Source organism: Gibbsiella dentisursi, assembly GCF_039539505.1.
In the GTDB taxonomy this organism is placed as follows: Bacteria; Pseudomonadota; Gammaproteobacteria; order Enterobacterales; family Enterobacteriaceae; genus Gibbsiella; species Gibbsiella quercinecans.
The window spans coordinates 1,665,450-1,723,120 of sequence record NZ_BAABDG010000002.1 but is presented as its reverse complement, the minus strand read 5'-3'; the positions used below and the strand labels follow the sequence as shown (position 1 = coordinate 1,723,120).

At 57.3% G+C, this 57,671-nt stretch carries 47 protein-coding genes (2 of these 47 cut by a window edge); 23 read left to right on the top strand and 24 right to left on the bottom strand.

The genetic code is table 11. The features are described 5' to 3' along the window. The 5 genes from ABFX35_RS08275 to ABFX35_RS08255 all read right to left on the bottom strand — a co-directional run. A protein-coding gene (locus tag ABFX35_RS08275) for a branched-chain amino acid ABC transporter substrate-binding protein (protein ID WP_346080899.1) crosses the window boundary here: on the bottom strand, positions 1 to 631 show its 5' portion. It extends 479 nt beyond the left edge of the window; only the first 631 of its 1,110 coding nucleotides appear in the window; the start codon lies at positions 629 to 631; the stop codon falls past the left edge of the window. A 76-nt stretch (positions 632 to 707) separates the two neighbouring features. Next, a complete protein-coding gene (locus tag ABFX35_RS08270) occupies positions 708 to 1,421 on the bottom strand; it encodes an ABC transporter ATP-binding protein (protein WP_346080263.1) in 714 nt (237 codons plus the stop codon). After that, entirely contained in the window at positions 1,414 to 2,184 is a 771-nt protein-coding gene (locus ABFX35_RS08265; protein ID WP_346080261.1) for an ABC transporter ATP-binding protein, read from the bottom strand. The genes ABFX35_RS08270 and ABFX35_RS08265 overlap by 8 nt, the downstream gene beginning before the upstream one ends. After that, entirely contained in the window at positions 2,181 to 3,293 is a 1,113-nt protein-coding gene (locus ABFX35_RS08260) for an ABC transporter permease subunit (protein WP_428832173.1), read from the bottom strand. Before ABFX35_RS08260 ends, ABFX35_RS08265 begins: the two co-directional genes overlap by 4 nt. A gap of 14 nt (positions 3,294 to 3,307) precedes the next feature. After that, on the bottom strand, positions 3,308 to 4,258 hold the full coding sequence (locus tag ABFX35_RS08255) for a branched-chain amino acid ABC transporter permease (RefSeq protein ID WP_346080259.1): 951 nt from the start codon (positions 4,256 to 4,258) through the stop codon (positions 3,308 to 3,310). A 169-nt stretch (positions 4,259 to 4,427) separates the two neighbouring features. On the opposite strand from ABFX35_RS08255, the gene ABFX35_RS08250 reads away from it, so the two are divergent. Together ABFX35_RS08250 and ABFX35_RS08245 are read left to right on the top strand one after the other, a co-directional pair. Further along, entirely contained in the window at positions 4,428 to 5,360 is a 933-nt protein-coding gene (locus tag ABFX35_RS08250; RefSeq protein WP_346080257.1) for a LysR substrate-binding domain-containing protein, read from the top strand. Positions 5,361 to 5,479: 119 nt separating this feature from the next. Further along, complete coding sequence (locus tag ABFX35_RS08245) at positions 5,480 to 6,445, top strand: DMT family transporter (RefSeq protein WP_346080255.1); 966 nt, start codon at positions 5,480 to 5,482, stop codon at positions 6,443 to 6,445. 34 nt (positions 6,446 to 6,479) lie between these two features. Here ABFX35_RS08245 and fusA read toward each other — a convergent pair whose 3' ends face one another. Beyond that, positions 6,480 to 8,585 (bottom strand): elongation factor G, encoded by a 2,106-nt coding sequence (fusA, locus tag ABFX35_RS08240; RefSeq protein ID WP_279022832.1) that lies wholly within the window; start codon positions 8,583 to 8,585, stop codon positions 6,480 to 6,482. A 767-nt stretch (positions 8,586 to 9,352) separates the two neighbouring features. Between fusA and ABFX35_RS08235 the strand changes: the two genes are divergently transcribed. From ABFX35_RS08235 to ABFX35_RS08220, 4 genes are all read left to right on the top strand, one after another. Next, positions 9,353 to 10,840, top strand: coding sequence for an alpha/beta hydrolase (locus ABFX35_RS08235; protein ID WP_346080252.1), 1,488 nt, complete (start codon positions 9,353 to 9,355; stop codon positions 10,838 to 10,840). 290 nt (positions 10,841 to 11,130) lie between these two features. Next, positions 11,131 to 11,223 (top strand): protein MgtS, encoded by a 93-nt coding sequence (mgtS, locus tag ABFX35_RS08230; RefSeq protein WP_145957824.1) that lies wholly within the window; start codon positions 11,131 to 11,133, stop codon positions 11,221 to 11,223. Positions 11,224 to 11,329: 106 nt separating this feature from the next. Further along, positions 11,330 to 11,509: a hypothetical protein gene (locus ABFX35_RS08225; protein WP_346080250.1), complete on the top strand. Its 180-nt coding sequence runs from the start codon at positions 11,330 to 11,332 to the stop codon at positions 11,507 to 11,509. Positions 11,510 to 11,843: 334 nt separating this feature from the next. Beyond that, on the top strand, positions 11,844 to 14,270 hold the full coding sequence (locus ABFX35_RS08220) for a DUF3772 domain-containing protein (protein WP_346080248.1): 2,427 nt from the start codon (positions 11,844 to 11,846) through the stop codon (positions 14,268 to 14,270). A gap of 42 nt (positions 14,271 to 14,312) precedes the next feature. Here the strand turns inward: ABFX35_RS08220 and ABFX35_RS08215 are convergent, their stop codons facing one another. Further along, positions 14,313 to 14,702: a tautomerase family protein gene (locus ABFX35_RS08215; RefSeq protein ID WP_279022828.1), complete on the bottom strand. Its 390-nt coding sequence runs from the start codon at positions 14,700 to 14,702 to the stop codon at positions 14,313 to 14,315. 106 nt (positions 14,703 to 14,808) lie between these two features. On the opposite strand from ABFX35_RS08215, the gene ABFX35_RS08210 reads away from it, so the two are divergent. Further along, complete coding sequence (locus ABFX35_RS08210) at positions 14,809 to 15,756, top strand: LysR family transcriptional regulator (RefSeq protein ID WP_346080246.1); 948 nt, start codon at positions 14,809 to 14,811, stop codon at positions 15,754 to 15,756. A 109-nt stretch (positions 15,757 to 15,865) separates the two neighbouring features. Here ABFX35_RS08210 and ABFX35_RS08205 read toward each other — a convergent pair whose 3' ends face one another. Both ABFX35_RS08205 and ABFX35_RS08200 read right to left on the bottom strand, forming a co-directional pair. Next, complete coding sequence (locus tag ABFX35_RS08205; protein WP_346080244.1) at positions 15,866 to 17,821, bottom strand: glycoside hydrolase family 127 protein; 1,956 nt, start codon at positions 17,819 to 17,821, stop codon at positions 15,866 to 15,868. A gap of 10 nt (positions 17,822 to 17,831) precedes the next feature. Then, positions 17,832 to 19,232: an MFS transporter gene (locus ABFX35_RS08200; protein WP_279022863.1), complete on the bottom strand. Its 1,401-nt coding sequence runs from the start codon at positions 19,230 to 19,232 to the stop codon at positions 17,832 to 17,834. Positions 19,233 to 19,472: 240 nt separating this feature from the next. Between ABFX35_RS08200 and ABFX35_RS08195 the strand changes: the two genes are divergently transcribed. Then, on the top strand, positions 19,473 to 20,291 hold the full coding sequence (locus tag ABFX35_RS08195; RefSeq protein ID WP_346080242.1) for a helix-turn-helix domain-containing protein: 819 nt from the start codon (positions 19,473 to 19,475) through the stop codon (positions 20,289 to 20,291). 18 nt (positions 20,292 to 20,309) lie between these two features. On the opposite strand, the gene ABFX35_RS08190 is transcribed toward ABFX35_RS08195, so the two are convergent. The 10 genes from ABFX35_RS08190 to nac all read right to left on the bottom strand — a co-directional run bounded on the left by ABFX35_RS08190 (position 20,310) and on the right by nac (position 28,228). After that, positions 20,310 to 21,152 (bottom strand): ABC transporter substrate-binding protein, encoded by an 843-nt coding sequence (locus ABFX35_RS08190; protein WP_346080240.1) that lies wholly within the window; start codon positions 21,150 to 21,152, stop codon positions 20,310 to 20,312. 26 nt (positions 21,153 to 21,178) lie between these two features. After that, positions 21,179 to 21,916, bottom strand: a complete 738-nt coding sequence (locus ABFX35_RS08185; RefSeq protein WP_121552630.1) for an amino acid ABC transporter ATP-binding protein — start codon at positions 21,914 to 21,916, stop codon at positions 21,179 to 21,181. Positions 21,917 to 21,934: 18 nt separating this feature from the next. Further along, positions 21,935 to 22,678: an amino acid ABC transporter permease gene (locus ABFX35_RS08180; protein ID WP_095848678.1), complete on the bottom strand. Its 744-nt coding sequence runs from the start codon at positions 22,676 to 22,678 to the stop codon at positions 21,935 to 21,937. 5 nt (positions 22,679 to 22,683) lie between these two features. Next, complete coding sequence (locus ABFX35_RS08175) at positions 22,684 to 23,385, bottom strand: amino acid ABC transporter permease (RefSeq protein WP_095849185.1); 702 nt, start codon at positions 23,383 to 23,385, stop codon at positions 22,684 to 22,686. Positions 23,386 to 23,424: 39 nt separating this feature from the next. Beyond that, positions 23,425 to 24,177: an SDR family oxidoreductase gene (locus ABFX35_RS08170; RefSeq protein ID WP_095848679.1), complete on the bottom strand. Its 753-nt coding sequence runs from the start codon at positions 24,175 to 24,177 to the stop codon at positions 23,425 to 23,427. A gap of 141 nt (positions 24,178 to 24,318) precedes the next feature. Beyond that, positions 24,319 to 25,089: a LamB/YcsF family protein gene (locus ABFX35_RS08165; RefSeq protein WP_346080238.1), complete on the bottom strand. Its 771-nt coding sequence runs from the start codon at positions 25,087 to 25,089 to the stop codon at positions 24,319 to 24,321. Between the two features lie 10 nt (positions 25,090 to 25,099). Beyond that, entirely contained in the window at positions 25,100 to 25,513 is a 414-nt protein-coding gene (locus ABFX35_RS08160) for an acetyl-CoA carboxylase biotin carboxyl carrier protein (RefSeq protein WP_346080237.1), read from the bottom strand. A 23-nt stretch (positions 25,514 to 25,536) separates the two neighbouring features. Further along, positions 25,537 to 26,505, bottom strand: coding sequence for a 5-oxoprolinase subunit C family protein (locus ABFX35_RS08155; protein WP_346080235.1), 969 nt, complete (start codon positions 26,503 to 26,505; stop codon positions 25,537 to 25,539). Further along, positions 26,502 to 27,173, bottom strand: coding sequence for a 5-oxoprolinase subunit PxpB (gene pxpB / locus ABFX35_RS08150; RefSeq protein ID WP_279022862.1), 672 nt, complete (start codon positions 27,171 to 27,173; stop codon positions 26,502 to 26,504). Before pxpB ends, ABFX35_RS08155 begins: the two co-directional genes overlap by 4 nt. Before the next feature lie 134 nt (positions 27,174 to 27,307). Next, positions 27,308 to 28,228: a nitrogen assimilation transcriptional regulator NAC gene (gene nac / locus ABFX35_RS08145; RefSeq protein WP_095848684.1), complete on the bottom strand. Its 921-nt coding sequence runs from the start codon at positions 28,226 to 28,228 to the stop codon at positions 27,308 to 27,310. Positions 28,229 to 28,520: 292 nt separating this feature from the next. Between nac and ABFX35_RS08140 the strand changes: the two genes are divergently transcribed. From ABFX35_RS08140 to ABFX35_RS08125, 4 genes are all read left to right on the top strand, one after another. Beyond that, positions 28,521 to 29,729 (top strand): aspartate transaminase, encoded by a 1,209-nt coding sequence (locus ABFX35_RS08140; RefSeq protein WP_346080234.1) that lies wholly within the window; start codon positions 28,521 to 28,523, stop codon positions 29,727 to 29,729. 15 nt (positions 29,730 to 29,744) lie between these two features. Further along, positions 29,745 to 31,265, top strand: a complete 1,521-nt coding sequence (locus ABFX35_RS08135) for an MFS transporter (protein ID WP_346080232.1) — start codon at positions 29,745 to 29,747, stop codon at positions 31,263 to 31,265. 220 nt (positions 31,266 to 31,485) lie between these two features. Then, positions 31,486 to 31,914 (top strand): OsmC family protein, encoded by a 429-nt coding sequence (locus ABFX35_RS08130; protein WP_279022814.1) that lies wholly within the window; start codon positions 31,486 to 31,488, stop codon positions 31,912 to 31,914. Positions 31,915 to 32,349: 435 nt separating this feature from the next. Further along, entirely contained in the window at positions 32,350 to 32,721 is a 372-nt protein-coding gene (locus ABFX35_RS08125) for a DUF6508 domain-containing protein (protein ID WP_346080229.1), read from the top strand. A 280-nt stretch (positions 32,722 to 33,001) separates the two neighbouring features. Here the strand turns inward: ABFX35_RS08125 and ABFX35_RS08120 are convergent, their stop codons facing one another. Continuing rightward, the gene (locus tag ABFX35_RS08120) at positions 33,002 to 33,646 is read right to left on the bottom strand and encodes a CatA-like O-acetyltransferase, family 1 (RefSeq protein ID WP_346080227.1); all 645 of its coding nucleotides are present in this window, start codon (positions 33,644 to 33,646) and stop codon (positions 33,002 to 33,004) included. Between the two features lie 34 nt (positions 33,647 to 33,680). Beyond that, positions 33,681 to 34,535: a class A beta-lactamase gene (gene bla / locus ABFX35_RS08115; protein WP_346080894.1), complete on the bottom strand. Its 855-nt coding sequence runs from the start codon at positions 34,533 to 34,535 to the stop codon at positions 33,681 to 33,683. A gap of 235 nt (positions 34,536 to 34,770) precedes the next feature. On the opposite strand from bla, the gene ABFX35_RS08110 reads away from it, so the two are divergent. From ABFX35_RS08110 to ABFX35_RS08065, 10 genes are all read left to right on the top strand, one after another. After that, positions 34,771 to 36,060, top strand: a complete 1,290-nt coding sequence (locus tag ABFX35_RS08110; RefSeq protein WP_428832183.1) for a glycoside hydrolase family 10-like protein — start codon at positions 34,771 to 34,773, stop codon at positions 36,058 to 36,060. Between the two features lie 188 nt (positions 36,061 to 36,248). Next, positions 36,249 to 38,429, top strand: a complete 2,181-nt coding sequence (gene katG, locus ABFX35_RS08105; protein ID WP_346080225.1) for a catalase/peroxidase HPI — start codon at positions 36,249 to 36,251, stop codon at positions 38,427 to 38,429. A gap of 404 nt (positions 38,430 to 38,833) precedes the next feature. Then, positions 38,834 to 39,970 (top strand): efflux RND transporter periplasmic adaptor subunit, encoded by a 1,137-nt coding sequence (locus ABFX35_RS08100; RefSeq protein ID WP_428832172.1) that lies wholly within the window; start codon positions 38,834 to 38,836, stop codon positions 39,968 to 39,970. Between the two features lie 10 nt (positions 39,971 to 39,980). Next, positions 39,981 to 43,130, top strand: coding sequence for an efflux RND transporter permease subunit (locus tag ABFX35_RS08095; protein WP_346080223.1), 3,150 nt, complete (start codon positions 39,981 to 39,983; stop codon positions 43,128 to 43,130). Then, positions 43,117 to 44,547, top strand: a complete 1,431-nt coding sequence (locus ABFX35_RS08090; protein WP_428832171.1) for an efflux transporter outer membrane subunit — start codon at positions 43,117 to 43,119, stop codon at positions 44,545 to 44,547. Before ABFX35_RS08095 ends, ABFX35_RS08090 begins: the two co-directional genes overlap by 14 nt. Before the next feature lie 78 nt (positions 44,548 to 44,625). Continuing rightward, on the top strand, positions 44,626 to 45,246 hold the full coding sequence (locus ABFX35_RS08085) for a TetR/AcrR family transcriptional regulator (RefSeq protein ID WP_346080221.1): 621 nt from the start codon (positions 44,626 to 44,628) through the stop codon (positions 45,244 to 45,246). 112 nt (positions 45,247 to 45,358) lie between these two features. Further along, the gene (locus tag ABFX35_RS08080; RefSeq protein WP_279022800.1) at positions 45,359 to 45,520 is read left to right on the top strand and encodes a YnfU family zinc-binding protein; all 162 of its coding nucleotides are present in this window, start codon (positions 45,359 to 45,361) and stop codon (positions 45,518 to 45,520) included. Further along, the gene (locus ABFX35_RS08075; protein ID WP_279022799.1) at positions 45,510 to 45,749 is read left to right on the top strand and encodes a hypothetical protein; all 240 of its coding nucleotides are present in this window, start codon (positions 45,510 to 45,512) and stop codon (positions 45,747 to 45,749) included. The genes ABFX35_RS08080 and ABFX35_RS08075 overlap by 11 nt, the downstream gene beginning before the upstream one ends. Before the next feature lie 195 nt (positions 45,750 to 45,944). Further along, positions 45,945 to 54,587 carry a GH36-type glycosyl hydrolase domain-containing protein gene (locus ABFX35_RS08070; protein WP_346080218.1) on the top strand — a complete coding sequence of 2,881 codons (8,643 nt, stop codon included), beginning with the start codon at positions 45,945 to 45,947 and terminating at the stop codon, positions 54,585 to 54,587. Between the two features lie 73 nt (positions 54,588 to 54,660). Further along, positions 54,661 to 54,927: a YjbD family protein gene (locus ABFX35_RS08065; protein WP_095848702.1), complete on the top strand. Its 267-nt coding sequence runs from the start codon at positions 54,661 to 54,663 to the stop codon at positions 54,925 to 54,927. A 65-nt stretch (positions 54,928 to 54,992) separates the two neighbouring features. Here ABFX35_RS08065 and ABFX35_RS08060 read toward each other — a convergent pair whose 3' ends face one another. Further along, positions 54,993 to 55,616: a LysE family translocator gene (locus tag ABFX35_RS08060; RefSeq protein ID WP_279022797.1), complete on the bottom strand. Its 624-nt coding sequence runs from the start codon at positions 55,614 to 55,616 to the stop codon at positions 54,993 to 54,995. A 138-nt stretch (positions 55,617 to 55,754) separates the two neighbouring features. Here ABFX35_RS08060 and ABFX35_RS08055 point away from each other — a divergent pair, with 138 nt between their 5' ends. Next, a complete protein-coding gene (locus ABFX35_RS08055; RefSeq protein ID WP_346080216.1) occupies positions 55,755 to 56,666 on the top strand; it encodes a LysR substrate-binding domain-containing protein in 912 nt (303 codons plus the stop codon). Here ABFX35_RS08055 and ABFX35_RS08050 read toward each other — a convergent pair whose 3' ends face one another. Together ABFX35_RS08050 and ABFX35_RS08045 are read right to left on the bottom strand one after the other, a co-directional pair. Next, positions 56,667 to 57,629, bottom strand: coding sequence for a PDR/VanB family oxidoreductase (locus ABFX35_RS08050; RefSeq protein WP_346080214.1), 963 nt, complete (start codon positions 57,627 to 57,629; stop codon positions 56,667 to 56,669). Between the two features lie 12 nt (positions 57,630 to 57,641). Beyond that, positions 57,642 to 57,671, bottom strand: partial view of an aromatic ring-hydroxylating oxygenase subunit alpha gene (locus tag ABFX35_RS08045; protein ID WP_346080211.1) — the 3' portion only. 1,002 nt of this gene lie beyond the right edge of the window; the window shows 30 of its 1,032 coding nt (coding positions 1,003-1,032); its start codon lies off the right edge, out of view — the gene reads right to left on this strand; it ends in the stop codon at positions 57,642 to 57,644.

The following is a 57,671-nucleotide window of genomic DNA, read 5'->3' as shown; positions in this document are numbered from 1 at the left end:
CGGCGTTTTTGCTGCGGATGGATGTCAGCACGGCGCTGAAATCCACCGTTTTGTCATCGACATACTCACGGGCGACAACCTGCACTCCTTGCGCCGCCAACGATTTTATAAACTCATCCGCCAGCCCCTGGCCGAAAGCGGTGCGATCGTCAATGACCGCTACGCGTTTGGCTTTCAACACATTGACCGCATACTGCCCGGCGTAGTTGCCGCCGTCATCGTCGTGGCCCATCACGCGGAAGCTGGTATCAAAGCCTTGTTGAGTATAGGCGTGGCCGGTGGCAACCGGCGCCACCTGGGTGATGCCCGCGTCATGATAAATACGGGCGGCCGGAATACTGGTGCCGGTGTTCCAGTGGCCAACCACGCCCGCCACGCCCTGGTCCACCAGGCGCTGCGCGACTGCAACCGCGGTGCGCGGATCGGACTGATCGTCTTCCGACACCAGCTTAAACGTCACCGGTTTGCCGCCCAGAGTTGGGTTCTGGCTGTTGGCGTCGCGGATTGCCAACTGTGCGCCGTTCTCCAGATCTTTACCAATCCTGGCCGACGGCCCCGTCAGCGGCCCGGCCAGGCCGATCAGCACCGTATCGGCGGCAGATGCCTGCGGGCTATTGCCGAGCGCGGCCATAACCGCAGCCGCCAGTGTGAGAGTGTGCAACGTTTTATTTTTCATGATGTTGTTTCCCGGTGTAGTGAGCCAATGATTATTCGCCTAAATAGGCCTGTTTGATTTTTTCGTCGTCCAGCATGCCGGCCGAAGGGCCGCTATGGCTGAGGTTGCCGCTGTCGAGCACATAGGCCCGATCGGTAGCCTCAAGCGCCAGGCGCGCGTTTTGTTCGACCAGCAGCAGCGTTACGCCGCTTTTTGCCAGCGTTTTGATCACCTCAAAAATCGCTTCTACCATGATTGGCGCCAGCCCCATTGAAGGCTCATCCAGCACCAGTAACCGTGGGCGGCTTAGCAGAGCGCGGCCAATGGCCAGCATTTGCTGTTCGCCCCCGGAAAGCAGCCCCGCCTGTTGCTGCAACCGTTCGCGCAGCCGCGGGAATATTTCATTGACGCGTGCCATATCCTGCCGAATCGCCGCTTTGTCGCGGCGTGCGTAGGCGCCAATCTGCAAATTCTCCAGCACCGTCATGCGGGCAAAAATGCCGCGCCCCTCCGGCACCATCACCAGCCCCTGTTGCAATAAACGATGCGGGGGAACGCCGCGGATAGACTGACCGTTGAAGTACACCTCGCCGCCAAAAGGTTGCAGCCCGGTCAGCGCACGCAGGCTGGAGGTTTTTCCCGCGCCGTTAGCACCAATCAGCGTGACCTGTTCACCCTGGTTAACGTGAAAATCAATGCCTTTCACCGCGTGGATACCGCCGTAGGAGACGGCCAGCTGTTTAACCGCCAGCAAAGGTTCAGACATGAGCGGATCCTCCCAGATAGGCCTGTATGACTGCCGGATCGCGGCGCACCTGTTCAGGCCGGCCTTCGGCAATCACCCGGCCGTAGTCCAGCACGGTGAGGCGATCGCACAGCCCCATCACCAGCTTGACGTCATGTTCAATCAGCAACAGGGTTTTACCGCTGTCACGGATGCGCAGCAGCAGTTCGCGCAGCGCGACCTTTTCGCCGGCGTTCATCCCGGCGGCGGGTTCATCCAGCGCCAACAGTTTGGGCTCGGTTGCCAGCGCGCGGGCGATTTCCAGGCGGCGCTGGTGCCCGTAGGACAAATCCCCGGCGCGATAATGGGCGAATTGGCCGATGCCGACGTAGTCCAGCAGCGCATGCGATTTCGCCAGCGTATGGTTTTCTTCCTCCCTGGCGCGCCGGTGGCGGGCGATCGCGGCCCACAGACCATTGCGGGTGCGGGCATGGCAACCCACCATGACGTTTTCCAGAACGCTCATCTCATTGAATAGCCGGAGATTTTGAAAGGTGCGGGCAATGCCGGCCTGCGTCACTTTGTCGATCGCCTGCGGTTTATACCGCTGCCCCTGCAGGCTAAAGTCGCCGCTGTCGGCGCGATACAGCCCGGTGATCAAGTTGAAACAGGTGGTTTTGCCCGCGCCGTTGGGGCCGATCAGGCCGTAAATTTCACCTTGCCGGACCGCCATACTGACGTTGTTGACCGCGACCAGTCCGCCAAAGCGTTTGTTGACATCTGCCAGTTGAAGCAACGGGATCATGAGGCGCCTCCTTGTTGGTGGCGCGCGGGCCACAGGCCGGCAGGGCGATAGAGCATCACCAGAATCAGCGCCAGCCCGTAAAACAGTTGGCGAATAATCTCGGGATCGATCAGCACCTGGCCGAACAGCGTTTGTTGCAACGGCCCCATGCTGCTGCGCAGAAATTCCGGCAGCGCCGCCAGCAGCAGGGCGCCCAGGATCACGCCGGGAATATGCCCCATACCGCCAAGCACCACCATCGCCAGCACGGCAATCGATTCTTGCAAGGTGAAGGATTCCGGCGAGACAAAGCCCTGAAATGCGGCGAACAAGGCGCCGGCTATGCCGCCGAAGGTCGCGCCAATGGCAAATGCCAGCAGTTTGAAGTTGCGGGTATTGATACCCATAGCGCGGGCGGCGTCTTCATCTTCACGAATGGCGCCCCAGGCGCGGCCGATGCGTGAATGCTGTAGCCGAATGCAGACGAACAGGATCGCCACCAACAGCGCGGCGAACAGATAATAGTAGAGATATAACGATGAAAAGCGGATGCCGAACAGCTCGTGCATGCCGGTAAATTTCACCCCGAACAGGCTGACCGGCTCAATCCCCGAAATGCCTTTGGGGCCGTTGGTGATATTGATCGGCCGATCCAGATTGCGCATAAGGATACGGATAATTTCACCGAAGCCGAGAGTAACGATGGCCAGGTAATCCCCCCGCAGGCGCAAGGTCGGCGCGCCCAGCAGGATGCCGCACACCGCAGCCAGCGCAGCGGCCAGCGGGATCAACAACAGGATCGGCATATGCAGGCCGCCGGGAAACCATTGCAGCAGCATCGGGAACTGGGTAACCAGATGCGGCGATGACAATAGCGCCGCCAGATAGGCGCCCACGGCGTAAAAGGCGATAAAGCCCATATCCAGCAGGCCGGCGAAGCCCACCACGATGTTCAACCCCAGCGCCAGCATCAGGTACAGCAGGGCAAAATCCATTACCCGCACCCAGTAATTGCCGCCGGCGGCCCCCACCAGCCACGGCGCCAACAGCAGCCCGGCGATGAACAGCGTGGTGCCGAACCAGGGGCGCCGTGCCGCTGAGGCCTGGGCAGGAGAAGTCAGTGTCATCATTTTTGGCGCTCCATTTAGGATCGGGTGGCAACGCGTTCGCCCAGCAGGCCGGACGGGCGAAAAATCAGCACGGCGATCAGCACCAGGAAGGCGAACACATCCTGATAATTACTGCCAAATGCACCGCCGGTCAGCGTGCCGAGGTAACCGGTGCCGAGCGATTCGATCAACCCCAGCAGCAGGCCACCGAGCATGGCGCCGCGCAGATTGCCAATGCCGCCCAGCACGGCCGCCGTGAAGGCTTTAATACCGGGCAGGAAGCCCATCGAGAAACTGGCGCTGCCATAGTTGCTGGCCATCATGATGCCGGCCAACGCCGCCAGCGCGCCGCCCAGGGCAAACGTGACGGTGATGATGCGGTTAGGGTTAACGCCCATAAGGCTGGCGACCTGGCTGCTTTCCGCCGTGGCGCGCATTGCCCGCCCCAGGCGTGAATGCTCAACCAACAGCAATAAGCCGCCCATGACCAACAGGGCCGCGGTTACCGTGGCGATGCCGGTGCCGGTGATCACCGCCGGCGGATGGCCGGCGCTGCCGGGGGTTAACGCGATAGGCTCCATCGGCAGTAGCTGCGGGAACATCAGCGGGTTGCGTGACCAAATCAGCATCGCCAGCGTCTGCAGCAACAGCGATACCCCAATGCCGCTGATGAGCGGCGCCAGGCGCGGCGCATTGCGCAGGCGGCGGTAGGCCAGGCGTTCAATGCCCATCGAAACCAACGCACAGGCCGCCGCGGCGATGGCGGCCGCAATCCCTAGCACCAGGTAAGGAGAAATATCGGGAAAATGCTGTTGTAGCAGGGTAATGGTGGATAGGGCGCTCAATGCGCCGACCATCAGCACGTCGCCATGGGCGAAATTGATAATGCGCAAAATGCCGTACACCATGGTGTAACCCAGGGCGATTAAGGCATAAATGCTGCCAAGCAGTACCCCGTTGATGGTCTGCTGTATCAACGTATCCATAGGGCAAATTCTCTAAAGGCGTGATTTACCGTTCACAGTAGAGAATTAAAATTTTTTGTGAAATACGGAAAAATAATTTCTTATACAAAAATTGTGTGTTTTTAATTTATTGATTTTAATCTACATTAATTTTACCCGCTCACTGCGCCTACTGAAAAATAGTCAATATATGAAAAAAACAGAACAGTACGAACATCCGTTGCCGACCATGCCCAACGATCCACCGCTGCGCGCGGTGCGTGCGTTCGAGGCCATTGCTCGCCTGGGCAGCATCAGCGCCGCCGCGCGCGAACTGGCGATCTCGCCCTCGGCGGTCAGCCACCAGTTGAAAACGCTGGAGGCGTTTCTGCAAATGCCGTTGACCGAGCGCCAGGGGCGGCGCCTGATCCTGCGTAACGAAGGGCGCGAATATTACCGTTCTATCCGCTCTGCATTTAACGTGTTGCGCCAGGCGACCGAGCACGTGCGTGAGCAGTCCGCATCGCGCCAGGTGACCATCAGCCTGATCCCCCTGTTCGGCATGGGCTGGTTTATCCCGCGGCTACGCGGCTTTCTGCGGGAAAACCCGGATATCGAGATTAACGTGGTCTATGCCAACCATCGCAATTATTTCAGCGATGCGGCGGATATCTCGATCCGCTTCGGCATGGGCCAGTGGCCCGGCTATCACAGTGAAAAACTGATGTCCGGCAAGATGATCCCGGTTTGCAGCCGCGGCTTTATGCAACTGCACGGCGTGCTGGATACGCCGGATCAGTTGGCGCCGCTGCCGCTACTGCACGATGAGGAGCGCAATACCTGGATGCAGTGGTTCCAACTGGCCGAGGTGAAGCGCCCGCTACGCAGCACCGGCCCGATGTTTGAAGATGGCCTGTTGACGCTGGCCGCCGTTCAGGCGGGGCTGGGGTGTGCACTGATGCGCGAGCCGCTGATCGAAACCTATCTTCAGCGCGGCGAACTGGTGAAGCTGTTCGATTTGCCGATTGACGATGGCCGTGATTACTACCTGTGCGTGCGCCAAGACACGGAGCTTTCCCAGGAAGGGCAAGAGTTGCAGCAGTGGTTGAAACGCGAGGCTGCGGCTTCAACGGCAGCCGGTTAAGGTAATGCATGGCGCCGCGCGATGCGTAATAAGACAAACGCCTGAAAAAACCGTAAGCTGGCACACGAATATACCCGAAGTGTATGCCTACGCGGCTGTGCGTGGTTGATGGAGTCTTTATGTTTGCAGGGGTGTTGTTTGCGCTGGCCGCCGGGTTGATGTGGGGGCTGATTTTCGTTGGGCCGGAAATGGTGCCCGACTACCCAGCGGCGTTGCAGTCCACCGGCCGCTATCTGGCCTTTGGCCTGCTGTCACTGCCGCTGGCATGGTGGGATCGCCGCCGTTTGCTGCGGCTGCAACGGCAAGACTGGGTGGAGGCGCTGAAGCTGACGTTAATCGGCAATCTGCTGTATTACTTTTTTCTCGCCAGCGCGATTCAACGCACCGGCGCGCCGGTCTCCACCATGATCATCGGCACGCTGCCGGTGGTGATCGCGATCAGCGCCAACCTGTTTTATGGCCGGCACGACGGCCAACTGCCGTGGCACCGGCTTGCGCCGGCGCTGGCGCTGATCGTCATCGGGTTGGTGCTGGTCAACATTGCCGAACTGCGGGCCAATGCCGCGCCGGTCGATGCTTGGCGCTATGGCAGCGGCCTGCTGCTGGCCATCACGGCGGTGATCTGCTGGACCTGGTACCCGCTGCGCAACGCCCGCTGGCTGCGGCAGAACCCGACACAGCGCCCATCCACCTGGGCCACCGCGCAAGGGGTGGTGACGTTGCCGCTGGCGCTGGTTGGCTACCTGGCGGTTTGTGGGCAGTTGGCCATCAACCAACCGGCATTTGCCGTGCCGTTTGGCCCCCGGCCGGCGGTGTTTATCACGCTGATGCTGGCAATCGGCATTCTGTGTTCATGGGTGGGGGCGTTATGCTGGAATGAAGCGAGCCAACGCCTGCCAACGGTGTTGGTGGGGCCGCTTATCGTGTTTGAAACGCTTGCCGGGCTGGCGTATACCTTCATGCTGCGCCAGGCCTGGCCGCCAGTGCTGACCGTGGCCGGGATTGCTTGCCTGATATTGGGCGTGATTGCCGCCATGCGGATCCGCCCGAAGCCGGTGGTGGTGCAGGTGAGCGTAGAGAAATAGCGCCTGCCGCACAAGGCGGCAGGCGTGGGGGAGGTTAGCGTTTTCGGTGGTTGATGATCTCTTCCGCCACGTTGCGTGGTGCTTCGGCGTAATGGCCAAACTCCATGGTGAAGGTGGCACGGCCCTGGGTCATCGAACGCAGGGTGGTGGAATAACCAAACATCTCCGACAGCGGAACCGTGGCGTGGATGGCTTTGCCGCCGCCGCCGGGAATGTCTTCCATCCCTTGCAGTTGCCCGCGCCGTGACGACAAATCGCCCATCACGCCGCCGGCATAATCCTCCGGCGTTTCCACTTCAACCTTCATGATCGGCTCCAGGATCACCGGCTCGGCCTGGCGGCAAGCTTCTTTGAAACCGAAGATGGCCGCCATACGGAAGGCCTGCTCGGAGGAGTCGACGTCATGGTAAGAACCGAAGGTCAGGTGCACCTTGACATCCACCACCGGGTAACCAGCCAAAATGCCGTTGTTCATAGCTTCCTGAACGCCTTTTTTCACCGCCGGGATATATTCGCCCGGGATCACGCCGCCTTTGATTTCATCGAAAAACTCGAAGCCCTTGCCGGGTTCATTCGGCTCAACGGTCAGCACCACGTGGCCATACTGGCCCTTACCGCCGGATTGGCGAACAAATTTGCCTTCTACATCAACCACTTTACGGCGAATGGTTTCACGGTAGGAAACCTGCGGCCTGCCGGTATTGGTTTCCACGCCAAATTCACGCCGCAGGCGATCGACGATGATCTCCAGGTGCAGTTCGCCCATGCCGTAAATCAGCGTCTGGCCGGATTCTTCATCGGTGCGCACCTGGAACGACGGATCTTCAGACATTAGGCGCTGCAGGGCGATGCCCATTTTTTCCTGATCGGCTTTGGTCTTGGGCTCGATCGCCTGGGCGATCACCGGCTCTGGGAAGACCATCCGCTCAAGCGTGATGATGGCGTTCGGATCGCACAGCGTGTCGCCGGTGGTGACATCCTTCAGGCCCACACAGGCAGCGATATCGCCGGCGTGCAGCTCATCCACGTCTTTACGGTCGTTGGCATGCATTTGCACAATACGCCCAATGCGCTCTTTCTTGCCTTTCACCGGGTTGTAAACGCTGCTGCCTTTGGCGAGCACGCCGGAATAGACGCGCACAAAGGTCAACTGGCCGACGAACGGGTCGGTCATCAGTTTGAAGGCCAGCGCGGAGAATTTTTCGTTGTCGTCGGCGCGGCGCATCACGATGTTGTCGCGCTCATCGTGGCCTTCCATTGGCGGCACATCCAGCGGTGAAGGCATCAGCTCGATCACCGCATCCAACATACGCTGCACGCCTTTATTGCGGAAGGCCGAACCGCATAGCATCGGCTGGATTTCACCGGCGATGGTGCGGGCGCGCAGGCCGGCGACGATATCCTCCTCGCTCAACGCTTCGCCGCCAAGGTATTTTTCCATCAGCGCTTCCGAGCCTTCGGCCGCCGCTTCGACCATCTTTTCCCGCCATGCATTGGCGGATCCCACCAGTTCCGGTGGGATCGGCTCAAAGCTGAACCGCATGCCCTGGGTTTCATCGTCCCAGAAAATGGCCTGCATGCGCACCAGATCCACCACGCCCGCAAAGTGCTCTTCGGCGCCGATCGGAATGACAATCGGCACCGGGTTGGCTTTCAGACGATCGATCATCATTTGCCGCACGCGGAAGAAATCGGCGCCCATGCGGTCCATTTTGTTGACGAACGCCAGGCGTGGCACCCGGTATTTATTGGCCTGGCGCCAGACGGTTTCCGACTGCGGCTGCACGCCGCCCACCGAGTCATACACCATCACCGCGCCGTCCAGCACGCGCATCGAGCGCTCAACTTCAATGGTGAAATCGACGTGCCCCGGAGTATCAATGATATTGATCCGGTGCTGTGGGTAACTGTGTTCCATCCCGTTCCAGAAACAGGTGGTGGCGGCTGAGGTGATGGTAATACCGCGCTCTTGCTCCTGCGCCATCCAGTCCATGGTGGCGGCGCCGTCGTGCACTTCGCCCAGCTTGTGACTGACCCCGGTGTAAAACAGAATCCGCTCGGTCGTCGTGGTTTTGCCGGCATCAATATGCGCCGAGATGCCGATATTGCGGTAGCGTTCAATGGGGGTAGTACGTGCCATAATCAACCTTACTTAGCCATTTGGCGTGGGGCGGCGCAGGTTCTTTCCCAACAGGCGGTGGGCGATACCCGGCCAGTCTTATCGAAGTAATCGCATTGCCTGTCCGGTAAACTCGGTTAGCAGTTGTCCGAATGAGCTTAGCCGATAACCTCGATTCTATGCAGCTATCGCTGCCATCGCCAATACGAATAAAGTCGAACAATAAGCAGGATAATACTCAAGGGTTATTACCAGCGGTGCAGAAGCCGTTCGTACCCTCTCACAGAGAGGGTACGGGTGGCATGGCGTGAAAGGGCGAGGAGATAGCAGTTTGGGCGCATTCGCATGCGCACCCAGACTGCTATCGTCTTTTCTTTAGGGTGGAAAGCGTCCGAGCTCTTTTTTGTTTCCAGTACATGGAAAATGAAACGATGACAACTGCTATCAGTACAACGAGGATTACTAGTGACAGGTATTCCATAGCGTTCACCCAGAGCTAGCAAGTTGAAGCTGTATTAAATGAGAATTTTCTCATATTCGTCAATACACATTGTGTGAATAAGAATAATCTTAGTTTTGGCCATCATATTTGGGGCAATCTACCCGGGCTGAACGGGCGCTGCCATGCGGCTTTGCGTGAAAAAGGCATGTTATTCGGCGCGTAGCGGTTGACGATTTTTCGACCGGCCGGGGGCCATGGTCTTCAACCCAAGGACTTTTTGTGTTCTATTGGCAGGCTGATTACAGGGCCTTTTTTCAGATCGTTGTTCTCGTTGAAAGGATTCGTCATGTCAGTAGTGCGTGTTTTACTGTTTATTTTCGTTGCCGCCGGCTTGCCCGCCTATGCCAAACCGGCGCCGGCTCACGATGGTGGAAGCATCCGCTGGCAACCGTGCCACAACGCCATGTTTCAGCGTTGGTTCCAGGATACGCCGCCGCAGCCTGGCTTGCAGTGTGGCTATCTGGACGTGCCGTTAATCTATGGCACCGCCAGCAACCAACTGCCGGCCAAGGGGGAGGTTGTGCGCCTGGCGTTGACCCGGCTGCCAGCCACCGGTGAGAAGAAGGGCAGCGTGGTGATGATCCCCGGCGGGCCGGGGTTATCCGGCATTAACCCCTATCTGCCTGCCGAGCCGGCGATCGCAAAGCTGCGTAAATCTTACGATGTGATTGGTTATGATCCGCGCGGCGTTGGCCAGTCAGCGCCAAAGATCTCATGTCAGATGGCGGACGACGATGAAACGCCGGCGCTGGATGATAACGATATCGCCGGTGCAGAAAAGCAGGTGAGGGCGATGATCAGCGCCTGCATCAAACAAACCGGCGCGCAGGTAGTGCAACATGTCGGCACGGAAGAAGCGGTCAGCGATCTGAACGCGATACGCTACGCACTGGGCGAACCGGCGCTTAACGCCGTTGCCTATGCCTACGGCACCAAAGTGGCGGCGCTGTATGCCGAACGCTTCCCCAAAAGAACCCGCGCGCTGGTGCTGGATGGCGTGGTGGATATTTCAGAGGATGAGTTCACCCGGCGGATAAGCCAGGAGCGTGCCTACCAGCAAAGCTTCCTGCGCTTTGCCGCCTTTTGCGCCAAGACCACCCGTTGCCCGTTGCCGAGCGACCCCAATCTCGCCATTCAGGCATTCCATGCGCTGTTAAGCAAACTGCATGCGGCGCCGTTCGTCACCCAAGCGGGCTATGAAATTTACCCCGACGATGTGATTGCCGTGACCCGCGCCTTATTACTGTGGCCTCAACGTTGGCCGGATCTGGCGCAAGTGCTGGAACAAATCGCCAGCGGCCAGGCCGGTGAACAGGCCAGCACCCTGATCGATGAAAGTTATGCGCCGGATGCGGAAGATGCGCGCAACGTGATTACCTGTGCAGACAGCGCCACGCCGGAGGCCGATGAGCAGATGCTGCGCCGCAAACGCCAGGCGATCAACACCACCGCCACCTTCACCCACTACTTACCGCTGCATGAATACCCGCTGGAAATGTGCGATCTGTGGCCATACCGCGGCAAAGACAGCCCGCATGTGCCGCGCCTGTCCCCGGCGCTGCCGCCGCTGCTGTTCGTTGCGCGCCGCTACGACGCCGCCACGCCATATCGCAGCGCGCGCATGATGGCCAGTTGGTTCAAAAGTCCGTTGGTGACCCAGGAGCGCGACGGCCATACGCTGGCACTGCATGGCATTGACCACTGTGTGGATGATACGGTGGTTGACTACCTGCTGGCGCCGAAAAAACCACGGCATGATAAAACCTGCCGCTGATCGTTATTCTTTTCTAAATATTTCATAAACGGCTGCCTGATTATCCGGCAGCCGTTTTTTTATTATTTTATACTGGCCGCGAAAAATACCTACGGGCTCGCTGGCAAATATAAATCCGGATTATTTTATAATTCAGAACGAGCGGCCTGGTTATCACCGCAAAGCCAGCTACCCCATATTCCAAGCCCCGGCAGAGGCCAGGGTGTTGTTAACAGCAAAGAAGGGAGGGATAAACACACAATGAACTCACGAGGTACTTATCGATAACAGCTAATTTTGAGGATGTAGAAATGGAAAACATGACTTTCTTTATTGGATTTTTGGGATTCATCAGCTCACTGGGCCTGTTGGCCGCCTACATGAGCACGAAATGGGATGATTAATGAACGATAACGGTCCACCCCAACGCCACCTCCCTGTCGCCAGGCAATTAACGGTAGGGAGGTGGCAATAAGTTCCTCACCGTACCTGAACCAGGGGATAATAACGATGCTTATTTTCGGCTTTTTATATGCACTATTCATGATTGCTGTCGGTGTTAATGAAATCTATCAATACTCCACGGGTAACACCGCATTTCTAACCAGCCTGACGCTAACCTTTGCCGTCGGCACGCTATTGGTGCTGTTTGTTTGGCGTTTCACGACCGGCAAAAGAATAAAGAACTAAGCCGCTCTCGCGCCGTCGGTACGGCCAACGCAAAATTTTACCAGCCATCGCATTGTTGTCGTTTTTACTTACGCGCCTGCTGCAAGGTGCCATTGGGTGGCCGCACGCACACGCCCTGGCCGCCAGCTAAAAATTATCGACGTGGAACCTGCGTACGTGCCGGATTGTTCCTAAAGTTCAACCCCCGCCGTCGGTTAATTTCCGCGATCGTTCAGGATATATTGCCTTAACTTCGCCGCAGATTATAATCAGCGAGTATTGTCAATCAGGCGGGCCATGCCAACGGCCCGCCTGTTTCATTTGCCTGCTAACTGCCCGTTGAGCCCCGAAACCTATGAGAAGACCGCTGCAGATCCTGTTCCTCCTTTTGTTGCTGTTTGGGCTGCCGCTCAGCCCCCAAACCGCATCGGCGGCGCAGGCTGATACCACGGAGCAAAGCCTGGCGGATACCGCCACTGCGTTGAAAAGCTTCCAAAAGGAGCTTGATAGCATCAAACAGCAGGTATCCAACGCCACCACGGATAATCAACTCAGTAAACTGTTTGAAAGCACGCAGACGCTGGCGGCGGATCTGGAACAACTGGAAACGGATCTGCAACCGCTGCAAGAGAAGCTGCAGGCGCAGTTGGACGTGCTGGGCCCAACGCCGGCGCCGGGGGCGCTGGCGGAAAACCGTGTGGTGTTCCAGCAACGCAATGCGCTTAACAACAATAAAAAGCAGTTGGATGATGCGGTGCAACGTGCGCAGGCCATCCGCACCAGCGCGCTGTCGCTTGGCCAGCAAATCAGCGATCTGCGCCGCGTGGCGTTTAAAAGCCAACTGGCGCTCAACTCCGGCAGCATCCTCGGCGCACAGTTCTGGCAACCGATCAGCAATCCACTGGCCGACGATCTGCGGCGCCTTGAACAAATCAACCAGGCGTTGATACAAATCTGGACGACCAGTTGGCAGGAGACGTGGCGGACAGGAACGTTCCTGCTGTTGCTGGCGGCGGTGGTGGTGTGGTCGTTAGGGCGCTATTTCTCCGAGCGTTATTTAGCCTGGTTCAGCATCCGCTACCTGCCTGACGGCCGCCTGCGCCGCAGCTTTATGGCGCTGGCAACCGTCCTCGTTACCCTGTTTGGCACCACCATCGCGCTGGATCTGGTGTATCAGGCGATGTCACGCGCCGCGCCGTTCCCACCGCTGGTGCAAGACTTTACCGACAGCTTTACCCGGCTGGCGATTTTCTGCGCGCTGGTCGCCGGGCTGGGGCGGGCATTTTTATCGATCAACCGCCCGTCCTGGCGTTTGGCGCCGCTGGACGATGAAATGGCCGCCGGCATGCGATTCTTCTCGCCGCTGCTATCGGTTCTGGCGCTGTTGTTCGGCACGGTGGAATTGACGAATAACGTGGTCGGCGCCAGTTTGAACACCACGATTTTCGGCAATGGGCTGGTGGCGACGCTGATGGCGCTGGTGCTGCTGGCAATGCCGTTGCGTGCGCGCCGTCTGCGCCGCCGCATTGAACTGCGCGGGGATAGCCAGGACAAACGTTCCACCCTCGGCGGCTTGGTGCACATTATCGTGCTGACATCTTCACTGGTGGTGCTGGCGGCATTGCTGATTGGCTATATCGCCTTTGCCCGCTTCCTGATCTACCAGATTATCTGGATATCGCTGGTTCTGATGTCGTTCTACTTCCTGGTGCTGTGCATCACCGATTTGTGCGCGGCGTTGTTCTCCAACCAGACCGCCAGCGGTAAAGCACTGAAGCGCTCATTTAACTTTAGCGATCGGCACCTGGAGCAGATGGCGATTATCACTACCGCCATCGCCAAATGTTCCTTGCTGCTGCTGATGATTGTCTCGCTGGTGAACGGTTCGTTTGGCACCACCACGCCAAATGCGTTGCTGGAAAAAATTGCCGCCATCCTCACGGGGGAAGGGCTGAAAAAGCTGAATATCGTGCCAGGCAACCTGATTAACGCGGTGATCTGCCTGGCGATCGGTATCTATATTTTGCGCATCACCCAGCGCTGGCTGAGCAACGAGCTGTTGCCAAAGACCATTATGGATATCGGTATCCGCGCATCGCTGGTAACGCTGTTCAGCAACGTGGGCTATGTGCTGTTGATTCTGGTGACGCTGGCGGCGCTGGGCATTCAGTGGAACAATCTGGCCTGGATCGTCAGCGCGCTGTCGGTGGGGATTGGTTTCGGCCTGCAGGAAATCGTGAAGAACTTTATCTCTGGCATGATCCTCCTCACCGAGCGGCCAGTGAAAGTGGGCGATATGATCAGCATTGCCGGGGTTGAAGGCGACGTACGGCGCATTAACGTGCGCGCCACCGAAATCCAGCTTAGCGACCGTTCAACCATGATCGTGCCCAATTCGCAGTTGATTTCGCAGAACGTGCGCAACGCGACGATGGGCAATGCGCAGGGGGTGGTGACCATCGCCTTGACCTTCCCAACGGATATCGATCCGGAGCAGGTGCGCAATCTTCTGCTCAGCGCCTACCGCGACTATGACGCGATTCAGGATAGCCCATCGCCGTATGTGCGCTTTAGCCAACTGGGGCCGGACGGCATCATCCTGAGCGTTACCGGCTACGTCGCCAGCCCGCGTATGGTGGGCGCCAGCAAGAGCGAACTGTTATTCAACATCCTGAAGCTGCTGCGTGAACAGCAGGTGAGTCTGTCCAGCCCGCAGGAAGTGGTGTTTATGAAACAGCAGGCGAAGAAACTGGCGGACGACGAAGAAGAGCCGGAGTCATAACCGGTTATTGCCCGGCGGCGGTGCCAAAGCACCGCCACGGGGTCACAGTTCACCTGTTATATATTGGGCAACGCCGTTGCCAAAACTCCAGTCGCCCTTGGCGTTGGTGACAATCGACACCATCAGATCGTCGCCTTTGATGCCACAGCTGTCATGCAGTTCTCGGGCCAGCTCAGCGTAGAACGCCTGTTTCTGCACTTCACTGCGTGGGCTGGTAAACACCCTGACCACCACCAGATCGCGCGTGCGCTGCAGCGGCAATCCGGTATCTTCAATCACCATGTGGTGAGCTTTATTTTCGTGAACAATCTGATAGCGATCGCGTTCAGGCACCTCGAACGCACTCAGCACGGCACGGTGAGCGGCGTCCAGCAACGTTTTCAACTGTTGTTCACTACGGCCCTCAATCACCTCAAAGATCAGCAATGGCATGTTCATTTCCTTTTTAGTGGCAAATTCCCGGCCATATTACGTTGGCAGTCAGCGCAGAAAAAGCGCTATCATTTGAATTCATTGTTTACAAATCTGAACAATCAACATGAATGAAAAAGCCGAATCGCTCTGGACACACCTGCACTGGTTGACGGTGCTGGCCGAGCAGGGCAGTTATACCCGCGCGGCACAGCGGCTGAAGGTGAGCAAAGCGGCGGTCAGCCAAAAAATCAAGGAACTGGAAACCCAGGCCGGGGTTCCGCTGGTGCAGCGGACCACCCGCAGCGTGCGGCTGACCGAGGCCGGGATAAATCTGGTGGGTGCGCTGCGCGAGCCTTTTGCGCAGATCAAACAAAGTTTTGTCGGCCTGTGCGATTCTAGCGGGCCGCTGCGAGGCGTGGTGCGGATCACCGCACCGGTCGCCTTTGCGTGCCAACACCTGGTGCCGCATATTACCGCGTTTTTGCATGCCAACCCGGAAGTACGCATTCAGCTTGATGCTTCAAACCATTTGGCTTCGCTGGCCACCGAAGGGTTTGATATGGCTATTCGCCACAGCGACGTACTGCCGGAAACCCACGTAGCCTGGCGGCTGTGCGCCACCCGCACGGTGATGGTCGCCGCCCCAGCGTATGTTCGCCAGTATGGCGTGCCGCAAACGCCCGTTGAGCTGAAACAACACCAGTGTTTGTGCTACCCACGCGGTGGTGAACAGCCGATGTGGGCATTTGTCCGCCGCCTGGCGGCAGAAAGCCCGCGTCTGAATGTGGCGGTTAACGGGGTGTTTATCACCAACAACAGTGAAGCGATCCGCGATGCCGCCGCCAGCGGTTTAGGCATCGCCTTGCTGCCGGACTTTACGGCCCAGCAAGCGCTTGCCGACGGGCGGCTCGTGGAACTGCTGCCGGATTGGCAACCGGTCGGGATCTTTGCCGAGAGCCTGTACGTGATGCGGCCTTACACACCGCAGGTATCACGGGCGGTGGCGGAGTTCAGCCGCTATTTGAAAGCCGCCTTCGCACAAGGCTTTTACCCCTCCGGCGCGGCAACATAAGCCGGAAGGCAGCAGGGGCTTATTTAGCTTGTCAGCTCATGGAAAGACATAAAAAGTCTATGTGAATGGCTAAGCCCGTTGCCGCTTAATCTGGCGATAAAAGAAATCTCTATTCTTCATTTACCCAAATCCTCATCTCACCTTCTCCTCGGTTGGCCCAGCTAAACCAGGGTATAAAGATTAACGTCTGTGGCTGCTGGGTTGACGGTGAACGGTCATAGTGCCAAAGCAACTGTTTTCCTGGTGCACTGGAGGTACGCTTATTTCCCTCGGCCTGAATCAGTATTTTGTGCGCGAATATCCCTTTGCCTTCAATAGTTTTGAAGGTCGCGGTTTGTGGCAACCACAGGTTGTGCAGTTCCTCACCGTTATCTGCCTGCTCAAGACAATAGATAAGTGGCCCCCGCTGAATGGCCACTTTTCCGGCAACATGGCGCACCAGCGGATTACCGTAAACGCGCCGCACTGGCATGGGCAGGAACAGGGTTAGCGTATCGCCTTCCTGCCAGAGGCGGTTAATATGCAGATAACCTTTGCGCACATCCTGGGCAACCTCAACACCATTGAGCATTAACTTCGGAGCATCACACCAGTCCGGCATGCGTAAAGCAAGGGTATGCTGAACCGGCAGCGCCGAATCAATGGCGACAGTCACCTTCTCCTGCCAGGGGAAATTGCCGCTGATACGTAGCCGCAGCATCTCTTTACCTACCGGCACCTCAACGCTGTTACCCACATAAAGATTGATATAGAGCGCATCTTCGCGCGGCGTGTAGATGTAGTGGCCGAGTGACATCAGCACGCGGGCAATATTGGGCGGGCAACAGGCACATCCGAACCAGCGTTGACGCACCGGTTTTACGTGGTCATAGAGATGGTTAAACCTGAGGGTTTTAGGGTGTATCTCCAGCGGATTAACGTAGAAGAAGTGTTTGCCATCCAGCGCCATTCCGCCCAGCACGGTGTTATACAAGGCGCGTTCCATTACATCGGCATACTGACTGTCGGCTTCCATTTGCAGCATGCGCCGGGCAAACATCATCAGGCCAATAGAAGCACAGCTTTCGGCATAGACGCTATCGTTCGGCAAATCGTAATCACTGCTGAAGGCTTCGCCTCTGCTTTGCGAACCGATGCCGCCCGTGATATACAACTGACGCTGGGCCATATTATGCCACAGGCGCAGGCAGTCCTGACGCTTCGCTTCATCCTGGCTAAGTCTTGCCAGGTGCGCTACACCGGCCATCAGATAGACAAAACGCACCGCATGGCCGATGGCGGTTTGTTGTTCGGTAATCGGTTTATGCGCCTGGCTGTAGGCTTTGTCATTCACCATCCATGCCGGGCCATAAGTGTTCCAGTAAGCAGTTTTGCCACGTTTTTCATACTCGATATCGTAGAAATGCGGCTGCGTTCCTCGCTGTTCAACAAAGTAGTTCACCAGCGCCATATAACGCGGTTCCTGGGTCACTTCATACAGGCGCATCAGCGCCAGCTCAATTTCCGGATGCCCCGGATAACCATGCAACTGCGTGTCGCCTGGCCCAAACACGCTGTCGATATGGTCGGCGAGTTTACCTACCACCTCCAGCAGACGGCGCTTGCCGGTGGCCTGAAAGAAAGCGACACCGGCCTCGATCATATGTCCGGCACAATACAGCTCGTGACATTCCGCGAGATTGGTCCAGCGATCCTGCGGTGCTTTGACGGTGAAATAGGTGTTGAGATACCCGTCGTCACACTGGGCAGCCGCTATCAGTTCAATCACCTCATCGGCGGTTTTCTCCAACTCCGCGTCTGGCTGCTGGCACAGCGACCAGGCAACCGCCTCCAGCCACTTCGCCACGTCACTGTCCTGAAACACCATGCCGTAAAATTCCCCGAGCTGTAATCCGGCAGCGATACGGAAATTTTCAATTGCATGGCTGGGATCGGCTTCCGCGATACGATCGTTCAGTGCATCCCACTGATAGGGGATCACCACATCACGTACCAGTTGCTGATACTGCCCGAGAAACGGATCATTAATTTTGAGCTTGTGCAGATCGACTTCCATCACAGACATAATGTTCCCCTTAAGACTGAACATGACGAACACGCAGATCGCTGGCAATCCGCGCCATCAGTGGATTATTGAGTTTGCAGGCGAGTATGGTGAACGCCAACAGCAAGTGAAACAGGGCAGGCAGCAGGGTTTCCATGCTGGTGATGCCATACAGTGACGCCGCCGTCTGGTTGCCCGCACCGGGCTTATAAGCAACGACGATAAATATCAGGCTGATAATTCCGGCACTGGAAGCCCAAGCGAGTTTGATGCAGAACAGGTTGAAAGCGAAGTTCATGCCCGAGGAGCGCACCCCGGTTTTCCACTCACCGTAATCATCGGCAAAGGCCATCAGCGCAAAATGCAGCGGCAAGTTGAAGCCAAGGATAATACCGTTGCCAAGGATCACCGCCAGCCAGAGGGTTTGCCACGCCGGCCCGGTGGGCAGGAACCACATTAATACTGCCAGCGCAGCCAGCACGATATTGGTCCAGTAGTACAACCTGACGGTATCCACGCGTTTTGACAACGGGCTGACACTCACTGAGCCAAGAATCGAGGCAAAAGTCACCATCGTAAAAAATAGCGAGGTGTAAGAGGTACTGCCATCTAGTACGTAGGTGATGAAGTACATGTAGCCTCCACCCCGGATATTGAAGACATTGATCAGCAGGAACGACATCAGCAACATCAGCAGCAACTGGTCATTTTTACGTAATCCTGCCAGGTGTTCGCGCAGGGTAAATCTCCCCATGATGTCGAGTGATACACGCTCCCGCACCCAGAAAAAGCAACACAGAAACATCACCATCGCCAAAGTACAGAGGATCCCCACGCCCCATTGATAGCCTTGGGCTGCATTACCCTTACCCAGGGCCGATACCAGCCACGGCAGACCAACTGACACCAGAAAGCCCGCCACACCACACAAGACAAAACGCCATGACTGGCAGGAAATCACTTCACTATGGTGGCTGGTCATAGTGTTGATCAGCGCGCAGTAAGGCACGTTAATCGCGGTATAGCTGACAGAAAGTAATAGATAGGTGCCAAACGCCCAGACAATCTTCATGTTCATACTGACGTCAGGAACAGTAAAGGTCAGCACGCCGATAATGCTAATCGGCACCGCAATCCACAACTGCCACGGACGAAAACGTCCCCAACGGCTTTGAGTACGGTCGGCAATGATTCCCATAATCGGGTCGGATATCGCATCAAATACACGCAACGCCATAAACAGTGTCCCGACCAGCGCGGGTGTCAGACCAAAAACATCGGTATAGAAAAATGTCAGGAAATTCATGATCAGGCAGGTGATCACCGTGCCACCGGCGTCACCCAGCCCGTAACCGATTTTCTCACGCAGAGGGAGTACATCACTCGCTTCCTGCTGCGCCAGCCCGGTTTGGGTTATAGAGGTAGAAGTCATCGCAAACTCCTCATCAGGGTCAGAGTCTATTGCCCGCATCAGTGTGGGCTTATTTGTAGGTACTGATTTATTCTGCCCGGAATACTTCGCCCAACAAGGGAAGAGAAAAGTATAAAAAGAGGGTAATTCCGACCTTGTTCGTAAAATGTGAACTGGATCGAGCGATAAAAGAATTTATATTTAATAATCAATCACAAGGCGGGTTTTATGATTGCTAATAAAGCGGGAAATTGAATATTTATGCTCGAATTATCCATAGCATTTCCGATCCAGGTACAAAATGGTGGGTTGTTCATTTCACGCGGGGTAGGGAGCCATCCCGCGCGCACGCTGACCTCGTGGGAAATCATTTTTGTTGAGCGTGGACAACTGCAAATCCGCGAAGACGAACGTCTGTTCAGGGTACAGGCGGGAGAGAGTTTGCTACTGAGGCCCGGTCATCGCCATGTGGGGGAATGGGCATTTCCTGCCGATCTCAAATTTTATTGGCTGCACTTTGACTGGTTGCAAGGCCTGGCAGAAACGGGGTTACATCGGGCGCAGTTGAGTATTCCCCAGTACAAGCAAGTGAGTGATCCACAATACGTTATTTCACTGTTTCGCCAGTTTCTCAGCGAGCAGGAAAATATTCACCGCAGCATAGCACTGGAGTGCATTTTGTTGCTGATCCTACAGCAGATTGTCGCCCCTGGCCCACTGGAAAGCACCAACGCAAACCCCGGACTGGCGCTGGCGTGGAGAGCACATAAGATCATTCGCACGCAATTCCATCTCCCTCTATCCACTTCGTCGCTGGCAAAAGAGCTGCATTGCAATGCGGATTATCTCGGGCGTGTCTATCGCCGAACCTTTCGCCTCACACTGACGGAAGCCCTCCACCGCCAGCGCGTACTGGCGGCAGAGAAGCTGCTGATCAACAATTCGCTGTCTTTGACTGAAGTGAGTCTCCAGTGTGGATTCAACGACATCAGCTACTTTCGGCAGATCTTCCGTAAACATACCGGGCTGACGCCCGCAGTCTGGAAACGCCGCTACTGCAGAGAGCATGTTAATTCGTAACGCCACCCATGATCGTTGTTATTCCAACGGCACAAACTTCAGGCTGCTGAGCGGCTGGACCTTCTCTTCGCGCACCATTTTGTAATCGGTGTTCGGGCCGATCCAGTGGTTCCAGATCTGGTCGATCTCGCCTGCGTCATCCATGGCCTTCAGGCTGCTATTTACCTTCGCCAGTAGCGCCGGCTCCCCTTGTTTCAGCCCAATGGCAATGGGCTCCAGCGCCATCGGTTCTTTGATGATCGCCAGATTGACGCCGTCTTTTTGCGCCTGCATCACCAGTTTGGCGGCGGTCATATTGTTGGTAACGAACCCCACCGATTTGTTCTGCTGCAACGCCAGATAGGCAGATGCGGTGTCCTGGAACGTCACCGGCTTGGCATCGGCCAGGCGGATGGACTGTTCCGAGGTGGAGCCTTTGGTGGAGCTGATGCGTTTGCCTTTGAAATCTGCGCGGGTTTTGTCGGCGTTGGCGCTTTTCACCACCAGGACTTCCTTCGCAACGTAGTACGGATCGCTGAACTGAATTTGCGCCGCGCGGGTTTTGGTATACGCCAGGTTAGCGATCAGCACGTCTACCCGGCCGGTGGTAAGCACGGCAATGCGCGCTTCAACGGAAACCGGCATCAGGTTAAGCTTCAGGCCCATCTGCTTTGCCAGAGCATTGCACAGATCCACGTCCATGCCGGCCAATTGGCGGGTTTTAGGATCGGGTGACGAAAAGGGCGGTACGTCGGAGTAAACTCCGCAGTTGAGCACCCCACGGCCTTGAATGTCCGCCAACATATCCGCCCAGGATGGGAGCGCGCCCAGCAGTAACGAGCCGGTCAGCACGGCTAAACTCAATTTATTCAGTTTTTTCATCGTCAGTAGCTCCAGTGGCTAAATCATCAGTGCTGGCGCAGATCGGCCAGAAAACGCTGTGCCCGGGGGTGTTGCGGCCGGGTGAAGAATTGCTCCGGCGGCGCCTGTTCCAGGATCTTGCCGGCGTCCATGAACCAAATGGTATCGGCCACTTCACGGGCAAAATTCATTTCGTGGGTAACGCACATCATGGTCATGCCTTCCTGCGCCAGATCGCGCATGACGTTCAGCACTTCGCCCACCATTTCCGGATCCAGCGCGCTGGTGGGCTCATCAAACAACATCACCGGCGGTTTCATCGCCAGCGCCCGCGCAATGGCGACGCGTTGCTGTTGGCCGCCGGAGAGCTGGGCGGGGTAGGCATCGGCCTTGTGCTCCAGGCCGACGCGCTCCAACAGCGCCATCGCCTGTTTGCGTGCCTCCGCACGGCGCAGCCCCAGCACTTTTACCGGCGACAGCATGATATTTTCCAGCACCGTGATGTGCGGAAACAGGTTGAAGCTTTGGAACACAAACCCGATGCGGGTGCGCAACTGGTTCAGGCGGGTACTGGAACCGTGAATATCGTGGCCGTCAAACAGGATCTGGCCTTTCTCGATCGGCTCTAGGCGATTAACGGTGCGGATCAGCGTGGATTTACCGGAGCCGGAAGGCCCGCAAACCACCACCACTTCACCGCTTTTGATTTCCGCACTGAGATCGGTGAGCGCCTGGTAATCGCCGTACCATTTATTGACCTGGTTAAACATAATCATCGGAATCATAAAGATATTCCTTTTATATTAAGACGTTGAGGACAACAGGGCGGCTTTGGCCGCGCCAGCAGGCGCCGAATTCAGGCGTTTACGGGCAATACGCTGCTCCAGGCGGTTCGCCAGCCAGGTCAGGCTAAAACAAATGATGTAGTAGCTGAGCGCCACGATGGCAAATACCTCGAAGGGCTTGGTCAGCAGCTGGTTGTTGACCTGGTTGGCGGCGAACGTCAGTTCCTGCACGTTGATGACGTAGCCCAGGGTACTGTCCTTGATGATGGAAACCAGCTGGCTGATCAGGCTGGGCAGCATGTTATACAGCGCCTGCGGCAACAGGATCAGGCGAAAAGCCTTGAGATAGCTCATGCCCATGGCACGCGCCGCTTCATACTGGCCGGAAGGCAGCGCCTGGATGCCGGCGCGGACAATTTCAGCGATATAGGCACTTTCATAAACCACCAGGGTGCACAGCATGGTGGCGAAACCATCAATGTTGTGGCCCAGCAGCAGCGGCACGCAGAAATAAGTCCAGAACACCACCATCATCAGCGGGATGCCGCGCAGCACATACACCCAGGCGGTGGCCGGGTAGCGCAACCAGCGGAAAGGGGAAATGCGCGCCATGCCCAGCAACACACCGATCGGAAAGGAAAATAGCATCGCGAGCAGCGACAGCAGCAAGGTGCAGACAATGCCGCCCATTGGGCCGTTCGGGTACTGGCCGATCAGAAACAGCATCCAGTTTTGATGAATAATCGAGAAGAAATCCAGCATGATAGTTACCTCTCCAGAGCGCGTTGATAACGCTGAGCCATAACCGCGCCGATGCCCATCAGCAGCAGGGAACACGCCAGATAGGCGAGCGAAGAGAGCAGGTAAACTTCAAACGTGCGGAACGTGTAGTTTTCAACCTCTCGCGTTGCATAGGTCAGCTCCGCCACGCCAATCACCATCGCCAGGCTGGTGTTTTTAAACAGCAGCACGGTGTGGTTGATCAGCGCTGGCAGCGCGTTGCGAATGCCTTGCGGCAGGATCACCAGTTGCATGGCGCGGATGTGGCCCATGCCCAGCGCCCGCGCCGCTTCAGTCTGGCCATCGGGAATGGCGCGCAGCCCGCTGCGGATATCTTCAGAGAAGTAAGCCGCCTGGCAAAGCCCCAGAGCAATCAGCGAAAAGACAAACTCGGTGTTGTAATCGCTCAACCACATCTGCAAAGACTCCGGCAGCAGGGTGGGAATGGCGAAATACCACATCATCAGTTGGACCAGCGTCGGCACATTGCGGTGATAAGACACGTAAACCGCCACAAAGGCCGTCGCCAGCCGTTTATTCGCCAGGCGCAGCACCACCAACAGCATGGCCAACGCCATCGCCAGCAGCCAGGAGCCCAGTGCCAGCTCCAGCGTCAGCTTGATGCCGGACAACAGCATCTCACCGTACTGCCCTTGCAAGATGGCGTTAAAATCAAACGTGTTTTTCATCACCATTCCCTCTCCATTAACGGTGCCAATGCCCTGTTATCATAGGGTTGCATCATCAGGGCGCATGGTCGAAAGCCCGCCAGGCACCTGCAGAGTCGGCGTCAGTTCAATATGGCCGATATTAACGGCGATAGGGGCGGCGATGCTGAACGCCACCGCATCGGCCACGTCGGAAGCCTGCGGCAGCTCAAAACCATCAATAAACCGCTTGCGCGCTTCTTCCGCGTCGCCCCAAACGTTGCCGAAAATATCGGTTGCGACGCGGCCAGGGCAGATCTCGGTAACGCGTACACGCTTGCCGTAAACGTCGATGCGCAACTGGCGCGAAAGCATGTGCACCGCGGCTTTGGTGGCGTGGTAAATGGTATTGCCGTTGAAGTTGTACACGCCGGCAATGGAAGAGATGTTGATCACATGGCCGCGGTCACGTTTGACCATGCCAGGCACCAACAGGCGGGTTAAATGCAGCACCGCGCGCAGGTTGACGTCAACCTGGCTGTCGATGCCCTCTTCGTCGGAATCAAGCAGCGAGCCGGAACGTGAAACCCCGGCGTTGTTAACCAGAATATCGATTTCCAACCCTTCGCACAGCTGGGCTACGGCCTGGGTATCGGAGATATCCACGGCGTGCGGGATGCAACCCGTGCGTTCTGCCAGGGCCGCCAGCTGTTCCTGGCGCCGGGCCACGGCGTGCACGGTGATCCCTTCCTTACATAGACGTTCGACAATGGCTTCACCCAGGCCGGCGGAAGCGCCGGTGACCAACGCGGTTTTATAATCTGAAAATGGCATAGTAACTCCCCTGAATGATCGGCCATTTGCGCGTAAGGCAAACGGGAAAAAAGCTATAAATGGACTGTAACCAGTAATCTGTGGGTGAGATAAGACAGAAAGCCTGTGTGGCAATAAGGCTGCCTTATGGTTCCCCGTACATCATCGCGAATGCCGTGAAATAGGGACGATCTTCACGCCCATCGCTTCGATATCATGGCGTATTTGCTGCGCCAGTGTCAGCGCGCCCGGCGTGTCGCCATGCAACAGGATGGACGTGACCGGCATCGCCAGCGTTTCGCCCTCGATGCTTTCCACCGTGCCATCGGTCAACAGGCGGGTGACCCGCCGGCTGATGTGCTGCGCATCGTGGATCACCGCGCCGGGCAGGCCGCGCCGCACCAGCATGCCGTGGCGATCGTAAGCGCGATCGGCCAGGAAGGTGGTGGCGACTTTAAAGCCCAGCTCGCGTGCGCCATGTTCAACCGCATTGCCGGCGGTGGTGCTAATGATTAAATTGGCGTCAAACGCCTTGACCGCTTTCAACAATGGCAGGGCGAGCGCGGGATCTTCCGCGGCCATGTTGCCCAACGCACCGTGGAAACTCATGTGGGTCATCGGGTAATCGGCGGCCTGCGCAAAGCCCGCCAGGGCGCCTAACTGATAGGTCACGTAGTTCGCCAGCGTGGGAACATCGATTTGCATGCGGCGGCGGCCAAAACCCAGCAGATCAGGGAAGCCGACGTGTGCGCCCAAATCGACCTGTCGTTCTTTGGCCATCCGCACGCTGTTGGCCATGATGGTGGCATCACCGGCATGGAAACCGCAGGCCACGTTGGCGGAAGAGATTAATCCCATCAGCGCAGTATCGTCGGCGATGGTGTAATCGCCGAAGCCTTCGCCAAGATCGGCGTTCAGATCAATGACGTTCATCGTGTTCTCCTTAATCGTTCTCGGCCAGGGCAACCAGTTCGCTGCCGTATTCCACCACGCTGCCGTTGGCGGCACAGTGTTCCAGCAACGTGCCGCCAACCGGGCTGCGCACCGGCAGCATCAGGTGGCCAATGCTGAGCAGCGCCAGCAACGCGCCGGGTTTGACGGTTTCGCCCGGTGTGGATATCGCTTTGCCGTTCAGCGGATGGGTAAACCAAATAATGCCCGGCCGTTGCGCCGTGATAATTTTGTTTTCAGGCTCGGCTTGCGCCACCGGCTGGAGTTCCGCCTGTGGCTGCGGTTGGGGGCGGCGGGGCGCACAGCGCATGCGCACCCGGTAGTGGCTGCCCGCAATTTCAATGTCTTGCACCCCAGACTGGCTTATTTTGTGCGCAATCTGGCGCAGTTCAGCAATCGCCAACATCACTTCATCTCCAAAATTGGGGGTTAATCCTCATAGCGCCGGTAACAGGCGATTTGCTCAATCACCTTGTGCAGATAAGCCTGCTGTTGGCACTCGGCTTCCCGCGCCTGCTGATAGGTCACCTCGGCAAAACGCACTTTGCTACCGACCGGAATTTGCCCCAGCAGCCACATGTCGGCATCAATCACCGTGCCGAACTTGGGGTAACCGCCGCTCGGCTGCGCGTCGCGCATCTGAATAATCGGCTGCCCGTTGTGCGGCACCTGAATAACGCCGGGGATAATGCCGTGCGAGCGCATCTCCATCGGCGCGTTGGCCACCAGGCGTTCCCCCGCCAGGCGGTAACCATAACGGTTGCTTTGCGGCGTGATTTGCCAGGCCTGGCGCCAAAAAGCCTGGCGCGAGGCTTCGGTAAAAGCGTTGTTTTCCGCCGCCGGCAGCACGCGAATCACCCGTTCGGGCGCATCATTCAGGCCAAACGCCAACAACGGGGGAACAATGCCGAAATCTACCGGGCCATCCTGGCGTGGGGCGGCGGCGCTCAGCCGATCGCCGTTTTGCAGGCCACGCCCCTGGTAACCGCCGAACTCGCCGCGCAGTTGGGTACTGCGTGAACCCAGCACCTGCGGCACATCAATGCCGCCGGGCAAATGCAGATACGCGCGGGTGGTTTTATTCGATGCCGACAAGGTTAAACGCTGGCCTTTACGCGCCTGGGCGCACCACCAGAAAGGCAATGGCTCATCGTCCAGCATCACCTTGCCGTCGTGGCCGGTCACGGCAAACCGGCAATCGGCGAGGAAGCGCACCTGGAATGGGAACAACGGGATTTCTATCGCGGCGGCGTTGAGATCATTGCCCAGCAAGGCATTGCCCAATTGCAGCGCCAGTGGATCCATAGCGCCTGCGGTGCCAACACCGTAGTGCAGGCAACCTGTGCGTCCAAGATCCTGCACGCTGCTGAGCGGAGTGGTTTTGTCAATAACAATCATGCCTGCACCCCCACGGCTTTGAAGGCGATATTGTCGCCCGGTTGCAGGGTGACTGGTGGGCAGGCGTAGGCATCAAAAAAAACGAAATCGGTATGGCCGATGGTATTCCAGCCGCTGGGGCCAGCCGAAGCGGATACCCCGGTTTGCAGCCCGCCGATTGAAACGGCGCCGCCGGGGATGCTCATCAGCGGCGTTTGGCGGCGTGGGGTGGCAATGCTGGGATCCATGTTGCCAAGATAGCAATAGCCTGGATGGCTGCCGAGGGCATATACCGGATAGAGCGGGGCGCAGTGGCGCGCGACGACCTCATGCACGCTCAGGCCGCTGTGTTCGGCGACATCGTGCAAATGTGGGCCATACTCGCCGCCGTATACTACCGGCAGTTCGATGGTTTTTCCCTGCAGTTGCATACGTTCATCGCGTTGCCACTGCTTAAGCAGTTTGCTGAACATCTCTTCAGGGGCTTCCGGCGCCCGGCGCAGCACCAGCATCAAATTGTTCATGCCCGGCACCGTTTCAGCGATCTCCGGCAGTTCCTCGGCAAATTTGGCCAGCGCCCAGATACGTTGCTGGTTTTCCAGGCACAGCGAGCCAGGCGCTTCAAATAACATTGTCCGCGTACCTAATAAACTCAATTGCGGGTTAACCCACTGTTGCGCAAGATCCATCATTACCTCTTATGGCCCCTTAAACGGCGAAAGGGGCTTCTTGTGAGTGGTATTGGCACTGTAGCGTGCCGTTTATCCCAGCCACTAAGAGGGTTTCGTTTTGTGGTAATAAGCGAGACTTATCACACCGCACGTTAGGCCAACGCAAGGGGCCGATTATCCGGCGCACGTTCGGCCATCAACGCCAGCAGGATTTTTTTCACCGCCTGTGCAGGCTGGGAAAGTGGCAGATGGTCGGACGAACAGAATGATAATGGGGCCTGGATCCCTGGGTTAACGATCTTCGCCATCCACGCGCCGGCGGGTGCGAGCAGGGTGCGCGCGGCTGACTCCGGCAGAATCGTGGCGCCATAACCGCTGGCCACGGCCGCCGTCAGCGTGGTGGCCGATTCGATCTCGCACACCACGCGCCCGGTGAGCCCGCGTGCGGCAAAGGCATCATCCACCATCTTGCGCATAAAGTTATAAGACTGCGGCAGGAACAGATCTTTTGCCGCCACCTGTTCAAGATCAACCGTGTTGCCTTGCGGTTTTTTGGCGCTGCTGCTGACCAGGTAAAGGTCTTCTTTCATCAGTGGAACAAACGATAACCCGTGGATCTGGCGGTTGCCGTACAACACCGCCATATCCATCCGCCCGCTCATGATCAGCTCGCTGAGCGTAATGCCGAAGTTTTCGTTGTAATACAACAGAATGCCAGGGTGTTGTTGCTTAACGGCCTTGAACAGCGGCAGTGCCAATTGGCTGGCGGCGGTGCCGGGCGCCAGCCCGACGGAGACGGTGCCGGAGAGCAACTGGGCGGAACCGTCGATGGCGCTTTGCGCCTGTTCGCACTGGCGCAGAATGGCCTGGGCATGGGTATAAAGAATTTTGCCGGCATCGGTGGGCGTTACGCCGCGCTTGGTGCGGATCAGCAGCTGCTGTTTCACTTCGCTCTCAAGCGTCGCCAATTGCTGGCTTAACGCAGGTTGGGCAATATGCAGAATATCAGCAGCCTGAGTCAAACTGCCGATATCGACAATTTTCACAAAGTACTTTAATCGCCTGAGATTCATGGTCTTTACCCTCATAACAAAAGATATCATGAAGGGTTAAGCAATTCTTAAGCCAGCTTTTTCATTTAGCGCCAAAACCAGTATAACCTAATGTAATTTAAAAGTTATTTTAAATGTGGCCGCAAAACTGGCAAGGGTGCAGGCTTCCGTGCTGCACAGTAGCAATGCATTTATGCTATTGCTGGTGCTTATCCATAAGCCAACGCGATTGAACCAGAACGAACTCCTCTTAGCGCCGGTGCGGGCTCTCTATTACCGTATTTTCAATCCACAAAGGCATCAGGAGTTTGTCATGAGTGCAATTCGCATCGCTTCACGCATCACCCGCATTAAGACCTCGCCCAGCAGCACGGCGGCCGATCGTGCCAACGCGCTGCGCCGCGCCGGCAAATCGATCGTTAATCTGGTGACCGGCGAGCCGGACTTTGATACGCCAGAGGTTATTCGCCAGGCCGCCTGCGCGGCGATTGAGCGGGGTGAAACACGCTACACGCAGAATAACGGTACACCGGCGCTGCGCCAGGCGATTGCCGACAAATTCCAACGGGAAAACCGGCTGAGTTTCTCACCCGACAACATTATCGTCACCTGCGGGGCCAAAAGCGCGATTTTCAACGCGCTGACCGCCACGCTGGAGCCGGGCGACAAAGTGTTGATCCCGGCGCCGTACTGGGTTTCTTACCCGGATATGGTACTGGCCTGTGAAGGGGAGCCGGTGATCCTGGCCTGCCAGGAAGAGAGCGGCTTTAAACTGACCGCAGAACAGTTACAGGCGGCCATCACGCCAGAGTGCCGTTGGCTGTTACTCAATTCGCCCAGCAACCCCAGCGGCGCAAGCTATACCGAGAGCGAACTGCGCGCACTGGCCGATGTACTGTTGGAGCATCCGGGGCTGGCGATCATGACGGATGATATTTACGAGCACATTCGTTTTGATGATAGCCAACCTTGCCATCTTCTGGCGGTTGAGCCTGCGCTGGCAGACCGCACCCTGGTGGTGAACGGCGTATCCAAAACCTATGCCATGACCGGCTGGCGCATTGGCTATGCCGCCGGCCCCGCAGGGTTAATCACCGCCATGGGCACGCTGCAATCACAGTCAACCAGTAATGCTTGTTCGGTAAGCCAGGCGGCGGCGTTGGCAGCGCTGGGCAGCGGCACCGATTTTATCGATCGCAGCCGCGAAACCTACCGGTTGCGGCGTGATCGGATGGTGGAAGCCATCAACAACATTCCTGGCCTGGCGTGCAAAAAGCCAGACGGGGCGTTTTACCTGTATGTGAACTGCGCCGGCATCCTTGGGCGCCAGACGCCGCAGGGCAACACGCTGCAGAATGACAATGATGTGGTGCTGTATCTGCTGGAAAGCGAAGGGGTGGCCGTGGTGCCTGGCGCCGCCTATGGCATTTCACCGTTCTTCCGTTTATCGATCGCCACAGATATCGATACCTTGCTTGAAGGTGCCAACCGTATGGCGCGCGCCGTGGCACAGCTGCGCTAAATACGGGGAACGACCATGCCCAAAATAGAAACGCCAGCGCCGTTAGGTTTCCGGCGCGCTTTGCTGGCTATGCTGGGGCTTTCACTGACACTGATGCTCTCGGCGCTTGATCAGACCGTGATCGGCAATACCATGCCTTACATTGTGGCCGATCTCGGTGGTTTTGATCTCTATGCCTGGCTGGCTACCGGCTACCTGCTGACATCCATCGTCACCGTGCCGATCTTTGGCCGCCTGGGCGACTATTTTGGGCGCAAATATTTTGTGATTGCGGCAACGTTGGTGTTTACGCTGGCCTCGCTGCTGTGCGCCCAGGCTAGCAGCATGTTGATGCTGGTGATTTGGCGGGCGCTGCAGGGCATTGGCGGTGGGATGTTGATCGGCACCGCTTTTGCCTGCATTCCCGAACTGTTCCCCGATATGCGCCGCCGGCTACGCTGGCAAATCCTGCTTAGCACCGCCTTTAGCATCGTCAACGCGTTGGGGCCGACGGTCGGCGGGATCCTGACTGAACATTACGGCTGGCGCGCCGTGTTCTACCTGAACGTGCCGTGTGGCGTGGTGGCGTTAGTCATCGCCTGGCGTTATTTGCCCTATTTTAAGCCGGTGCAACAGCACGATATTCATCTGGACTGGCTGGGTGGGCTGCTGGTGATTACGCTGCTTGGCTGTCTGCAGTTAGGGGTGACGGGATTATCTTCACAGATGAATGTCGTTGGCGTTATCGCGCTGATGCTGGCCGCGCTGGCTTCGCTTTTGGCGCTGCTTGGCCAGCAAAAACGCGCCGTATCCCCTCTGTTACCGCCATCTTTGTTCGTTGCCGGCACGCTGCGGCAACTGTTCATTCTCTCCACGCTGGCGGGCGCGGTGATGTTTATTCTGCTGTATTTCGCGCCTTTGTTGTTCCAGGCCGGCTATGGCTACTCGGCACAACAGGCCGCGTTGCTGTTAACCCCGATGGGCGTGAGCATTACCGTTGGCGCAATCATCAACGGGCGGATCGTCACCCGGCTGCGCAACCCAGCGTTGCTGCCGGTATCCGGTTTCCTGTTGCTTGGCGTTGCCTGCCTGGGGCTGGCGCTAAGCGGGGCGCAGGGCAGTTTTCACCAGTTGTTGCTGCTGATGCTGATGGCCGGCGTAGGGCTGGGCTTTATTTTGCTAAATCTGACCATTTTCACCCAAACGCTGGCACCACGCGAACATTTGGGCATTGCCACGGCATTACTACAATCTTTCCGCCTGGTGGGCGGGCTGCTCGGCACCGCGGCAACCAGCCTGTTGTTGATGACGCTGTATCATTGGTTGTTACAACGTAACGAGTTAAAAGAAGCCTGGCAGCATTGGGCCGATCCCGGCAAGCTGCTTAGCCTGGGCAACAACCCGATCACCGCAGACGTGATCCTGGCGCGCCATACCTTGATCAACGCCATTGATGCCGGCCTGTTGGTTTGCAGCATTATCACGCTGATTGCCGCGGGAATGACGTTCCGTTTATCCCATATTGCATTAGTGCCGCAGCAGGCAGCTCGCGCCTAACTGGCCCAATGCGGCCTTTCATCAGCCCCGGCATAGCGTTGGGGCCGATTATCATCTCAACATTCCCCTCAATATATGAATTGATAAAAATCAATTAGTTAACTATACCTACTTGGCTTTTTTGTCGGATGTGAACTAGGGTTTAAGGTGAGGTGACAATGTTGAATGTCACGATGGTGGTGCCTGCCAGGCGCCAATCTGAACGGATAAAGGAGACGGCATGACGATTCACAAGAAAGGCCAGGCACATTGGGAAGGCGATATTAAGCGTGGGAAAGGCACTATTTCGACTGAAAGCGGCGCGCTGAAACAGCAGCCGTACGGTTTTAACACCCGCTTCGAGGGCAAACCGGGCACCAACCCGGAGGAACTGATCGGCGCTGCGCACGCAGGCTGCTTTTCCATGGCGTTATCGCTGATGCTTGGCGAAGAAGGTTACACGCCCGAATCGATTGATACCACGGCCAATGTCTCTCTGGATAAAGTCGACGGCGGTTTTGCCATCACCAAAATTGAGCTTACCAGCACGGTGAAACTGCCGGGGATTGATGAATCCACCTTCGATAAAATCATCAACAAAGCCAAAGCCGGCTGCCCGGTATCGCAACTACTCAAAGCGGAAATCACGCTGCAATATACGCTGAACTAACGCGTTACACACACGGCCAGCAACAGCGAGGTTGTTGCTGGTTAAGCCTGGAAAGGGGTGTAATTGCACCCATCATGAGTGACAATGACTTTATTATGTTAAATACAACCTCAGTCTTATTGAAATTCCCTATTTTGGTAACCGTAGTGGTATGCGTTCGATTTTGCCGCCTGCTTTTCGGCGATTCCATCGGTGCGTTTTGAAGAAATCTGCAGGGACTTAGCTGGTCGCTTTTTACAGATTTCGCGTAGCGCGATCGGAATAAAGGGCAGCACCTGGCTCTGTTTTCGGGGTTTTTTGCCCGGTACTTCTACAATTGAGCGTCACGCTGGTTTTTGCCCAGGTGTGAACTGTGACGGGGTGATTGGCATATCCCCGTCGTCGGCGTCGCGTTATTATTATGCCTTATGCTGAAAGCGGAAATGACCGAATGCCATGAAATCCACCTATGCAGAGATAACCAAATTCATCCCCGAACTGGAAAAGCTAGAAAGCGCTGGAGAATGGGTGACATCGCGGCCGGATAACCCGGGCGTTCAGCACATGCCGCATGTTAGCTATGAACCGCTTATTTATGCGTTTATTCACGCCATGACTCCATTTATAGATTACGGCTATAACGACACGCTGCGCACCCAGTCGCCTGGTAATAGTGAGCTGGCAGGGAAAAGCGAGCAATGGCTGCTTGCCTATATTACTTCCGCCATTCGTGCCGACAGGTTTTGCGAAGGCAGCCTGAAAAAATTTGTTGAATCCGGTGAACTGTTAAAATGCCTGCGACGACTGGAAGAGCTGACGCAAAAATAAAGCTTTTGCCGTTTTTGTTATCCCGTTCTAATAAACGGGTTTGGGGCATAGTACTGAAGAAATGGTGTTTGATTCACGGCTATCAGGTGCAGATTTACCAAAGCCACAATATGACTACCAAATGCCGGATTTCGCCTATCCTCATCATGGTGCGCATAATGTATATTATGTTAAATGATGCATCTGACAACCATCATCATGTTACGCGTGCCGCGTGCTTCTAGTTTTGAGCATTGATCCTACCCTTCTTCATCTACCGGCGACTATCAACATAAGAACCTCACAGAGTCGATGGACACCACAGTGAGTCTGGGTTCGTAAATATTTCTTCGATATGTGCAAAAAAACGACTGGCATGAAGACCATCGACGAAAGCATGATTAAACTTGCATGCTACTGGAATCATACCGCTTTTCAGTTTGCCCCATGTCAGAGTTGGTACTGCAGCACCAAGATGAAATTCAGCGTGAGTGATCGAGCTAAAATGTAGCCAAGGAAGACAACTTGCACAGAAAAAATTCTCTTCCTGAACTATCATCGGGCTTGGTTTTGTAGTTTTTACCATTTCGATTTTCCGCGTGACGTCCGCCGTAAAGCCCGAAAAAGTTGAAGTGTTTTCACACCAAATTTGACGAAAACTTTCATGAACAGTCATTATTGGTGTCATAACATTGATTTCCGAATACTCAATAATATCATCGCCAAGGGTTCGTTGCTTTAGTTGTGGAGTTAAATTAGCAGCACGAAGAATGCCATAAAGAGAAAGCTGGAAAAACGATTCATTCTTATCTTTTGCGCACTCATACAACCGTTGAGCTTCGACCTGGACGCAGAGGTTGAAACAAGGATTTGAAAATTTGCTATAAAATTCATGGTGTTTACTTCGGCTCCAGTTTTCTCTATCGATTACTTTATACGTAGACATAATATTACTCTCCTTGCAATTCAACCGTTCAAATTCACCAATGTTTAATCAGCAATTCCCCTATCTCTGCGATCTGCTTATTTCTCTCATCCATAGTTGCCTGCGTCCCTGTTAAGTAGATCACTACGATACGCGAAGGTTTGCCATCAGGCCCCAGTGCCGCGACGATACCGCGCGAACCACGCTCACCTGCACCCGTTTTATCGGCAATAAACCAGCCAGCCGGAAGTACCGAGCGCAAAAGTGGACCGGCGACTTTATCCGCCGCCATCCAGTCCATTAATTGCTTTTGTGAGGTTGCTGTCAGAGTCTTGCCGGTTAACAGCTGGCGCAGCGTCTGCGCCATATTTTCAGGGGTTGTCGTATCGCGTTCATCGCCCGGCAAGGCTTCGTTCAATTCCGGTTCCCGGCGATCAAGACGCGTAACCTGGTCGCCCGTTTTGCGCAAAAACGCGGTTAACTCCTGCGGCCCGCCAATCGTAGAGAGCAGTAAATTGGCCGCAGTGTTATCGCTCATAGTTATGGCGGCACGGCATAATTCGGCCACGGTCATACCGCTGGAAAGATGTTGTTCAGCTACGGGTGAATACTCGACCAGATCACGTTGATGGTACCGTATGCGACGATCGAGTTGCTCATGCCCGGAGTCAACGCGTGATAATACCGCGCCGCATAGCAGCACTTTAAATGTACTCATCATTGGAAAATGTTCTTGCGGGCGATAGCTTTCCAGCAGCTTACCGCTGGCAAGATCCAGTTCCGCATAGCCCACTCGCGCATTAAGCAGGCCTTCAGCTTCTTTTACTTTATCGAGTGTCGCCTGGTGTGCAAAAGCGGGTAGGCAAAATGTAACGAGTAAAGGAATAAAGGACAGACGAAAAAGGTGCATATGAATACTCTTCCTTGGGTTTTCTTTCATGACTTTATCAAAGCATACTAACAAATTAGATCGCTAATCTGATTTAGTTTTTCATTCAATGCAGCTTCCCTTCCCCAACCCCACATGCGGTAACTTATTGACTTTATCCCAGATAATAAGAGAATGTTTTTTCGCGAATGACTAGCAGAAAGCATCGGAGTTTATCATCGCCCGTTCCCCCCGTTTTTCCCGTTTAACGGCCGTTATCACGCCAGGCGCACTGGTCGCCACGGCGCTACTTTTGCTTGCGGGGTGTTCCTCCAAACCGCCAGCATCCCTTGTCACCCCGCCGCCGCCGGCCAAGCCGTCGCAGCCACAGCAGCCGCAAAGCCAACAGCCAGTGCGCGGTATCTGGCTGACCACCGTTTCCCGCCTCGACTGGCCGCCGGTGGCATCCGTTAACGCCAGCAGCAGCGCCGTTCGCATCAGCCAGCAGCAGCAAGCGCTGATCAACAAGCTGGATAAACTGAAAAGCGTCGGCATCAATACCGTGTTCTTCCAGGTCAAACCCGATGCCACCGCGCTCTGGCCCTCTAAAATTTTGCCGTGGTCAGATATGCTAACCGGCAATATCGGCCAGGATCCAGGTTACGATCCGCTGCAGTTTATGCTGGATGAAGCACACAAACGTGGCATGAAAGTTCATGCCTGGTTTAATCCCTATCGCGTATCGGTCAATACCAAACCGAAAACCGTTGCCGAACTGAACCGTACTTTGGCACAAAATCCGGCCAGCGTATTTGTTCTGCATCGCGACTGGGTGCGCACGGCGGGTGAACGCTTTGTGCTTGATCCCGGCATTCCAGAGGTGCGCGATTGGATCACCAGTATCGTGGCCGAGGTGGTTGCCCATTATCCCATTGATGGCGTGCAGTTTGATGACTATTTCTATGCCGAATCACCGGGTTCTGCCCTCAATGATAGCCAAACCTTCAAGAAATATGGCCAAGGCTTCAGCTCAAAAGCCGACTGGCGGCGGCACAACACACAACAGCTGATTGAACAGGTTTCGCATACCATCAAGCAGTTGAAGCCCAACGTGGAATTCGGCGTCAGCCCTGCTGGCGTATGGCGCAACCGTTCGCACGATCCGGCAGGCTCCGATACGCGCGGCGCAGCCGCCTATGATGAATCTTATGCCGATACCCGGCGCTGGGTGCAACAGGGGCTGTTGGATTACGTTGCTCCGCAGCTGTATTGGCCGTTCTCACGCAGCGCGGCGCGTTATGATGTGCTGGCAAACTGGTGGGCGGATGTGGTGAAAACCACCAATACTAGCCTTTATATTGGTATCGCCCTGTACAAAGTGGGTGAGCCTTCAAAGAATGAGCCGGACTGGGCAATCAATGGCGGTGTGCCGGAGCTGAAAAAACAGCTCGATCTGAACGAATCCATGCCACAAATTAAAGGCACGATTTTATTCAGAGAAAATTATCTTAACCAGCCGCAGACCCAGGAAGCCGTCAGCTACCTTAGAAGCCGCTGGGGCAGCTAACCGTAAATCGTTATCCTACAACGGGAATGCATGCTGAATTCGCAGCGGTGCATTCCTGCAATACCGTCCCTGAACTTCCCGCCAATTAAAAAGGTAACAACTATCGAATCCGTAGGTTGATTCAAGTTTCTCTTATCATAAACAACAGATACTGTAGTGGCATTCATAGGAAGCACACGGAGCCCGCAATGAGCAATCCAACCGAAACGCAAACAGACGCATCTGTTGCAAAATGCCCCTTCCACCAAAGCGCCTCTCAACAGAGCGCTGGCAGCGGCACCACCAACCGCGACTGGTGGCCGAACCAGTTACGCGTAGACCTGCTTAACCAACACTCCAACCGTTCCAATCCTTTAGGCGAAAATTTCAATTATCGTGAAGAATTTAGCAAGCTCGATTACTTCGCACTGAAAGGCGATATCAAAACCCTGCTGACCGATTCACAAGACTGGTGGCCGGCCGACTGGGGCAGCTATATCGGCCTGTTTATCCGTATGGCCTGGCACAGCGCCGGCACCTACCGCACTGTCGATGGCCGCGGTGGTTCTGGCCGTGGCCAGCAACGCTTCGCCCCGCTCAACTCATGGCCAGATAACGTCAGCCTGGATAAAGCCCGCCGCCTGCTGTGGCCAATCAAACAGAAATACGGCCAGAAAATATCCTGGGCGGATCTGTTCATTCTGGCCGGCAACGTTGCGCTGGAAAACTCCGGTTTCCGCACTTTCGGCTTTGCCGCCGGGCGGGAAGACGTATGGGAACCCGATCTGGACGTCGACTGGGGCGGCGAAAAAACCTGGCTGGCGCACCGCCACCCAGAAAGCCTGGCCAACCGCCCGATGGGCGCCACCGAAATGGGGCTGATCTATGTTAACCCGGAAGGCCCTAACGCCAGTGGCGATCCGGCCTCGGCCGCACCGGCGATTCGCGCGACCTTCGGCAACATGGGCATGAACGATGAAGAAATCGTCGCGCTGATCGCCGGCGGCCACACGCTGGGGAAAACCCACGGCGCGGCCACCGACGAGCACGTTGGTCCTGAACCGGAAGCGGCACCGCTGGAAGCGCAAGGCCTGGGTTGGGCTAACAGCTACGGCAGCGGCGCCGGCGCCGATGCGATCACGTCTGGCCTGGAAGTGGTCTGGTCACAAACGCCCACCCAGTGGAGCAACTATTTCTTCGAAAACCTGTTCAAATATCAGTGGGTGCAAACGCGCAGCCCGGCCGGTGCAATCCAGTACGAGGCTGCCGATGCGCCGGAAATCATCCCCGATCCGTTCAACCCGGGGAAAAAGCGCAAACCGACGATGCTGGTTACCGATCTGACGCTGCGTTTTGATCCTGAATTCGAACGGATTTCACGCCGCTTCCTCAACGACCCTCAGTCGTTCAATGAAGCCTTTGCCCGCGCCTGGTTCAAGTTGACCCACCGCGATATGGGGCCGAAAGCACGCTACCTGGGCCCGGAAGTGCCGAAAGAAGATCTGCTGTGGCAGGATCCGCTGCCAACGCCGGTGCACAACCCAACGCCAGCCGATATCGCCGGCCTGAAAACGTCCATCGCCGAATCGGGGCTGTCCGTCAGCGAACTGGTTTCCGTCGCCTGGGCTTCGGCTTCGACCTTCCGCGGCGGCGACAAGCGCGGCGGAGCGAATGGCGCGCGTTTGGCGCTGGCGCCGCAGAAACAATGGGAAGTCAACGCTATCGCCACCAGTGCATTGCCGAAGCTGCAAGCAATCCAGCAGGCATCCGGCAAAGCGTCGCTGGCCGACGTTATCGTGCTGGCTGGCGTGGTGGGTATTGAGCAGGCGGCCGCAGCGGCCGGCGTTCAGGTGCATGTGCCCTTCTCCCCTGGCCGGGTCGATGCACGCCAGGATCAGACCGATGTTGAATCGTTCGCGCTGCTGGAACCGCTCGCCGATGGTTTCCGTAACTACCGGCGCGTTCAGGACGGATCGTCAACTGAAACGCTGCTGATTGATAAGGCGCAGCAGCTGACGCTGACCGCACCGGAACTGACCGCTCTGATCGGTGGCCTGCGTGTGCTCGGTACCAACTTCGATGGCAGCCAACATGGCGTATTTACCGACCGCGTGGGCGTGCTCAGCAATGATTTCTTTAGCCATCTGCTGGACATGCGCACCGAATGGAAGCCTGTAGATAGCACTGCGGAACTGTTCGAAGGGCGCGATCGTAAAAGCGGCGAGATAAAATACACTGCTACCCGGGCAGACCTGGTCTTTGGCTCCAACGCCGTATTGCGCGCCCTGGCGGAAGTTTACGCCAGTGACGACGGCAAGCAGAAGTTTATCAATGACTTCGTTGCAGCCTGGAGCAAAGTCATGGATCTGGACCGTTTCGACCTTAACTAATAGCCACCCCGGTGGGCGCGCCATGCGCTCACCGGGATTAGGTGCTGACGCTCAATGGAACAGGGATTTTGCAGGTGAGCTTGCGCGCCATTCAGCCGAACGGTTTTATCTGCCTGTCACTTTGGTATTTCATCCTCAGATAATCTGCTGCCTGCATGTGATACCCAAACTGCCCCACACGGGGCTACTGAAAAACCGCACGATTATGGCGGGTACTGTGAGTAACCCGCTATCGCGTATCATCGCCCTGCCAAGCAAGTTAACTCCGTCACACTTCCTTTGAAAAGATATGTAACATTAGCCAACGCATTACTTACGCCCTTCTTATAACAAAGAAATTCCCGTTCCCGCATAATTTTTGAGAATACCAATTCTCATTAATTGTATCGGGAAAAATTAATGCTATGCGCCACACTTTATCGGTAATTTGTATCAGTCTCATGCTCACCGCCTGCGATCGCTCGGCAACGAGCGCCAGCCAGAATGCTTCTGTGCCACAGATTGATGTCGTCACATTACATGCCCAACCCATCACCATCACCAGCCAACTGCCCGGCCGCACCGTGGCCGTACGTAGCGCGGAAGTTCGGCCACAGGTCAACGGTGTGATCCAAAAGCGGCTGTTCACGGAAGGGTCAGAAGTTAAAGAAGGCCAACAGCTTTACCAGATCGATCCTGCCACCTATCAGGCCGCCTACAATAAAGCCCTGGCGACCCTGACCAACGCCCAAGCGGTGGTTAAGCGCTACAAACCGCTGGCCGCTGCCCATGCGGTGAGTGAACAAACCTACGACGATGCCGTATCAACCGCCGCGCAGGCCAAGGCGGATGTGGAATCGGCACGCATCAATCTGGAATACACCAAGGTGCGCGCACCGATAAGCGGGCGCATTGGCCGTTCGCAGTTTACCGAAGGGGCACTGGTTACCAGCGGCCAGACCAGCAATCTCACCAGTATTTCTCAACTGGATCCCATTTATGTGGATATCACCGAATCCTCGCAAAACATGCTGCGTCTGCGCAGAGCACTGGCGCAAGGCCAGTTGAGCGCGCTTAACAATCATGAAGCCGCCGTGCAGCTCACGTTGGAAGACGGCAGCAGCTATCCACATGAAGGCCGGCTGGAATTCGCTGAAGTAACGGTCGATCAGGGCACAGGCTCGGTCACCATGCGCGCAACCTTCCCTAACCCGGATCGTGAGCTGTTGCCGGGGATGTTCGTCCATGCGCTGCTAAAACAAGGGGTGCAGAACCAAGGCCTCCTGGTGCCGCAGGAGGCCGTCAGCCACGACACCAAAGGCCATCCTTACGTGTACGTCGTCAAAGCCGATAACACCATCGAGCAACGCAGCGTCACCACCGGCGAAATGCACGATGGCCAATGGCAAATTATCAGCGGCCTAAACGCTGGGGAAAAAGTGGCGGTTTCCGGGCTGCTTAAAGTGCGCGCCGGCGTAAAAGTCACGCCGAACGAGCGCAGCGCGAATACGGCAGCCGCACCGACAGTGTCACTGTCCATGACCGATCCATCGGCACAATAGGGAGCCTGTCATGTCGAAGTTTTTTATCGAGCGCCCCATTTTCGCCTGGGTCATCGCGCTGGTGATCATGTTGGCCGGCGGGTTGTCTATTGTTAACCTGTCAATCAACCAATACCCCAATATCGCGCCACCAGCCATTTCGGTTTCGGTGACCTACCCCGGCGCCAGCGCCGAAACCACGCAAAAAACCGTGGTGCAGGTGATTGAACAGCAGTTGAACGGTATCGATAACCTGCGTTACATCGAGTCGCAGAGCAACAGCGACGGCAGCGCCACCATTATTGCCACCTTCGAGCAAGGCACCGATCCGGATATCGCCCAGGTACAGGTGCAGAATAAAGTCTCGCTGGCGGAATCGCAGTTGCCTTCGGAAGTTACCCAACAGGGTATCCGGGTGGCGAAGTATCAGGCCAACTTTATGCTGGTCGTCAGCCTGATTTCCGAAGACGGCAAACTCAGTGATTCCGATCTCAGCAACCTGCTGGTTTCTCGCCTGGAAGATCCCATCGCCCGTACCAAAGGGGTTGGCGATTTTATGGTGATGGGCTCGGAATATGCGATGCGCATTTGGCTGGACCCGGCCAAACTGTATAAATATTCACTGATCCCAAGCGATGTCAGCACGGCCATTTCGCAACAGAACGTGCAGATATCCTCCGGTAAGCTGGGCGGCCTGCCAACGGTTGAAGGCGCCAAACTCAGCGCCACCATCATCGGCAAAACCCGCCTGGAAAGCGCCGAACAGTTCCAAAACATTCTGCTGAAGGTCAATAGCGATGGTTCGCAAGTGCGGCTCAAAGACGTGGCCAATATTGATCTGGGGCCGGAAGATTACAGCATCTCTTCCACCTTTAACGGCAAGCCGTCTTCCGGTATGGCTTTGCGCCTGGCCAGCGGCGCCAACGTGCTGGATACCGTTAATGCCGTGCGTGCTACCGTCGACAACCTGAAGTCGTCGCTGCCTGCCGGCGTGAGCGTAGAATTCCCCTACGACACTTCACCGGTGGTCAGCGCGTCTATCCACGAAGTAGTCAAAACCCTGTTTGAAGCCATTGTGCTGGTATTCTGCGTCATGCTGCTGTTCCTGCAGAACCTGCGCGCCACGCTGGTGACCACCCTGGTGGTGCCCGTCGTGCTGCTCGGCACCTTTGGCCTGCTGTATGCCTTTGGCTATTCGATCAACACCTTAACTATGTTCGGTATGGTGCTGGCGATCGGCCTGTTGGTGGATGACGCCATCGTCGTGGTGGAAAACGTTGAGCGTGTGATGCACGAGGAGAAGCTGCCGCCGAAAGAAGCCACCATCAAGTCGATGGAGCAAATTCAAGGCGCGCTGTTCGGTATCGCCATGGTGCTATCGGCAGTATTGGTGCCAATGGCGTTCTTCGGCGGCTCGACCGGGATCATCTACCGGCAGTTCTCCATCACCATTGTCTCGGCGATGGTGCTTTCGGTGCTGATGGCGTTGATCTTCACCCCGGCGCTGTGCGCCACCCTGCTCAAGCCCAGCGCGGGCGAACATGCCACCACCGGTTTCGCCGGCTGGTTTAACCGCAAGTTCGACAATGGCACGCTGCACTACACGCGCGGCGTAAATTCAGTGATCAGCAAACGCCGGCTGTTTCTGTTGATCTATGTGCTTATCGTCGCGGCAACCGGCTACCTGTTTACCCGCGTGCCGACCACCTTCCTGCCTGATGAGGATCAGGGCACGATGATGATGCAGGTCACCTTGCCAGCAAATGCCTCAGCGGCGCGCACCCAGCAGGTATTGAGCGAAATGACCCACTACCTGCTGACCGAAGAAAAAGATACCGTCAGTTCGGTATTCGCCGCCAATGGTTTCAGCTTCTCTGGCCGTGGGCAAAACAGCGCAATGGCCTTCGTGCGCCTGAAAGACTGGAGTGAGCGCAGCAGTGCGCAACAGAGCGTGCAGGCCCTGGCCGGGCGCGCCATGCAGCGGTTCGCCACGCTGAAAGACGGCGTCGCGTTTGCCCTGGTGCCGCCGGCGGTGATGGAACTGGGCAACGCCACCGGTTTCGATTTCTATCTGCAGGACACCTCAGCGAAAGGTCATACCGCCCTGGTGGCGGCGATGAACCAGTTCCTGTCACTGGCAAATCAGGATCCTCGTCTGAGCATGGTGCGCCACAACGGGATGAGCGATGAACCGCAGTATAAATTGAACATCGACGATGAACGCGCCCGCGCGTTGGGGCTAAGCCTGGAAGACATCAATGACACCCTGTCTACCGCCTGGGGCTCCAGCTACGTCAACCAGTTCATCTATCAGGACCGCGTTAAAAAAGTCTATCTGCAAGGCCGGGCTGCCTCGCGGGTTACGCCGGAAGATTTAAACCAGTGGTATTTCCGCAACAGCAGCGGCCAGATGGTGCCATTCGCCTCCTTCGGCAGCGGCGAATGGACCTACGGCTCCCCACGCTATGAACGTTTCAACGGTGTGGAATCGGTAAATATTATGGGGGCGCCGGCGGCGGGTTACAGTTCTGGCGATGCGGTAAAAGCGATTAACGAGATCGCCGCCAAGCTGCCCGACGGCTTCCAGATCCAATGGCACGGCCTGTCTTATGAAGAACAAACCGCCGGTTCGCAAACCGTGGCGCTCTATACGCTGTCGATCCTGGTGGTGTTCCTGTGCCTGGCCGCACTGTATGAAAGCTGGTCGATTCCGTTCTCAGTGCTTTTGGTCGTCCCTCTGGGGGTATTGGGCACCATCGCCGCCGTATTGATGCGCGGGCTTTCCAACGATGTCTTCTTCCAGGTGGGGCTGCTGACCACCGTGGGGCTGGCGGCCAAGAACGCCATTCTGATCGTTGAGTTCGCCAAAGAGCTGCATGAGCGGGAAGGCAAAGATATCGTGCAGGCCGCGATTGAGGCGGCGCGGCTGCGTATTCGCCCGATCATCATGACGTCGATGGCGTTCGTTCTGGGCGTGCTGCCGTTGGCGATTGCCAGCGGCGCCGGCGCCGGCAGCCAGCACTCGATCGGCACCGCCGTGGTCGGCGGTATGTTGACCGCCACCTTCCTGGCAATCTTTTTCGTCCCGATGTTTTACGTGGTGGTGGTTCGGTTGTTCAGCCGTCGCCAGGCGAAAAACCTCGCAGCACCCGATAACGGAAAGCAGCATGAAGACAAATAAACCCACCTGCATGATGAATCATAAACTGCACAGATTAGCGCCGGCGCTGCTGGTTCTGGCGCTGGCGGGCTGCAACCTGCAGCCCCACTACGACCGGCCGGCGATGCCGGTGCCTAACCAGTGGCAAGAAGCCGGCGGCGCGGCCGCCACGGCGGATGCTATCGGTTGGCAACAGTTCTTTGCCGATCCGGCGCTCCACCAGCTGATTCAGCTCGCGTTAGCCAACAACCGCGATCTGAAGGTCGCCGCGCTTAACGTTGAGAGCGCCCGCGCCCAATACGGCATCCAGCGGGCCGCGCTGCTGCCGACGGTAGATGCCGGCGCCAACCTCACGTCCGCGCATCTGCCGGGCAACCTGTACTCCACCAAGTCCACCGGCCCTGTCACCTATCAGCAATACGAGGCCAATCTGGGGGTAACATCCTGGGAGTTGGACTTCTTTGGCCGGGTAAGGAGCCTGCGCGATCAGGCGCTGGAAACCTACCTTGCTACCGAAGCAACTTCGCGCGCCACGCAGATCAGCCTGGTGGCGGACGTCGCCACCAGCTACCTGACGCTTTGCGCCGATAGCGATCTGCTCCGCCTGGCGCGCCAGACCGCCGAAAGTCAGCAAAATTCCTATAACCTGACCAAACTGAGTTACGATCACGGCGCCAGCACCGAACAGGATCTGGCGCAGGCGGAAACCGCACTGAAAAGCGCAGTAGCCGATGTGGCCAAATACAGCCGTCAGGTGCGCCAGGATATCAACGCGCTACGCCTGTTGTTGGGCGCCGAGGTGCCCAATGCGCTGGTGAACAACGCCGGCCTGAACCGAGACTGGCATTTGCCGGCGCTGCCGGCCGGCCTGCCTTCCGATCTGCTGGCCCGGCGGCCAGACATCGTGGCGGCCGAGCATACGCTCAAAGCGGCCAATGCCAATATCGGCGCGGCACGCGCCGCCTTCTTCCCCAGCATCAGCCTGACGGCGTCGGGCGGTTCCGCCTCCGATAGCCTGGGCCATCTGCTTGAAGGGGGCACCGCCGCCTGGTCGTTCGTTCCCAGCATCAGCGTGCCCATTTTCGACGGCGGTAAAAACCGCGCCAACCTGGAGGTGGCCGAAGTGTCCAAACGCATCGAGATCGCCAACTATGAGAAGGCGATTCAGCAGGCGTTCAGGGAAGTCTCGGATGCGTTGGCGGGCCAGGCCACCTATCAGGATGAGCTGAATGCGCGTGAACAAGATACCGCGGCCAACCAGCGCTATTATGACATTGCGCAGTTGCGTTACCGCCAGGGCGTGGACAACTACCTGAACTTGTTGGTGGCTCAGCGTTCGCTGTATCAGGCGCAGCAGACCGAGATCGCCACTCAGTTGAGTTCATTGACCCAGAAGATCACGCTGTATAAAGTATTGGGCGGCGGCTGGAAGCCGTAGCGCAATACATCGGTCAATGGCGCCGGCAACCCGCTGGCGCCATTGACGCTTTTTTCATCATCACTGGCATTTTCCCTCATGAGCGATAAAAACACCCGAGAATCCCGCCTAGAAGCACGCCGCAGCCTGATCATCGAATCAGCGCGTCTCTGCTTTCAGCGCCAGGGGCTGCGCGGCGCCTCCATTGCCGATATTGCGCGCCTTTCGAAGTTAGGCGCCGGCCAGATCTACCGCTGCTTTCATAACAAGGAAGAGATTGTCGAGGAGATCGTCCAACGCATCGTGTTTCGGCGCGTTAACCTGATGCTGGACATCAACCACGATCTGGAGCGCATGGCGCAAGCGCTGTCCGCCGCCGGTTCGATGTTCTCCGCCCCGCAGGAAGATTCGCAACTGCTGGAAGATGACGAAGCCTTACTGTTGGAAATCAGCGCTGAAGCGGTCCGCAACCCACGCATCGCCGGGATACTGCTGCGCGCCGATGAACGCATGATGCAGGAAGGCTGCACGCTGATGAAGACCCACTATCCCTGGCTGCCGGACGAGCAGATCGCCGCGCGCGGGGAGCTGATGGCGGTGTTGTGCGACGGCACCCTGCTGCGCCGCCGGATTCGCCAGGCGCGCGGCGACAGCGGCGCTGAACTGCAACGGCTGTACCGCCAATTATTTACCGCCCTATTTGCGCAGCCCGAAAAGTAGCACGGCAATCATGCCGTGCCCCTATCCTGTCCTTCCAACAGAGGAAGATAAATCGGTTTTAGCGCCGCCTTAGGTGTATACTAATTGCCCACACATCTATCAGGTACAAGATATGTCTATCTTTGATGCCCTTAAGATGTTTAGTGACACATCAGTTAAAGTCACCTGCCCGCATTGCGCTTTTATTACCGAGCAAAGCAGCCGCAAAATGCGTAAAAATATCACGCTGATTTGCCCGAAATGCGGTCATTTTTTCCTGCCAGGTGAAGAATAAAGACACTATTCATAAGCTATTCGCGCCGTTAAAAGCCTTATCAAAAGAACCCACGCTGTCCACAAAGCCGGCAATGACGGACGAAGAATTTAAAATTTTCCTTTTCAAACAGACATGTATCTTGCTTTCCGGCGTAATGGCCGCGCGTGAAGGGCAAGCGTTGCTGATTCAAAAACGCTTTCGCCCTATTTACGACGCCCTGGCGGAAGAATATGCCAAATTGCCATAATGAGCCGCCGGTCTTTAAAAGCAGCATGATGGTTGAGCCGCAAATTATTGCGTTCAACCTAAAAATAAAAATATAAAAAACCACGTATCCGACGGCCCTCTCCCGCCAAAATGAATTGGCTGTGATATCAAGATGTTCACGATCTCCCAATGGTGATAACCGGCTGTCCTTTGGGTCAGATACAGGTATTAATTCGTGAAAGAAAAACGCATCAACTGGCTGAACATATTTCGCCAGAAAAAAGCGCTGGCAAAAGCCCATCAAGCCACGCGGGAAACCAGCGCCGATACCATTCAGGCCGAGCTATTTTCCGTCGACCAAATGGAGCGCCACGGCCAGCGGTTGGCCCGTTCGCATAAGCTGACCACGCATAAAACCCCTTACTATCTGCTCCAGCGCCTGAATGATAACGAACGGGTGCTGGTTGACAGTTGCCAAACCCTCAGCCAGTGCAACAAAGCCAATATGACGCCGGCCGGCAACTGGCAGCTGGATAATTTTTACATTATCGAAGAACAGATCAGGGCGGTCAGGCAGCATTTGCCGAAAAACTTCGGCCGCGGATTGCCACAGCTCGCGCCACCGCATGGTTGCCCGCGGATCTACGATATCGCCACCGAAGCGATAGCGCACGGCGATGGCCGTTGGGACGCCGAGAATCTGGCGCGCTATATCGCCGCATACCAGAAAGAAACCAGCCTGAAGCTGGGCGAACTGTGGGCGCTCCCCGGCATGCTGCGGTTGGCGCTGCTGGAAAATCTCCGCCGGGTGGCAGTGGAAGTGGCGCAGATACAGCAGGAGCGTAACCTGGCGGATAGCTGGGTGACCAAAATGCAGGAAGCCGCCGCCAACGATCCCGCCAACCTGATCGTGGTGATCGCCGATATGGCCCGTTCCAACCCGCCGCGCACCAGCGCCTTCGTTGCCGAACTGGTGCGCCGCCTGCAAGGGCACGGCACCATGTTGGCGCTGCCGCTCACCTGGGTTGAGCAACGGCTCACCGAAGTGAAAATGACCTCCAGCGAGCTGGTGCACCGTTTTAATCAGCAGTTGGCGGCCAATCAACTGTCGGTGAGCAACAGCATCACCGGGCTGCGCCAACTGAGCGAGATGGATTGGCCGGAGTTCGTGGAAACGCTAAGCCAGGTGGAACGCATCCTGCAAAAAGATCCCACCGGGATTTATGGCCGGATGCACTTTAATACCCGGGATCGCTACCGCCATGTAATCGAGATGCTGGCACGCCACTGCCCCTATAGCGAAATAGAAATAGCCAAGCAAACGTTGGATATGGCGCAACAGGCGGCGCAAACGCCTGATGCCCCGCAACGCAGCGAACACGTTGGCTACTACCTGATCGCCCAAGGCCGCAAAGCGCTGGAACAACGGCTGGGGGTGACGCTTGGCGTTGTCACCCGCGTCCGCCACGCCTTTAGCCAAATGCCGCTGCTGGCCTGGTTGGGCAGTCTCAGCCTGCTCACCACCGCCAGCTGCGCCGAACTGCTGAGTCAGGGCCATGCCGCCGGCATCAGTTATCTGTGGCTACTGCTGCTGGCCGTGCCGTTGGTTATCGTATTCAGCCAGCTGTTTCTCAACGCGCTTGGCAATATCACCGGGCATAGCCGTGCGCCGCAGTCGCTGCCGCGGCTGGACTTTTCTGCCGGCATCCCTGCCGAATGCCGTACGCTGATCGCTGTGCCAACGCTGCTTAGCAGTAAAAGCGCCATCGACCAACTGATTAATACCCTGGAAGTGTGCTATCTGGGCAATGACATGGCCCACCTGCACTTTGCGCTGTTGACCGATTTTACCGATGCGCCGCAGCAACAGCGTGCCGACGACGATGCATTGCTCAATTATGCGGTTCATCATATTGAAACGCTTAACGCCCGTTATCCCGGCCAGGCCGCCAGCCACTTCTTTTTATTCAACCGCTCGCGCCAATGGAATGACATGCAGCAGGTTTGGATGGGGTATGAACGCAAGCGCGGCAAGTTGAATGCGCTTAACGACTGGCTGCGCAACCGCGGCAATGCCTTTTCAACCCAGATCGGCTTTGGGCTGGAAGTGCTGAAAAACGTCAAATATGTCATTACGTTAGACAGCGATACCGTGTTGCCGCGCGATACGGCCCACCAACTGATCGCCGCCATGGCGCACCCACTCAATCAGCCGCGCTATGACGAAGCCAGCCAGCGAGTGGTTGATGGCTATGCCATCCTCCAGCCACGCATGGCGGAGGAAATCCCGCGCTATGGCCAGAGCCGCTATGCCGCCCTGAGCAGCGCCACGCCGGGTAACGATCCTTATACGCTGGCGTCTTCCGATATTTATCAAGATCTGTTTGGCGAAGGATCGTTCATCGGCAAAGGCATCTATGACGTTGACGTTTACGCGCGGGCGCTGCGCGATGTGTGCCCGGACAATGTCATTCTGAGCCACGATCTGCTCGAGGGCTGCTATGCCCGCGCGGGGTTAATCAGCGACGTGTTGCTGTATGAGCAATATCCCAGCAGTTATTTAGTGGATGTGGTGCGCCGCACCCGCTGGATCCGCGGGGACTGGCAACTGCTGCACTGGCTGCGCCCATCGATAAAAACGGCAAGCGGCGTGTACGTGAAAAACCGGCTGAGCATGCTGTCGCGCTGGAAGCTGTTCGATAATCTGCGCCGCAGCCTGGTGGCGCCCAGCCTGATGACGCTACTGTTTTTCAGCGCCGTCTGGCTGCCGATCAACGGTTATTGGCTCATGGCATTCTTGCTCCCACCGCTACTGCCGGCGCTACTCAGCTTGCTGCAGGATGGCCTGCGAAAACCATCTTATCGCCCGTTGGCCCGCCACATGTGGCTGACCGTCAAGAGTATCGGGAGCAATCTGCGCCAGTTGGGGTTAACGCTGGCCGTGTTGCCCCATCAGGCCTGGTATAGCCTGCGGGCCATTGCCATTACCCTGTGGCGAATGGGGGTGAGTAAACACAACCTGCAAGAGTGGGCCAGCTATGCGCACAGCATCAACCTTAACCGCATCACCGCCGCCAATTTCTACCGCGTCATGTGGGCTAACCCGCTGGCAGCGGCCCTGCTCCTGCTGGCCGGCGTTCTGTATCACGGGCCATTGCTGGCGCTGCTCTTGCCGCTGGCGCTGCTATGGGCGTTGGCGCCCCTGCTGTTTTGCCTTCTCAGCCGGCCGCCGCTGCGTCCTGCTATCCCGCTGAGCCTGGCGCAGCGCACTGTCCTGCGCCAACTTAGCCGTGAAACCTGGGACTTTTTCGCCACCTTTGTCACCGCAGGAGAGAATTGGCTACCGCCGGATAACGTGCAGGAAATGCCGGCGACCAAAATCGCCCACCGAACCTCGCCAACCAATATCGGCCTGGCGCTATTAGCGGATCTGACCGCCTACGATTTCGGCTATCTCACCCTGGCGGCGGCGATCCAGCGTATTGAACGTACGTTGGCCACCGTCAGCAGGCTGGAGCACTATCGCGGCCATCTTTACAACTGGTATGACACCCGCACCTTAGAACCGCTGTCGCCGCGTTACATTTCCAGCGTCGACAGCGGTAACCTGGCGGGCCACCTGCTGACGCTGCGCGCCGGCTTGCCAGCGTTGCGCGAGCAGCCAGCCATCGATCCGCAGCGGATGCTCAACGGCCTGTCAGACACGCTGGGCCTGCTGGAGCAACACTGGGGCAGCAGCGCGCCCAAGGCCTTGCCGGCGCTGCGCCAGCGTTTGGCCGTGGCCCTGCAAACGCCAGCCGGCTCGCTGATGGCGTTGCTGGAAGCCATGCGCCATGACGGCGCAGAGCTCAAAAAGGCAGCCCAGGAACAACCTGCCGCCATCCACCACTGGGCCAATGCGTTAGCTAACGAATTGCAGGCGCTTTGCCAGGCATGGCCACAATGGTATAGCTGGCTCGACGGCGAAGAGACACACCAGGAACCGTTGCCCACTCTGGCCTGGTTAGCCGCCCCTCCGCCAGGGCTGAAGCTTTCCGTCGAGCGGCAGGCGTATCTGATACAGGCCGGCATGCTGGCCAAAGACTGCCTGCAATGCCTGGCGGCGCTGGAGCAAAAGCTGGCGCAGATGGCGCAAATGGATTTCGGCTTTCTCTATAACCAAGCCACCCACCTGCTGACCATCGGTTTTAACTGCGAGCAAAACCGGCCGGACAGCGGCAAATACGATTTGTTGGCTTCTGAAGTCCGCTTAACCAACTACGTCGCCATTGCCACCAACCAGATCCCGCAGCGCAGCTGGTATGCGCTCGGGCGGTTGTTCACCGTGCTCGATCGCCAGCCCGCGCTGATGTCGTGGAGCGGTTCAATGTTTGAATACCTGATGCCGCAACTGGTGATGCCGGCGTATCCCGGCTCGCTGCTGGCGCAAATGTGCCGCACCGCCGTGCAATGGCAAATCGACTGGGGCAAAAAATACCGGGTGCCCTGGGGCGTTTCTGAATCTGGCTACTTTGGCTTCGACGCACAGCAAAATTACCAGTACCACGCTTTTGGCGTACCGGGCCTGGGGTTAAGGCGTGGGCTGAGCGACGATATGGTAGTGGCGCCCTATGCCACCGTGATGGCGCTGATGGTGGATGCCAGGCGCGCATACCGCAACCTGGTTACGCTGGAGAGCCATGGCGCCCGCGGGCGCTACGGTTTTTACGAGGCGCTGGACTACACCCCTTCCCGCCTCAGCCATGGCCAATCCTTTGTGGTGGTGCGTTCCTATATGGCCCACCACCAGGGCATGAGCCTGCTTGCGTTCTCGCATCTGTTGCTGAACGCCCCGATGGTGGACCGTTTCGCCAGCTCGCCGGTATTCCAGTCGGCGCGCCTGTTGCTGCAAGAACGCGTGCCGGATGCGATAGAGCTGTACGGCAACCGCCGCCAATTCGAGGCGAACGACGGGCTACGGGAACCGGCAAGCGTGTCAGCGCGTGAATTCACCCATCTGGATTCGCTAATCCCCGAAGTGCAACTGCTGGCCAACGCCAATTATCGCTTGATGTTGACCCAAACCGGCGGCAGCTACCGCTATTGGCAGAACCTGGCGCTGACGCGTTGGCGGGAAGATGCCACCTGCGATAACTGGGGCGCATTTTGCTACCTCAAGGATCCGCAAACCGGCGAAACCTGGAGCAACACCTGGCAGCCGCTCGGCGGCGCGGCGCAAAACGATTACGCCGTGTTTAACGATGCCGGCGCCAAATTCCAGCGCACGCTGGGCACCCTGGCGGTGAAAACGCAGGTGGTGGTATCGCCGGAAGACGATATTGAGCTGCGCCGCGTAACGCTGGTCAATCACGGCAAACAGCCCCGGTTGATCGAAGTGACCAGCTATGCCGAAGTGGTGCTGGCGCCGGCTAACAACGATCTGGCCCACCCGGCATTCAGCAATCTGTTTGTGCAAACCGAGTTATTGGCTGAACAGGATGCGATTTTGTGCCACCGCCGCCCACGCGAACCCCATGAGCAATCCCCGTGGTTGTTGCACATGATGACGGTGCAACAACCGCGCGGCAGCGTTTCGTTCGAAACCGATCGCGCCAAATTTATCGGCCGCGGGCGCACCGCCGCCAATCCGCAGGCCCTGCAGCAAAACGGGCCGCTGTCCAACAGTGCCGGCGCAGTGCTCGATCCCGTCATCGCCATTCGCCAGCGTGTGCTGCTTGAGCCGAATATCCCGGTTACGCTGGATATTTTCTATGGCGTCAGCGAAAGCCGCGCCGGCAGCCTCGGCATGCTGGAGAAATACCGCGATCGCCACTTGGCCGATCGCGTCTTTGAGCTGGCCTGGTCACACAGCCAGGTAGTGCTGCGCCAATTGAACATCAATGAGGAAGAGGCCAATCTGTACAACCGCCTTGCCGGCGCGGTCATTTTCCCTGGCCCGGAAATGCGCGCGGCGCAGGGCGAGATCAGCCGTAACCGCCGTGGGCAGTCCGGCCTGTGGGGGCATGCGATCTCGGGCGATCTGCCGATCGTGTTATTAACGGTGACCGACAGCGAAAACATTGCGCTGGTTCAGCAGCTTATACAGGCGCATAGCTATTGGCAGATGAAGGGCCTGCAGGTGGATCTGGTGATCGTCAACGAGACCGCGGGCGGTTACCGGCAGGATTTGCAAAATGACATCATGGCGCTGATTTCGGCGGGCGTCGCCAGCGCGCATACGCAGCGCGCCGGCGGTATCTTTGTACGCTCCAGCGAGCATTTGGCGGCGGAAGATCGCACGCTGCTGCTGAGCGTTGCGCGCATCTACCTGGACGACCGCCAGGGGGCACTGGCGGCGCAGCTCCAGCAGCGCCTGCAGGTTTCGCCCGCGCAGCAGCGCTCGCTGGCGCTGATCTCTGCCTCGACCCGGTTACCGACCGTGGCTCCTTTGCCGCAAGAATTGCCCCGCCCGCCGCTGCCGGCAGTGGGCAACCTGCAGTTTTATAACGGCACCGGCGGGTTTTCGCCGGACGGGCGCGAATACATCATCACGCTGGGCGCCAACACCGCCACCCCAATGCCGTGGGCCAATGTGATCGCCAACCCAGGTTTCGGCAGCGTGGTATCGGAAAGCGGCCAAAGCTACACCTGGTTTGAAAACGCGCACGAATACCGTTTAACCCCGTGGAACAACGATCCGGTCAGCGACAGCAGCGGCGAAGCCTTCTATCTGCGCGATGAAGAAAACGGGCATATCTGGTCGCCCACCGCGCTGCCGGCACGGGGAAACGGCGGCTATCTCACCCGCCACGGCTTTGGCTACAGCGTATTCGAGCACCGGGAAAACGGCATTGATTCGCAGCTCACGGTGTTTGTCGCCAAAGCGGCGCCGGTGAAATTGTTTTTGCTGACTCTGACCAACCTGTCGGGGCGCACGCGTAAGCTTTCCGCGACGGGCTATATGGAGTTCATCCTCAGCGATCTGCGGCAAAATTCAGCTATGCACATCGCGACACGGGGTGCCGACGCGCAGAACGGCTGCGGGATCCTGGCCACAAACCATTACGGTGGCAATGGCAACGAACGCACCGCGTTTTTCGGCGTCAGCGGCGCCCATTGTTCCATTACCGGCGATCGGCGTGAGTTTATCGGCCGCAACGGCACGCTGGCAAAGCCCGAGGCCCTCACGCGGCGGCGCCTTTCCGGCAATACCGGCGCCGGCCTGGATCCTTGCGGTGCTGCGCAATCCGCCATGGCGCTTATCGACGGCGACCAACGCAGCGTGGTGTTTGCCCTGGGGATCGGCGCTAACGCCGAGCAGGCAGAGGCGTTACTGCGGCAATACCTGCAAGAAGATGTGCTGCTGAGTGCGCTTGATCAGGTGAAGACCTCCTGGCGCGATATCCTCGGCAAGGTTCAAATTCATACCCCGCAGCCGCAGGTGGATCTGCTGGCCAACGGCTGGTTGCTGTATCAAACGCTCTCCTGCCGAATTTATGCGCGCAGCGGCTATTATCAGTCCGGCGGCGCGTTTGGCTTCCGCGATCAGTTGCAGGACATTTTGGCGCTAAGCCATGTGCTGCCACAGCGAATGCGCGAACAGATTGTGCTGTGTGCTTCACACCAGTTCATTGAGGGCGATGTCCTGCACTGGTGGCACCCGCCGCAGGGCAACGGCGTGCGCACCCGCTGTTCCGATGATTACCTCTGGCTGCCGCTGGCGGTTTGCCACTACCTGGACGCCACGGGCGACGACGGGATCCTCGCCGAGTCCATCCCTTACCTGGAGGCCCGGCAAGTGCCGCCGGGTGAGGAATCTACCTACGAACAGCCGCAGCAAAGCGCGGTGAAAGAAACCCTGTATCAACATGCCGCCAGAGCGCTGAAACACGGGTTGCGCTTCGGTGAGCACGGCCTGCCGCTGATGGGATCGGGCGATTGGAATGACGGCATGAACCGGGTTGGCCTTGAAGGGCGCGGGGAAAGCGTGTGGCTGGGCTTCTTCCTGTTTCACATTCTGCAACGCTTCGGCGCTCTGGCCGCGCGGCGCAACGACGGCGATTTGGCCGCCCTGTGCCGGCAGCAGGCCGATCAACTGCAGCAACACCTTGCTGACCATGCCTGGGATGGTGCCTGGTACCGGCGCGGTTATTTTGACGACGGAACGGCGCTGGGCTCACAGCATTCGGCCGAGTGCCGGATTGATGCGATCGCGCAAAGTTGGGCGGTGCTGTCCGGCGCCGGCGACACAGCGCGCAATGCCGTAGCCATGCAGGCGCTGGACGAACATCTGGTGGATGACCACACAGGGCTGATCAAGCTGTTGACCCCACCGTTCAACGGCGAAGGCCCAGATCCCGGCTACATTCGCGGCTATTTGCCCGGCGTGCGTGAAAACGGCGGCCAGTATACCCACGGCGCTATCTGGGCCGTAATGGCCTTTGCGGAAATGGGCAACGTCGAACGGGCCTGGGAACTGCTGGATCTGATTAACCCGATCGTGCACAGCCAGGATAAGGGCGCGGTTGCACGTTACAAAGTGGAGCCGTATGTCATCAGCGCCGATGTCTATTCCGAACCGCCGCATACCGGGCGCGGCGGCTGGAGCTGGTACACCGGCTCCGCCGGCTGGCTGTACCGTCTGATCCTGGAATCGCTGCTGGGGCTGAAACGCCAGGGTGATATGCTGGCGATTGAAACCCGGCTGCCGGCGCATTGGCCGCAGGTCACCGTCAGCTACCGCGAAGGCGGCAGTGAATACCACATCACGTTGGTGCAAGGCAGCGGCAAAGGCCAAATCAGCGTGGACGGCGTGCCGCAACCGGGGCTGGCATTCCGGCTCGTGGATGATGGCAACCCCCATCAGGTGGCGGTGATGCTGGCGAAAGTTGACGGTTAAGCGAAGTCGCAGGAAACAAAACCAAGCGTTTCCTCTATAATAAGAGCCTCAACTCCGCGAACAGGCCAAAACTATGCCCAGATTGACACAGAAAGACATGACGGAAAGCGAACAGCGTCAGCTTAAAACACTGCTCGATCAGGAAAGGAAAAAACACGGCCGCCCGCTGACCAACGCTGAGAACAACCGTATCAAAGACGATTACATTGATAAGTTAATGAGTGAACGTGAAGCCCTGGCCAAAAAAGCCCGGGCGGAAAAGAAAAAGAATAAGTTCAAGCCAGATGCCACCGCCACTTACGTCTGGTCGTCCAACACTAACCTGCGCGGGCGCCGTTAGCCCTGCACCCAGCCCTGCATAAACGGCGGCAACCCGGCCGTTTATGCAGGCTGAACACATCCACCCTACAGACTTACCCACGCAAACAGCGTATAGGCAAACCCCGCCGCCGCGATAATAAGTAAAAATGCTGACGACACCACGCCGATAACCGGCCGGTAGCGGCGCATAAACGCCCCGCGCACCAGAAGCACATAGGCGGTTAATATCAGCAAATCCATCGTCACCCACACCGCAGACAGCACGGCCATACTGCTGCCGAATGCATGGGTAACGTTGATAAACTGCGGGAAAAACGCCATGAAGAAAATAATGTCTTTCGGGTTGGCGATCCCCACCATAAAACCGCGCATAAAGCCCCTGTCCGTGCGGCGTGCGGCGGGTGCCTCAACCAACATCGTCCGCCGGCCATCCCACAGCGCATGCAAGGCGATGGCGGCCAGATAGAGGCAACCTGCCAGGCTGATGAGCGTAAACAGCGTGGCGTTAATGGTCAGCGTGCCGGCGATAGCCAGCGCCGCTACGGCAATCAGGCACAACGACGCCATATTCGAACCCAGGCTGGTATAAATCGCCTGTTTGCGCCCATGGCGGGCGGCGGTTTCCACCACCACCGCCACCACTGGGCCGGGGGTAATAATCAGCATAAAAATCGAGGCGATATAAAGCAGTAACAATGGGGCGTTCATGACGTTTCCTGGTCGGTGATATTTACGGAATGGCGGCCATTAGCCTGCCGGCGAAGTGGATTATCGGTGGGCGCGCGCAGATTGAAAAACGGAAAAAATTGCGCTCTACTGTGATTAAAACTCACAATAGGTGCCAACATGCCGGCAAAACTTCCTCCCCTTTATGCCCTGCGAGCGTTTGAAAGCGCCGCCAGGCACGCTTCTTTTTCGCTGGCGGCGGAAGCGCTGGCCATCACGCCCAGTGCCGTTAGCCGCCACGTTAAAACGCTGGAAGAGTATTTCGGCTGCCGGTTGTTTATTCGCCGTGGGCCAAACGTGGCGGCCACCCCGGCCGGCAAACTGCTGGCCGGGCAATTGCGCGCCGGCTTTCACACCCTGGAAACCGCCTGTGAGGCTTTCCGCAGCAACAATCACGATTTGCGCCTCAAAGCGCCTTCGACGCTAACTATGCGCTGGCTATTGGACTGCATGCGGGCGATGAATGAGATTAACTCAACGATGAACGTGCAAATCGCCAGCGTGTGGATGGATGTGGATCAGGTTGATTTTCTCAGCGAGCCGTACGATTGCGCGATCCTACTCGGGCGTGGGGATTTCGGTGCCGGCACCACCTGCGCGCCGCTGTTTGACGAATGGCTGATCCCGGTGTGCGCGCCCGCTTTCCCGCTGAAAAAGCTAGCGGATCTGCCCTTCTGCGAGCTGATCCATCCTTCGCCGGATCGCCGTGACTGGCGCCGTTGGTTGCAGAAAGCCGGTGGGGAAATGGCGGTGGAGATACATAAGGGCAAAGTTTTCGATAGCCTAGAGCAAGGCATCGTGGCCGCTATTTGCGGCCACGGCGTCTCCATTGGTGATCTGGTTTTGTGCGCGCAGGCGCTGGAGCAAGGCCAATTGGTTGCGCCCCTGGCGCAAGCGGCCGGCACGGGCGACGGTTACTACCTGGTGTGGCCGGTAAATACGCTGAAAAAGGGCAATATTGACCGGCTGTATCACTTTTTACACAGCCAGGTACCGGCCGTTAATCTGCCGGGCATGCAATACCTGGCCTGATTACAGATCGATCACCAGCCGCGCGCTGCGGCTGCGTGAACAGCACAGCGCAATTTGCTGCTGCACCGCCGTTTTTTCCTCGTCGGATTGCACCGTATCGCGGTGATCCACTTCGCCTTCAACCACCGGCGTCAGGCAGGCGCCGCACAGCCCCATCTCACAAGAAAGCGGCACATCCACGTTATTCTCAACCAGCACACAGGCAATGCTTTTCTCGGCGGGAACGCGATAACTTTCGCCGGTTGACCGCAAGGTTACGCTGAACCCTTCATCCTCCAACGGTGCTACCGGCTGCGGCGCACAGAATGCCTCGGTGTGGATCTGCTTGGGCTGCCAGCCGTGATCACTCGCCTGCCGGGCGACGTGCGCCATAAAATCGGCCGGCCCGCACAGATAGAGCCGCGCGTCATCAGGCTGGGCATACAAGCCTGGCGGCAGTTCCTTGCGCGGGCTATGGCCGGCGCAGCCTGACCATACCGTGCAGCGGCCATGCCGGAACCCCTGCGCCAGCCGTTCAGCGAACGCCACGTCGCCGCGCTGTTTCACATAATAGTGCAGCTCAAACGGGGTGCCGGCGGCATCCAGCGCTTCCGCCATCGCCAACAGCGGCGTGATGCCGATGCCGGCGGCCAGCAGCAGATAGTGGGCGGCCGGCGCCAGCGGGAACACATTGCGCGGCGCCGAGATGGTCAACCGCTGCCCCAGCCGTAGCGTTTCATGCAGGTAGCGCGAGCCCCCGCGCGAAGCAGCCTCTTTTTTAACGCACAGCAGGTAATGATCGCGGCGTGCCGGGTTGCCTGCCAGCGAGTACTGGCGGACGATCCCTTGCGGCAAGTGCACATCAATGTGCGCCCCAGCCTGCCAGGCGGGCAACGGTTCGCCGTTTTCCGCCACCAGCCGCAGCGCCATGTTGCCGCGGCCTTGCCGTGATAAAGCGTCGACAATCACGTTCAGCGTATCCATTGCCCCTTCCTCCTATGCCAAGAAAAACTCGCCAAAGCCCCG

Coding starts and splice junctions, on each gene's coding strand:
- ABFX35_RS08090 (WP_428832171.1), top strand. CDS start 43,117: ATGAAGACAAATAAACCCACCTGCATGATGAATCATAAACTGCACAGA.
- mgtS (WP_145957824.1), top strand. CDS start 11,131: ATGGAAAACATGACTTTCTTTATTGGATTTTTGGGATTCATCAGCTCA.
- ABFX35_RS08055 (WP_346080216.1), top strand. CDS start 55,755: ATGCCGGCAAAACTTCCTCCCCTTTATGCCCTGCGAGCGTTTGAAAGC.
- ABFX35_RS08220 (WP_346080248.1), top strand. CDS start 11,844: ATGAGAAGACCGCTGCAGATCCTGTTCCTCCTTTTGTTGCTGTTTGGG.
- ABFX35_RS08140 (WP_346080234.1), top strand. CDS start 28,521: ATGAGTGCAATTCGCATCGCTTCACGCATCACCCGCATTAAGACCTCG.
- ABFX35_RS08235 (WP_346080252.1), top strand. CDS start 9,353: ATGTCAGTAGTGCGTGTTTTACTGTTTATTTTCGTTGCCGCCGGCTTG.
- ABFX35_RS08120 (WP_346080227.1), bottom strand. CDS start 33,646: ATGTCTACGTATAAAGTAATCGATAGAGAAAACTGGAGCCGAAGTAAA.
- ABFX35_RS08205 (WP_346080244.1), bottom strand. CDS start 17,821: ATGTCTGTGATGGAAGTCGATCTGCACAAGCTCAAAATTAATGATCCG.
- ABFX35_RS08065 (WP_095848702.1), top strand. CDS start 54,661: ATGCCCAGATTGACACAGAAAGACATGACGGAAAGCGAACAGCGTCAG.
- ABFX35_RS08180 (WP_095848678.1), bottom strand. CDS start 22,678: ATGCTGGATTTCTTCTCGATTATTCATCAAAACTGGATGCTGTTTCTG.
- ABFX35_RS08190 (WP_346080240.1), bottom strand. CDS start 21,152: ATGAAAAAACTGAATAAATTGAGTTTAGCCGTGCTGACCGGCTCGTTA.
- ABFX35_RS08125 (WP_346080229.1), top strand. CDS start 32,350: ATGAAATCCACCTATGCAGAGATAACCAAATTCATCCCCGAACTGGAA.
- ABFX35_RS08215 (WP_279022828.1), bottom strand. CDS start 14,702: ATGCCATTGCTGATCTTTGAGGTGATTGAGGGCCGTAGTGAACAACAG.
- ABFX35_RS08155 (WP_346080235.1), bottom strand. CDS start 26,505: ATGATTGTTATTGACAAAACCACTCCGCTCAGCAGCGTGCAGGATCTT.
- ABFX35_RS08160 (WP_346080237.1), bottom strand. CDS start 25,513: ATGTTGGCGATTGCTGAACTGCGCCAGATTGCGCACAAAATAAGCCAG.
- ABFX35_RS08265 (WP_346080261.1), bottom strand. CDS start 2,184: ATGATCCCGTTGCTTCAACTGGCAGATGTCAACAAACGCTTTGGCGGA.
- ABFX35_RS08050 (WP_346080214.1), bottom strand. CDS start 57,629: ATGGATACGCTGAACGTGATTGTCGACGCTTTATCACGGCAAGGCCGC.
- ABFX35_RS08250 (WP_346080257.1), top strand. CDS start 4,428: ATGAAAAAAACAGAACAGTACGAACATCCGTTGCCGACCATGCCCAAC.
- fusA (WP_279022832.1), bottom strand. CDS start 8,585: ATGGCACGTACTACCCCCATTGAACGCTACCGCAATATCGGCATCTCG.
- bla (WP_346080894.1), bottom strand. CDS start 34,535: ATGCACCTTTTTCGTCTGTCCTTTATTCCTTTACTCGTTACATTTTGC.
- ABFX35_RS08130 (WP_279022814.1), top strand. CDS start 31,486: ATGACGATTCACAAGAAAGGCCAGGCACATTGGGAAGGCGATATTAAG.
- ABFX35_RS08060 (WP_279022797.1), bottom strand. CDS start 55,616: ATGAACGCCCCATTGTTACTGCTTTATATCGCCTCGATTTTTATGCTG.
- pxpB (WP_279022862.1), bottom strand. CDS start 27,173: ATGGATCTTGCGCAACAGTGGGTTAACCCGCAATTGAGTTTATTAGGT.
- ABFX35_RS08210 (WP_346080246.1), top strand. CDS start 14,809: ATGAATGAAAAAGCCGAATCGCTCTGGACACACCTGCACTGGTTGACG.
- ABFX35_RS08170 (WP_095848679.1), bottom strand. CDS start 24,177: ATGCCATTTTCAGATTATAAAACCGCGTTGGTCACCGGCGCTTCCGCC.
- ABFX35_RS08100 (WP_428832172.1), top strand. CDS start 38,834: ATGCGCCACACTTTATCGGTAATTTGTATCAGTCTCATGCTCACCGCC.
- ABFX35_RS08175 (WP_095849185.1), bottom strand. CDS start 23,385: ATGAAAAACACGTTTGATTTTAACGCCATCTTGCAAGGGCAGTACGGT.
- ABFX35_RS08195 (WP_346080242.1), top strand. CDS start 19,473: ATGCTCGAATTATCCATAGCATTTCCGATCCAGGTACAAAATGGTGGG.
- ABFX35_RS08085 (WP_346080221.1), top strand. CDS start 44,626: ATGAGCGATAAAAACACCCGAGAATCCCGCCTAGAAGCACGCCGCAGC.
- ABFX35_RS08225 (WP_346080250.1), top strand. CDS start 11,330: ATGCTTATTTTCGGCTTTTTATATGCACTATTCATGATTGCTGTCGGT.
- ABFX35_RS08185 (WP_121552630.1), bottom strand. CDS start 21,916: ATGATTCCGATGATTATGTTTAACCAGGTCAATAAATGGTACGGCGAT.
- ABFX35_RS08260 (WP_428832173.1), bottom strand. CDS start 3,293: ATGATGACACTGACTTCTCCTGCCCAGGCCTCAGCGGCACGGCGCCCC.
- katG (WP_346080225.1), top strand. CDS start 36,249: ATGAGCAATCCAACCGAAACGCAAACAGACGCATCTGTTGCAAAATGC.
- ABFX35_RS08255 (WP_346080259.1), bottom strand. CDS start 4,258: ATGGATACGTTGATACAGCAGACCATCAACGGGGTACTGCTTGGCAGC.
- ABFX35_RS08080 (WP_279022800.1), top strand. CDS start 45,359: ATGTCTATCTTTGATGCCCTTAAGATGTTTAGTGACACATCAGTTAAA.
- nac (WP_095848684.1), bottom strand. CDS start 28,228: ATGAATCTCAGGCGATTAAAGTACTTTGTGAAAATTGTCGATATCGGC.
- ABFX35_RS08200 (WP_279022863.1), bottom strand. CDS start 19,232: ATGACTTCTACCTCTATAACCCAAACCGGGCTGGCGCAGCAGGAAGCG.
- ABFX35_RS08135 (WP_346080232.1), top strand. CDS start 29,745: ATGCCCAAAATAGAAACGCCAGCGCCGTTAGGTTTCCGGCGCGCTTTG.
- ABFX35_RS08245 (WP_346080255.1), top strand. CDS start 5,480: ATGTTTGCAGGGGTGTTGTTTGCGCTGGCCGCCGGGTTGATGTGGGGG.
- ABFX35_RS08270 (WP_346080263.1), bottom strand. CDS start 1,421: ATGTCTGAACCTTTGCTGGCGGTTAAACAGCTGGCCGTCTCCTACGGC.
- ABFX35_RS08095 (WP_346080223.1), top strand. CDS start 39,981: ATGTCGAAGTTTTTTATCGAGCGCCCCATTTTCGCCTGGGTCATCGCG.
- ABFX35_RS08165 (WP_346080238.1), bottom strand. CDS start 25,089: ATGAACGTCATTGATCTGAACGCCGATCTTGGCGAAGGCTTCGGCGAT.